Genomic DNA, 56,626 nt, shown 5'->3' on the forward strand with positions numbered 1-56,626 from the left:
GATGACGCGGCTCGACACCGCCAGACGGTCCTTGCGCAGGATCGTCGAACCGGCCTGGTACGGATAGCAGTCCAGGCCCACGCAGCGGTGGCGCATCGCCTGTGCAAGATGGCCGAGCGTTTCCACGGAACGCCCATGATTCCTCGGGCCGATCAGCTTGTGATGCGACACCACGGTGCCGGCCTCCCCGGCCGCGCCGATGGCCACGGCTTCGTCGATGGCCTCGCATACGCCGTCGCCCTCATCCCGGATGTGGCTGGCATGCACGCCGCCAAAGCCCTGCAGCGCTACGGCGACCTGCGCCATTTCCCCGGTCGGGGCCGACATGGCCGCGGGATACGCGGCGCCGGTCGACATCCCGCAGGCACCGCTGGCCATTGCATCGCGCAGCAGGCCCCGCATGGCCGCAATCTCCGTGCCGCTCGCGGCACGGTCCAGCCGGTCCATCACCGCCACCCGCAGGGTGGTATGGCCCACCAGGCAGGCCGCATTGACGGCGGGCGCCGCGCGCGCCAGCGCATCGAGGTAGTCGCCGAACACGGTATAGCGAAAAGCCGAAGGATCGTCGCCGAGCAGATCCAGCGGCGGCGGCACGGCCTGCCCCGGCGCCGCGCGCCACGGTGCCAGGCTGATGCCGCAATTGCCGGTGACAACCGTCGTTACCCCCTGGCTCAGCTTGGCGGGCATCAGCGGGTTCTGCATCAGGTATCGGTCGTCGTGGGTATGCGCATCAATGAAGCCAGGCGCCACGATGCGGCCCCGCACGTCGAACTCGCGTCGCCCGCGCGCCCCGGACAGGTCGCCGATCGCCGCGATCCGCCTGCCGTCGACAGCCACGTCGGCATCAAAGCGTGGCGCCCCCGTGCCGTCGATCACCGTCCCGCCGCGCAGCACTACGTCGAAATCGGCCATGAACGTCAATCCAGCGTCGCGCCCGAGGCGCGGATCACCCCTGCCCAGACCGGACGTTCCTTGCGGGCCAGGTCGAACAGCGCACTGCGCGGCCCGGTCGTGACCTCGTAGGCCATGTCCGCCAGGCGCGCCTTGATGGCATCGGCGCTGGCGGCCTTGTTGAACGCGCGGTTCAGCAGGTCCAGGATCTGTGGATCGACGGCCGCCGGCGCCACGTAGCCGGTCCATGCCACAGCCTGATAGTCCTTGAGCCCGCTTTCGGCCATCGTCGGCAGTTGCGGCAGACGGCTGTCGCGCTGCCTGCCCGTCACGGCCAGCGGCACGACGCTGCCGTTCTTGAGGTACGGGGAGATCGACGTGATGTTCTCGAACACCAGGTCGACTTCGCCGCGCAGCACGGCCAGATCGGCCTCCGGGCCACCCTTGTACGGAACGTGCGTAATCGAGACACCGGCCATCGACTTGAACATTTCGGCGCTCAGGTGTCCCGTGGTGCCGTTTCCACCCGAGGCCACGGCCAGCTTGCCGGGCGCGCCCTTGGCCTTGGCCACCAGTTCGGCCACGCTCCTGACGCCGAGGTCCTTGCGCACGGCCAGCACGTTCTGCACGAAGCCGGTCAGCGCCACCGGCGCCAGCTGCTTGTCGGCGTCGTACGGCAGCTTCCTGTAGAGCGACTGGTTGATCGCCAGCGTGGCCACGTTGGCGAACCCGATCGTGTAGCCATCGGCCGGTGCGTTGATGATCGCCTGCGTGCCGATGATGCCGGACGCGCCCACGCGGTTCATGACGACGATCTGTTGCCCGATGTCGCGGCCCACCGCATCGGCCAGCAGGCGCGACACGATATCGGGCGTGGTGCCGGCATTGAACGGCACGATCAGCGTGATGGGCCGGTCGGGATATGCCGCAAAGGCCTGGGCGGAAAGCAGCAGGGCCGCAGCCGCGAATGCCATGCGCGCGATCGCGCGCAACGGGGTGAACTTGAGAGACATGGCGAAAGGATTCCTGAATCGGCAGGGGTGGCGGTAATCCGGCGCAACGGGATGCGCGCCGGCATGGACACGGTCGTCTCAAGTCCCGTGCGGGGCGGCCGCAGTGGGCTGCAGCATCGTTTGCAGCAGCGGCAGGTCGATGTTGCCGCCCGACAGCACGAGCACGGCATCGCGGCCGGCCAGCTCGATCCGGCCCGCCAGCAGTGCCGCCAGCGCGACGGCGCCGCCAGGCTCCACCAGCAACCGCAACTCTTCCAGCGCGAAGCGGATCGCGGCAATCACTTCGTCATCGCTGACCGCCACCGCCGCGTCGAGATAGCGGCCATTGATCGCAAAGGGCAGCTCCGCGGGCGTGACGGCCTGCAGGGCGTCGCACAACGACGTCGCGCCCGCCGCATTGATCTCGCGCCGGCCGCTTCGCAGCGAACGCACGGTATCGTCGAATGCGGCGGGTTCGGCCGCCACGAGCCTTGTGCCCGGACTCATCGCTTCGATTGCCAGACCGCAGCCGGCGAGCATGCCGCCGCCGCCGCACGGCGCGGCGAACGTGCCAAGGTTTTCCCGCGCGGCGCGCGGCAGGTCCTGCAGCGCCTCCAGCGCAAGCGTGCCCTGCGCCGCCAGCACATCGGGATGATCGCCAGGCGGTACGAGCGTGCCGCCCGTTTCGTCCAGCAGCCGCATGCCGATCGTCTCGCGGCTTTCGCGGCGCCGGTCGTAGTGCACGACGCGCGCGCCCTGCGCCAGCGCGCGTTCGACCTTGTTGCGCGGCGCATCGGCGGGCATCACGATCGTGGCGGCCACGCCGAGCCGTTTCGCGCCCCAGGCGATGGCCTGGCCGTGATTGCCGGTCGAATAGGCAATGACGCCGCGCGCCCGCGTGGCCTGATCCATCGCCAGCAGCGCATTGAGCGCGCCGCGCGCCTTGAACGAGCCCGTCACCTGCAGGCACTCGGGCTTGATCCAGACCGGCGCGCCGGCGAGCGCATCGAGCCTGGCGTTGCGCAGCAGCGGTGTCCGGACGATATGCGGTGCGAGCGCGCGCGCCGCGCGTTCCACGTCGGCAAAGACGGGCAGGCGCATTTCGCCAAGCATCTCGTGGCGAATCGATGCCGGCAGCGCCGGCCTGGCCTGGGTGACGACCGTTTGCATGGGCCGCTCCTTCAGACCGACGCCGGCGTCCAGGCCGGCGGCGTCTCGCTGCCGGTCTGCGCCGTGATGCGGCCATAGGCTTCCACGCGGCGGTGCAGGCCGAAATTAAAGACCGTGGAGCGGCCCAGTTCGCAGAGGCCGAGGTTGCAGTCGGCCACGATCAGTTCGTCGTCCCACGTGGTGGCCTGCGCCATGATCTCGCCCTGCGGATTGACGATGATCGAGTGGCCGAACATCTCGTGACCGTCCTCGGCGCCGGCCTTGGCCACGGCCACCGCGAACGTTGCATTCTGGTAGCAGCCAGCCTGGATCGAGAGCTGCGAATGGAACACCCGCAGATGGTGCGCCTCGAAGCCGCGATTCTCCTGGTTCATGCTGGGCGTGTTATAGCCCAGCATGACCAGTTCCACCTGCTGCAGGCCCAGCACCCGCCAGGATTCCGGCCAGCGGCGGTCGTTGCAGATCATCATGCCCATGTTCACGTCGACGTCGCCGATCGGCGCACGCTTGACCGGAAACCCAAGGTTGCCGATCTCGAAGTAGCGCTTTTCCAGGTGTTGCACCTTGCGGTGCACCGCGTACTCGGCGTGACCCGGCAGATGGACCTTGCGGTACTTGAGCACGATTTCGCCGGAAGGCGCGATCACGACCGACGTATTGAACCGGCGCTTGCGCACCACGCCGGTCGCGTCGGGCTCGAACGCGATTTCGGCGTATCCCAGGTAGACGGTCAGCCCGTAGCGCCGGATCGCGTCGAACATTGGCTGCGTGGCCGCCGACGGCAGTTCGGTCTCGTACCAGCCATCGGCCTCGTCCAGATCCTCGTGATACCAGCGCGGAAAGAACGTGGTCAGAGCCAGTTCGGGAAACACGACCACCTGCGCCCCACGCCGGTGCGCGCGCTCGAGCAGCCGCACCATGCGGTCAACCGCGACATCGCGGCCTTCATGTTTCTGGATCGGGCCGAGTTGGGCAGCCGCTACGGTGATGAGTCTGGTCATGAATCGGAGGTGCCTGGGGCATCGGGCGTTGAAGACAGCGTCAGTGTAGGAAGACCGCGGCCATGCCGGAAGCGCGCTGCCCGCGCGCCGCGCCGCCCCGCGCCGGCGCGCCTTCGGCACGCCATGCCCTTGATTGGCAAGGCAAAGTGCCGCGCGTCGGGCGTCCCGGCGGCGCGCGGCCATAACCTCGCGTTATGGTTGCCAGACAAAGATTGATGCCGTGCCCGGCGCCGCGCGTCGCCATGCCGCCACACTCAAGCCGGCTGCCGTTGCAGAAGATGGGTCAGCGTGGCGACAAAGCCCCTGGCAAGCGTCGACATGGCTTGCCGCCGCGCATGGATCAGGTAGATCTTGTGGGCCAGCGCGGGACGAATCGGTTTGAGCACGATGTCGCCGGCGCCGTCAGGGGTGTACCCGAACGACTCCATCAGGGCCACGCCGACACCTTCGCGCACCAGCGCCATGGCTTCGGGTGTCGAGCGGATTTCGATATCGGGTGCCAGCGTGCCGCGCTCCGATGTCAGGAACCGCGCGGACAGCCTGCCAAACGGTGTATCGCCGCCATAGCCGATGAAGGTGAAGCCGCGGAGATCGTCAACCGTCAACTCGCCGCGATCGGCCAGCGCATGTCCGCGCGGCAGCGCGCACATGATGTTGCCTTCGCCGATCTCGCGCGCGCGCAGCGCCGAGCCTTCGGGTGGCGCCATCGACGCAATGCAGAGATCGGCATGCCCTTGCGCCACAAACGGGAGCAGCGCGTCGAACGGCAACGGCCGGTAGTGCACGCGCACCGAGGGATGCCGATGCCGGAACCGCTGAATGGCGCGCGGCATCAGCCATTCGCTATAGCTGGGGCTCGACACGATCGACAGCCTGCCGTCGCCATGCTCGGCGAGGCTGGCCGCCACGGCGTTGAAGCGGCTCACGCCATCGAGGATCGGACGCACCTCGGCAAACAGCCGGTGCGCCTCGGGCGTGGGATGCAGGCGGCCGCGCTCGCGATCGAACAATGCGAAGCGCATGCGCGCTTCTATGGTGGCCAGCACCCGGCTGATGGCCGGCTGCGACACGCACAGCATGCGGCCAGCCTCGCTGAGCGAGCCGGCCACCATGATGGCGTGGAACACTTCGATCTGGCGCAGGTTCAACGGCGTGACGGGTTGCCTGCTCGGCGGCGTGGAAGAAGGCATGCGGGCGAACGTGAAAGCAAGCATACGGCTCGGAACCATCTGCCAGACGCAAGATCCACGCCACGGCCAATCCGCCGCTACAGGGCGGCCATGGCCGCCAATGCTCCATCCAGCATGTCCCGCAACACGGGTTGCACGCGCTCCGCCGCGTCCGGCAGGTACGGGAATGGCGCCTGCTCATCCATGTAGACGGCCTGCACCATTTCAAGCTGGATGGTATGCACGCCCCGAGCGGGCTGGCCGTAGTGGCGCGTGATATGCCCCCCCTTGAACCGGCCGTCCGCCACCCACGTGAACGGGCTGCCAGCCGCCGCCGCGATCACGGCGTCCCGCATCGCCGGCGCGCAACTGGCACCGCCGTGGGTGCCGATGTTCAGCTCGGGCAGCTTGCCATCGAACAGCCGCGGCAGCACGCCGGCAATCGAATGCGCCTCCCAGACCAGCACATTGGCGTGCCGCCCGCGCAGCCGGGCGATCTCGGCCGCGAGCGCATCATGGTAAGGCTGCCAGTATTCGCGCTTGCGCACGTCGATCTCCCCGGCCGACGGACCATCGCCCTGGAGGTACAGCGGCTCGCCGCGGAACGTCTCCACCGGGCAAAGCGTGGTCGTGGCCTGCCCGGGATAGAGGCTGCTGCCATCGCCGGGCCGGTTCACATCGATGACATAGCGCGAATAGCTGGCCTCGACCACCGACGCGCCCTGCTCCGCCGCGAAGGCGTACAGCCGGCGCATATGCCAGTCGGTATCGGCGCGCTCGCGGGCCGCCGGCGTCAGCCGCGGCACGAGCCAGTCGGGCAGCAGTTCGCCGCCGTGAGGAATCGAGATGACCAGCGGCAGATGGCCTTCGGTGACCTTCCAGACGGGGGCGCTCATGCCTGCACCGCCATCGCGCGGGCCACCGTGCCGTGCCGGCGGCGCGGCCAGACCGACGGATCGAGCATGTTTTCGGGCTGCCGGCCGGCAAGCGCGTCGATGACCTGCGCGGCACACTGGCTGGCCGTGTCGGCCAGGGCCTCCTGCGTCGAGCCCGCCTGATGCGGGCTCAGCACGACATTGGGCAATGCCGCCAGCGGCGACGCCACCGGCAACGGCTCGCGCGCGAAGACATCGAGCCCCGCGCCGAAAAGCCTGCCGGCGCGCAGGGCGTCGACCAGCGCCGGTTCGTCGATCAGGCCGCCACGCGAAGTATTGAGCAGGATCGCGCCGGGCTTCATCGCCGCCAGCGCGGCGGCATCGATGGTGTGGCGCGTATCGGGCCGCAGCGGCCGGTGCAGCGACACGACGTCCGAGACCTCGAGCAGCGCATGCAGGGTCTCGACGCGCTGGACGCCCTGCGCCGCCACCTCGGCCTCGTCGACGCGTGGCGACCACACCACCACGTGCATGCCGAAGCCGGCTCGCGCCATCTGCGCGACGATCTGGCCCGTGCGGCCAAAGCCGACGATGCCCAGCGTCTTGCCGGACAGTGAAAGCATCGGCACGGTATAGCGGTGCTGCCAGTCCGACCGGCGCGTCGCCGCGTCGGCCAGTACCGCGCCACGTGCCACGGCCAGCATCAGCATCATCGCGTGTTCGGCTACCGCGCGGACGTTGGCGCCAGGCGTCGACACCACCGGGATGCCGCAGGCGTGGGCATGCGCCACCGCGATCTTGTCGGTGCCCGTACCGTGGTTGCTGATGACAGCCAGGCGCGGCGCGGCGTCGATGGCGGCGGCCGACAGCCCCTCGCGGACGATCGCCGCGTCGACGTCGTGGATTTCGGCAATGCGCCCGGCTTCGTCGGTGGCGGTGCTGTGGCGCACCTCGATGCCGGCGGCGCGCATGCGTTCGGCGCCGACAGGATGAATCGGCTGGGTAATCAGACAGACTGGCATGAATTCAATGTCGCAGTGGAATGGAAAACACCGGCTCGCGCGCCGAGCACGCCGGCCAGTACGCGCGTCGCCAGCGCAAGATCGTCGAGCCGCATCGACTCGTCCGGGTTATGGCTGCCGTGCGCGTTGCGCACGAATAGCATTGCGGCGGGCACCCCCTGGGCGGCGAACAGCGCCGCATCGTGGCCGGCACCACTGGGCATGGGCCGCGCCGCCACGCCAGCCTCGGCGGCGGCGGCCGTCAGCATGCCCTGCAATGCCGGGTCCATGACCCCCGCCGCGCTCGCCGTGAGCGGGCCAAGGTCGATCTCGACCCGGCAGGCCTGCATGATGTCGGCCCGTATGGACTGGATGGCCGCGTCCATCGCTGCGAGCGTGGCGCGGCTGCGCGAACGCATGTCGATGCTGAAGTCGACACGTCCGGACACCTTGCTGAAATTGGCCTGCGCCGCCTCGGTCGTGCATTGCCCGACCGTCACGGTCAGCTCGTGGCCGGCGGCCTCCAGCGATACCCACGCGCGCTGCAATGCCGTGACCAGCGCCGCTGCCGCCACCACGGCATCGCGCCGGTGGCTGCGCGGCGTGGCGCCGGAATGCGCGTACTGGCCGCGGATTGCGGCGTGCCGGTAGCGTTGGCTGCCACAGATGCCGGTCACCACGCCGAGTACGTCGCCCGCTTCATCGAGCACCGGGCCCTGCTCGATGTGGAGTTCCACAAAGCAGTCGATATCGGCGGCCTTCAGCGCGGGAACTCCGGCGGCCACGGCGCCGGGGTCGCCCCCGGCTGCACGCATGTGATCGGCCAGCGTGCGGCCCGTGTCGGCACGGCGCAGCGCCAGTGCCGGCGCGTCGAGCAGTCCGAATGCGGCCTTGCTGCCCGCATAGGACAGGGGAAACCAGGCACTCTCCTCCGCGCGAATGGCCATGACGGTCATGTCGCGTTCCGGCACGATGCCCGCGCGGCGCCATCCTGCCAGGATGGCCAGGCCGGCCACCACGCCAGCGGCGCCGTCGAAGTTGCCGCCGCGCGGCACGGAGTCAAGGTGCGACCCCGTCATCACGACCGGCGCATCGCGGTCGCGGCCCGGCAGGGTCAGATACAGATTGCTGGCCGCGTCGCGGCGGACTTCCAGTCCGCACCGCTCGGCCGTCGCGGCGGCCAGTGCATGCGCCGCGCTCTCGCCGTCGCCGTAGCTGTCGCGCGTGATGCCTATGCCGTCGTGGCTCTGCGCCGCCAGTTGCGCGAACAGCGAAGCCGCCAGCGCGTGGTCGGGTTCGATCGCCGGGTTCATGGAGCCTCCACGACTTCGGCTGCGGGCACGCCGGACAACTGCGCGGCCTGCGGATCCCACGCCTTGCCGGGCATGGAGTCGATCAGGCGGCGCGTATAGGCATCGCGCGGGGCTTCGAAGATCTCGGCGGGACTGCCCTGCTCCAGCACGCTGCCGCGGTGCATGACCAGTACCTTGTCGCAGATCTGCGCGGCCACGCGCAGGTCATGCGTGATGAAGATCAGCGCGATGCCAAGGCGCTTCTGCACGTCGGCCAGCAGCCTGAGCACCTGTGCCTGCACCGACACGTCGAGCGCCGACACCGATTCATCGGCCACGATCAGACGCGGCTCCATGGCCAGCGCGCGGGCGATGCCGACCCGCTGGCGCTGCCCTCCCGAGAACTGGCTGGGATACCGGTCGAATGCGCTGGCCTCGAGTTCCACGAGCTTCAGCAATTCCCGTGCGCGCGCTTCGGCCTGTGCCCGGGGCACGCCGTTCGCCATCGGGCCGTCGCAAAGAATCCGGCCCACCGTATGGCGCGGATTGAGCGATGCGAAGGGGTCCTGAAAGATCATCTGGATATGCCGGCGCAGCGGGCGGAAGGCCCGCTCGCTGATCGGTGCGATGTCCCGCCCTTCGAATGACATCACGCCGCCATCGTTGCCGGTCAGCTTCAGCAGGCACTTGCCGATCGTCGACTTGCCGGAACCCGACTCGCCGACGATGCCCAGCGTTTCGCCGGCCCGTATCTCGAAACTCACGCCCTTGACGGCCTCCACCACACGCTTGCGCTGGAACAGGCCGCCCGGCGTCGTATACGTCTTGCGCAACCCTTCGACGCGCAGCACCGGGTAGCCCCCGGGCGCAGCGGCGGATACGCCGGCGCGCGCCCGATGGGACGGCACGCTGCCGATCAGGCGGCGCGTATAGGGATGTGCGGGGCGATTGAGCACCGCCTCGGCCGGACCCTGCTCGACGATGCAGCCCTTCTCCATCACGATCACGCGGTCGGCGATCTCGGCCACCACGCCAAAATCATGCGTGACGAACATCACCCCCATGCCCTTCTCCTTCTGGATGCGGGCAATCAGCGCCAGGATCTGCGCCTGCGTGGTCACGTCCAGTGCCGTGGTGGGCTCGTCGGCAATCAGGAGGGCCGGCTCCAGCGCCAGGGCCATGGCGATCATCACCCGCTGGCGCTGGCCGCCGGACAGCGCAGACGGATAGGCGTGGTAGAGCGACGGCGGATCGGGCAACCCGACGAACGCCAGCAGTTCCAGCACCCGCACGCGGCGCGACTCCGGTTCGAGCGCGCCATGTACGCGCATCACTTCGGCAACCTGGTCGCCAACGCGATGCAGCGGATTGAGAGCCGATAACGGCTCCTGGAAGATCATCGCCATGTCCTTGCCGCGCATGCCGCGCAACGTGGCTTCGTCCAGCGTCAGGAGGTCGCGGCCCTGGAACAGGATCTGGCCCGATTCCGGCTTCAGGTAGGTTGGCAGCAGGCCCATGATGGCGTTCGCGCTCATCGACTTGCCCGAGCCCGACTCGCCCACGACGCACACCAGTTCGCCGGCACCGATATCGAAGTCGATGTCGCGCACGGCATGGGGCCGGTCCCCGCCCTTCGGCAGGGCGATACTCAGGTTTCGGATCGACAGCAGCGGCGCAACTGGCGCCTGGTTGCGGGATTCCCTCATCGATCAGCTCCCTCGTTTGCGCAGTTGCGGGTTCAGGGCGTCGTTGAGCCCCTCGCCAATCAGGTTGATGGCAAGCACCGTCAGCATGATGGCCACGCCCGGCCACAGGCTCATCCACGGCGCCTCGCGCAGCATCGTGCGTGCCGCGCCGATCATGAAGCCCCAGCTCATCAGGTTGCGGTCGCCCAGGCCCAGGAACGACAGGGCCGACTCCGTCAGGATGGCGGTCGCGGTCATCAGCGAGGCCGTGACGATCACCGGCGACGCCGCGTTGGGCAGAATCTGCGTGAAGATGATGCGCGCCGGCGACTGCCCGATCACCACGGCCGCCTGCACGAACTCGCGCTCCTTCAGCGTCATGAACTCGGAGCGGACCAGCCGCGCCACCGGGGGCCACGACACGATCGCGATGGCCCCAACGATCGAATACAGCGACGGCTTGAAGATGGCCACCAGGACCAGCGCCATCGCAAGCTGCGGAATGGTCTGGAAGAACTCGGTGCCGCGCATCAGCGCGTCGTCGATGCGGCCACCGTAGTAGCCGGCCAGCGCGCCGACCACGATGCCGATCAGCACGGCCACCAGCGTCGAGATCACGCCTATCATCAGCGAGACGCGCGCGCCATGGGCGATGCCGGCGGCGATATCCCGCCCGAGCATATCGGTGCCCAGCGGATAAGCGCTGTCATGGAACGGCGCCAGTAGCGGTTCCGCCACCATCATCCAGGGCGGATCTTCATAGAACGTGGAAGCCAGTGCCGCCGTCAGGATCACTACCAGCAGCAGCAGCAGGCCCACGGCGGCGCCACGGTTGGCGCCAAAGCGTTTCAGGAAGGACATCTCGCAGCTCCTCAGGCCCGGCCGATGCGCGGGTCGATCAGGCGGTACACCAGATCGGTCAGCAGGTTGAATACCACCACCATCGTCGATGTGACCAGGAACACACCGAGCAGCAACTGGTAGTCGCGCTGCATCAGGGCGTCGAACATCAGGCGGCCGATGCCGGGCCAGCCGAAGACGGTTTCCGTCAGCACGGCGCCGCCAGCCATCTGGCCGAGCTGGATGCCGGCGAACGTCACCACCGGCAGCAGTGCATTGCGCAACGCGTGGCGGCGGATGGTCTCGCCAAGCGGTACACCCTTGGCGCGCGCGGTCTTGATGAAATCCATGCCCAGCACCTCGAGCATCGATGCGCGCGTGAGCCTGGCGTAGACGGCCATGAAGAAGCAGCCGAGCGACACGGTGGGCAGCACCAGATGGTGGGCAATGTCGCCAACCCGCACCCAACCCGACAGATTGCCGCCCACCTGTTCCATGCCGTAGGGCGGCAGCCAGCCCAGATGCAGCGAGAAGAACAGGATGGCCAGCAACGCCAGCCAGAACTGCGGCGTTGCATAGATCAGGAGCGATCCGGTCATCAGCACGCTGTCGAGCCAGGTGCGCCGGCCGGCATAGCGGGCACGCGACGCGATCACGCCGAACAGCACGCCGAATACCAGCGCAAACACGAAGGCACACGACATCAGCAGCAGCGTGGCCGGCAACCGGTCGAGGATCAGGTCGAGCACCGGCAGGCGTTCCCGATACGAGTACCCGAGATCGAGATGCGCCACGCCCCAGAGATAGCGGCCAAGCTGCACCGGCAGCGGCTGGTCGAGGCCGAACTCCTTGCGCAGTTCTTCGACGTAGGCCGGATCGGACGATCCCGATTCGCCGGCCAGCACCGTGGCGGGATCGCCGGGTGCCATGCGCACGAGCATGAAATTGATGATGACCACGCCAAGCACGACGAACAACGCCTTGCCTAGCCTGGCGATCAGGATGGAGAGTGCCTTTTCCACGTGATCGGATCCTTCTTGAGACCGGAATTTCCGAAGCGCCGCCACGCGCGGCGCTTCGGCCCGCAGCAGGGTTACTTGCTGATGTAGACGTCGGCGAACGTGTCGTTCAGACCGATGGCCGTCTGCACCAGGTTGTGCACCTTGCCGCTATAGAGCGTCGGCAGCTCCATCTCGAACAGGTAGCCGTTGGCCACTTCCTGGACCAGCGTCTTCTGGATGTTCGAATAGAGTTGCTGGCGCTCGGCGTCGGACGTCGCGGCCGCGGCCTTGTCCCACAGCGCGTCCACACCCGGATTCACATAGCCCTGGTTGTTCACGAACGCCGAACCCTTCACCTGGTTACGTGCCAGGTAGAGCCGCGAGACACCCAGCGCGGGATCGCCATACTGCGACGTGAAACTGAAGGTCAGGTCGAAGTCGAAGTCCGAGACGCGCTTGGCCCAGGTGCCCGCATCGGCGGACTCGATCTCCACCTTGAAGCCGAGCTGCTCCAGGCACTGGCGCGTGTACTCGCCAAGGCGGTCCCAGGTGGCGCCGTACGGGTAGGACAGGATGCGGATGGTGGTCGCCGACGGATCCACGCCCGAATCCTTGATCAGCGCGCGGGCCTTCTTGATGTCGTAGCCATAGGCCGGCACGTTGCCGTCATAGAACGGAGTGGTCGACGAAATCGGCCCGGTGGCGACCTTGCCCAGCCCGAAGAAGATGTTGTTCACCACGAACTTGCGGTTGATGGCCTCCATGATGGCCTGGCGCACCTTCACGTTGTTGAACGGTGCCCTGCGCTGGTTCATCTGGATATAGGCCAGCTTGGAGAACATCTCCCAGCCCTTGGTCGTGTACTCGACGTTGGGCAGCGCGCGCAGGCGCTTGATCTCCACGTTGTCGACGTCGCCGGCGCTGACCACCTGCACGTCGCCGCGCTCGAACGCCACGGCACGCGACGCGGCGTCCGGAATCACATTGAAGACGATCTCGTCCAGGTAGGGCTTGCCCTTCTGCCAGTAGTTCGGGTTCCGGGTGAGCACGATATAGGCACCCTTCTTCCACTCCTTGAACATGAAGGGTCCGGTGCCGACCGGGGTCTGGTTGGCGGGGTTCTTCGCGTAGTCGGTGCCGTCATAGATATGCTTTGGCACCATCGGCATGTTGTCGCTGACGAACGACTTCAGGAACGGGGCAAACGGCTCCTTGAGCGTGATGACCACCTTGTTGGGCCCCTGCGCCTTGACCGACTGCACGAACTGGTCGATGACCACGCGCGCACGCGGATGCACGGTACGCAGGAACTTGTCGACCGTGAACACCACGTCGTCGGACGAAAACGGCTTGCCGTCATGCCATTTGACGTTTGGCTGCAACTCGAACGTGTAGACCTTGCCGTCAGGCGAGATCGTCCACGACCTGGCCAGGCTCGGCTGGGGCTTCATGTCGGGCGACCAGGTCAGCAGGCTCTCATAGATCTTGCCGGCCACGTATTGTGTCGGCGTCTGCTGGTTCAGACCCAGCATCAGCGTGGGCGGCTCGGGCTGGGCGATGGTACGCAGCGTGCCGCCACGGGTCTGTGCGTGGGCGCCGGCGGCGACACCGACAGTCAGGGCAAGCGAGCACGCCGCGATCTTGAGCAGGCGGGCGGTGGGCAGGGGCAGCTTGATGGACATGGATTTACCTGGTTATCGAGGAGAACAAGGGACGGGAGTCAGAGCGGTTGGACGGCAACGCCGTCTGCGGACAGGGCATTGCGGATGCGTTCGGCGAACAGGACGGCGCCGGGCTGGTCGCCGTGGATGCATAGCGTGTCGGCCACGATCGGCACCGACCTGCCCGACAGCGCCTGCACGCTGCCGTCGAGCACCATGCGACGCACCTGCGCGATCGACGCCTCCACGTCTTCGATCATGGCTTGCGGCATCGAGCGCGGCGTGAGCGTGGCGTCGTCCTGATACGAGCGGTCGGCATACACCTCGTTGGCGACGCGCAGTCCGGCGGCATGGGCCGCGGCCGCCATGTTGGCGTTGGCGACGTAGACAAGCACATCGGGCGCCACCGCGCGCACGGCGTCGGCCACGGCAGTGGCAAGCACCGCGTCGCGCGCGGTCATGTTGTAGAGCGCGCCGTGCGTCTTGACGTGATGAAGCGGCACGCCGACCGCACGTGTCACGCCAAGCATGGCGCCAACCTGGTACACGGTGAGCGCGTAGACCTCCGCGGCCGTCATTGCCATGACGCGGCGGCCAAACCCCTGCAGGTCGGGCAGGCCGGGATGGGCGCCGACGGCTACGCCGGCGTTGGCGGCCGCGCGCACCGTGGCCAGCATCACGTCGGGGTCCCCGGCGTGGAAGCCGCACGCAATATTCGCGGACGTGACGTGGCGCAGGATCGCTGCGTCGTCACCCATGCGCCAGGCGCCGAAGCTTTCGCCCATGTCGCAGTTGATATCGAGAGTTGGCATCGAAATTTCCTCGTGTTTCACGGTGTTATTGGGGCGGAAGGCCGAGCAGCCGCGCTGCTTCGGCGGCAATGGTGTCCAGGCGGTCTTCCATCGCCAGCAGCTCGCGTTGCGCGGTTTCGGCCGTCACGGCCTGGAATCTCAGTGCAGTGCCCGGCATGGCCTGGGCCAGCGACGGCAGGTCGGCGCTGATGACATAGGCGATCTTCGGATAACCGCCCACGCTCTGCCGGTCGGCCATCAGCACGATGGGCGCGCCGCCGGGCGGTACCTGTACCGTGCCGAAGCTGACGGCCTCCGACACCATTTCCAGCGGGGACGACAACGCCAACGCGGGGCCTTCGAGGCGATAGCCCATGCGGTCCGACTGGTTCGACACAGTGAACGTCTCCGTCTCGAAGGCCTTGCGCGCCGTCGGCTCGAACCGTTCCCATTGGGGGCCGGGCAGGAAGCGAATGGCATTGCCCGTCTCCGGGCCATTGGCGCCGGCGGGCCTTGCCGCCGCCACGGATGCCATGACGCTTTGCACCATCATCCGCGCCAGCGGCAACATCTCGCGGTACGGGGACGCCACGGCGACACGGTCCCCGGCGCGCAGCGCGCGGCCTTCGACACCACCAAATGCGGCACGCAGGTTCGTACTGCGGCTGCCCAGCACCGCGTCGGGTGCGAATCCGCCGCGTACCGCCAGATAGGCCCTGGCGCCGCGGCGGCAGTGGCCAAACGCGATCGGCACGTCGTGGCGCACCATCACCGCGCAATGCGTGGGCAGCGGCACGCCAGCCGCCGTCACCGCGATGTCGGCGCCTGTCACGGCAATCAGCGTGTCGTGCGCAAAACGCACCGTCGGCCCATTGAGCGTGATCTCGAGCGCGGCGCTGTCGGCGGCGTTGCCCACCAGCACGTTGGCCAGGCGGCACGACCACTCGTCCATCGCGCCGTTGACCGGCACGCCAAACCGCTGGTAGCCGTAGCGGCCGCCGTCCTGCAGCACGGAAAGGATGCCGGGCCGATCCACACGCATGAGGTTCATGGCCGCGACTCCAGCATGGCGTCGAATTCGGCCGGAGAAATCGGCACGAAACGCAGCCGGTCGCCAAGCTGCAGGCGCGTCGGCGGGTTGCGATCGACGTGAAACAGGTTCCAGGGCGTGCGGGCGATCACGTTCCAGCCACCGGGCGATGCGTTCTGATAGATCGACGAGATGCCATTGGCAATGGCCACCGAGCCCGCCGGCACCAGCGTTCGCGGCGTGGCCCGGCGCGGTACGTTCAGACGCGGGTGCAGCGGCCCGGCAAACGGATTGCCCGGCGAGAAGAAGAAGGTGTAGAGCACCAGCGGCGTGGCGCAATGCAGACGGATCACTTCGGCCGTATCGATGTCGCAGGCGCGCGCCACCTCTTCGAGGTCGGGACCGTACTCGCCGCCGTAGCAGGCGGGCACCTCCACTTCGCACCCCGCGTGGACCACGGCGGGCACGCCTTCGACCAGCACGTCCCGGATCCGCGCGGAAAGCTGCGCGAAGGCCGGGCCCTTGTCGCGCGCAAACCTCTCGGGACGGAAATGCACAGCCACCGTGGTGAACGCCGGCACCACATCGCGCACGCCATCCCAGCGCTGCCGCAGCAGCCACTCGGTCACGGCATGCACGGTCTGGCTGACCGATACGCTGACCTGATCGCCCAGGCGGATCTGAAGGCAGCGATCGCCGACAGGCTCGATACGCCAGTCGGTCAGCGCGAGCAGCCCGGCGTCCGGTCGTGCGATGGCCATCACGCGCGCTCCAATGCGGCGCAGGCCATGACGATGCGCTCGCAAGCGGTGCGCAGGCGATCATCGGCCAGGGCATAGGCCAGGCGCACATAGGGCGCCAGCCCGAAAGCCGAACCGGGCACCACCGCCACGTTCGCGGCGTGAAGCAGGTACATCGCGAAGTCGATATCGGTTTCGATGCGCGTCCCGTCCGGTGTACGCATGCCGATAGCCGCGCTGCAGTCCGCATAGAGATAGAAGGCGGCGGCCGGGCGACGCATGGTCAGAACCGGTGCCGCGCCGGCCAGGACAGACAGCGCCAGATCGCGGCGTGCGCGCAGCCGGGCGCGCCAGCCATCGAGGAAGTCCTGCGGACCGTCGAGGGCGGCCACCGCGCCCGCCTGGCTGATCGCGCTGGGGTTGCTGGTGCTTTGCGACTGCGACAGCGCCATGGCCTTCACCAGCCAGGCGGGCCCGGCCGCGTATCCCAGGCGCCAGCCCGTCATCGCGTAGGCCTTGGATACGCCGTTGACGGTCAGCGTGCGGTCGCGCATATCCGGTTCCGCTTGCGCGAACGACACGAACTCGCCCTCGAACACGATCTCTTCATAGATCTCGTCCGACAGGACCAGCACATCGGGGTAAGCACGCAGTTCGTCGGCCAGCGCACGCAGTTCGTCCGCCGAATAGAGCGCGCCCGACGGGTTGCACGGCGAGTTCAGCATGAGCCAGCGCGTGCGAGGCGTCAGTGCCGTGCGCAGCGCGGTGGGCGTGAGCTTGAAATCGTCGGCGGGTGTCGCCGTGACCTGCACCGGTGTGCCGCCCGCGATATGCACCATATCGCTGTACGACACCCAGTAAGGCGCCGTGACGATGACTTCGTCACCGGCGTCCACGGTTGCAAGCAGGCCGTTGAACAGCATCTGCTTGGCACCGGTGCCAGCGATGATTTCCGCATCGTCGTAGTGCAAACCATTGTCGCGGGCCAGTTTTCGTGCAATCGCGGCCTTAAGTTGGGGCGTGCCGGCCACGCTCGTGTACCGCGTTTCCCCCCCGGTCATCGCCTGGATGGCGGCAAGCTGGATATGGGCCGGCGTGTCGAAATCCAACTCGCCCTCGGACAGGCTGATCACCGGCTTGCCCGCAGCGGCAAGCCGCCTGGCGGCCTCGGACATGGCGCCGGTGGCGGACGGACGCGCCATGGCGAGGCGCTGGGAAAGACGGGGGATGGCAGATGAGCTCGGCATGAAAATCGCGTATTGTCTGAACCGGCATTCCCTTAGAATGCCATTGGTATACCAGTGGCATTCAAGCAAACCCCGTGCCATACTTCGCGTCATGATGAAAAAGACCGCCTTTGCCTATTCAGCGCCCGCCGTGGAGACCGACCTGGGCGCCGAGCCGCTGGCTGACGAATTGCCCAAGGAGCGCGCCTTGGGAAACCTGGCCTATGACGCGGTGCTCGATCTGCTGGTGTCAGGCGGACTGCATCCCGGCGACCCGATCCAGGAACGCGCCCTCGCCGCCCAGCTCGGCTTCTCGCGTACGCCGTTGCGCGAAGCCCTGCATCGGCTCGAAGGCGAGCGGCTGCTCGAGCGCGGCGCGAACAGCCGGTTGTTCGTGCGGCAGGTAACCGTGCAGGAAATCCTCGAAGCGTTGCATGTACGGCGCCTGCTCGAGCCTGACGCGGCCGCCCGCGCGGCTGGGCAGGTGCCTGGACCCGAGCTCGAACGGCTGCGCCAGCGCGTGGAAGAGTTGCTGGCGCGCAATGAGCCCGGAAACCCCGAGCATCAGGTACTGGACGCAGATCTGCACGGCGTCATCTGCAACTACTGCGACAACGAGATGTTGGCCGGCATCATTGCGGAGGTACGGCGCAAGACACGCATGTTCTCGCTCAAGCGATTGGAAAGGCGCCTCGGGCCGGTCTGCCATGAACACCTGGCAATGATCGACGCCCTCGAACGGGGCGACGGCGAGGAAGCTGCGCGCCAGACAGCCGAGCACATCGACAATATTCGTGCCTCGATCCTGGAAAAACTGGCGCGGTGGTAGCCGCAATCACTTGAGACGCGGCCCGCAACTTTTGAGGAGCAATCAACGACAAGGACATCCAGGATGGGAGCCCGCATTCGCGGGGCCCCCGTGACCTGTGGCTGGCCTAGGTGCGCGCCCGCGGCGATGCGCGATCGAGCCAGGCGAAGTAGGTTTCCTCGGCCTCCAGCATGAACGCCAGCATGGTGGTCCTGACCCGCTCCGGGTCGCGGGCGATGAAGCCGGCCAGCAGCGCCTTGATGCCGTCCGCGACCACCTTCTGCGTTTCCACATGGCTGAGCGTGCCCAGCCGGATCAGTTGGGCGTGGTCGACGAATCGCAGGATGGCGCCGCGCAAGCGGGTGTTGGTCACCGCATCCAGCCAGGCCTCGCGAAACGCCACGTTGGCGGCGAACATCTGCTCGATGTCCTTTGCCTTGAAGGCCTGTTGCACGCTGCGGTAGGCGGCCTTGAGACGTTGCTCGTGCGCCTTGCTCAGGACAGCCGCCGCATTCGCGGCCGCGGGTGGCTCCAGCAAGCGGCGTACTTCGAATATCTCGCGGATGTCCTGCTCGGTGATCGAGGGGATGACGAAGCCGCGTGTCGTGCCGACCAGGAAGCCCTCGTTGACCAGCCGCAGCAGCGCCTGGCGTACCGTGGTTCGGGTGCAGTCGAACTCTTCGGCGATCTCGTAATCGAGCAGGCGGTCGTGCAGGCCGACCTTGCCCCGCTGGAGGCGTGCGTGCACCTCCTGGTAGATGGTCTCGATGAGCGTCGTCTGCTTGAGCCGGGAATGCCGCGGGGGCCGGGGCGTCTTGTCCTCGTCTTGAGCCAAGATACCTCTCGATAAAGTGATGTCGGAAAGACGATTGTATCCCGAGCATGTCCCAACCCCGGCGTGACGGCGATCCGCGCCGCCTCGGACGATCAGCCCGGCAATGCGTGTTCCAGGCGGTCGATCACGCTGTCGTGGGTCAGCACGCCTGGCGAGAAGCGCATCACCCGCCCGCGCACATCGGTAAACAGACCAGCGTCTTCGAGCTGCGCCGGCAACGGACCGGGTTCCAGATGCGTCGGTACCTCTGCCATCACGCTGCCGCCGCGCCGATGGTCCTCGCGCGGCGAGCACAAGCGAAAACCCTTGTTCTCCAGCACCGTCATGAGCGCGTGGCACAGGCGCAGGTTACGATCGCGCAACCCTCCGGCGGCGCCGGACAGGCGCCAATCGAGACCGGGCTCGGAGGCAACGAAGGGCAACAGCGACGGCGTGCCGGTATCGAAGCGCCGTGCCTCGCGCGCGAGGGAAAACTGCGACAGGTCCCAGTTGAACGGATCCGGCTGGCTGAACCAGCCCACGATGTCCGGTTTGATATCGCCGTCGAGCAGCGCCGGGCTCAGGTAGGCCAGTCCGGCCCCCGGCGCGCCGCACAACCACTTCAGCGTGGTGGCGGCGGCGAAGTCCACGCCCAACGCCGTCGCGTCGAATTCCAGCACGCCCACGCCCTGGGTGATGTCCACGGCGACCAGGCTGCCGCGGTGGCGCGCATGGTCCACCAGTCGTTCGAGGTTGGCGCGCTTGGACGCGGTCGAGGTCACCCAGGTAATCACCGCCAGCGCCACGGAATCGTCCCAGGCGTCGAGGTAGGCCTCGTCCTCGACCCAGCCTTGTTCGGCATCCAGCGGCACGGTGTACAAGGTGAAACCCATGCGCCCGGCCAGGTGCGACAGCAGGAAATGCAGGCTCGGAAAGCAGTCGGCAGCGATCAGTACCTTGCGGCCCGACAGCCGGCGCCCCAGAGACGTGACGAACCTGGCGAACGCCTCGGTGACGTTTTCGGCAGCGAACACGTGCTCGGGTGCGGCGTTGATCAGCCTGCCCCACTGTGCCAGCACGCGCTGGCGAGCGGCCAGCCCCTCCTCCCAGCGCCGCTGGCTGGGCGCGTACCAACTGGCGGCGAAGCTGCTTAGCGCCGCCTCCACTGCGGCCTGCTGACCGGGAAACAGGCCGACGGAGTGATACATGAGCCAGCCTTCGTAGGCGGCCGGATCGGGATGCTTGATGAATGGCATGGGTTGCTCCAGGGAAAATCCATCAAAACGTGTGACGCAGGCCCACGCGCAGCAGGGCTTGGTTGCTTCCGGACGCGCCCGGCATGCTGATGATCGCGGCGGTCGCGCCGTGACCGCCGGCCAGCATGGTGATGAGCTGCAGGTAGAGGTCCGTGCGCTTGGACAGGACGTAGTCGAACGTGAGGTTGAACTGGTGATAGCGCTTGGCGTCCAGCATGGTCAGCCCGTAGCCGAAGCCGTAGCGCTGGGCTGATGTGGCCCGATAGGACACGCCCGTCTGCAGGTTGCGGAACGATGCGCGTGTCGCGCCGACATAGCGGGCCTGGGTGTAGAGGCCGTAGACCGTCACGTGCTTCAGCGCGTAGCTGGCGCCCGCGCCCCAGGTTCGCATGCGATCCCCGCCGGCCCGCAACGGCGCCGGGGCACCGACCAGCGGCGCGATATCGAGCGTCTCGCCGCGGCTATCCGTATAGGCCAGCCCCGCGCTGAACGCCTGCCGGCTATAGGATCCGCCCACGCTGTAGGTACGTCCCTTGCCGCTGGCCTCGTCCTTGTGGATGGCAAAGCCGTACAGCAGGCCGGCTTTGAAGCCGGCGACGTCCGGCGTCTGGACCTTCACCGCCTGGTCCACGCGCCGGCCGCTGAGCCGGTCATTGTCCAGCGGATTGTTGGCATAGCCGCCCGCCGACCAGGTGGGCGTGTAATAGGCGCCCAGCACCTCGTACATGAAGTCATACTGCCGGCCCAGCGTGGCGGTGCCCCAACGTGGCAAGGCCAGCCCTACATAGGCCACGCGGCCGAAGATCCGGCCACCCTGGCCGAGGCTGCCGTCGCGCAGCTGAAAACCCGATTCGAGGTTGAACAGCGCCCGGCGGCCACCGCCCAGATCCTCCGCACCGCGCAAGCCCAGGCGATTGCCCTGCATCACGCCGCTGTCCATGAACAGCTTCGCGTGCCCGCCACCGTTGCTGAGCCAGGTCAGGCCGTTGTCCACGATGCCGTACAGGGTCACGCTGCTTTGGGCGACGGCAGCGGACGATAGACCGATACCCAGCCCGGCCGACAGCGCGGCCGAGGTCCTTCGACCCGGCCACATCATGGCCGCTCTCCCGGACCGGCGGCGGCCATCGCGGCGTGCTCGGCGGCCAGGCGGCGGGGTGTCGGCAGCACCAGCACCAGCAACCCGCCGGCGACGGCCAGCATGGCCACCCCGAACAGCGCCATTTGCGTGTTGCCCATGAGGTCCTGCCCCAGTCCCATGAGGTACGGGCCGAACACGCCGCCCAGGGCCGCCAGCGCATTGATCAGCGCGAGGCCCGCGGCCGCGGCGCGCTCGCGCACGAAGACCGAGGCCAGCGCCCACACCAGCGGTGTGGCGCCGATGAACGCGGCAGTGGCCAGGGTGACGCCGGCAATCGCCCACGTCGGATGCGCGCTGGCGCTCAAGGTCAGGACCAGACCCGCAGCACCGGCCAGGCTCGCGCCCGCAATGTGCCAGCGGCGCTCCGCAAGCAAATCCGAGCTGCGTCCGATCAGTGGCATGGCGATGGCCGAGGCCAGGTACGGCAGCGCGGAAATCAGGCCGATCGTGCGGTAGCTCGTGACCCCGGTCTGGTGAATGATCGTCGGCGTCCAGAACACCACCGCGTAGATGCCCAGGTTCAGGCACGCAAGCACCAGCCCGAGCAGCCATACCCGTCCTTGAGCGAAGGCGTCCCTGAGATGCGCGCGTTGCGCGCTTGTCTGCCGATCGGCACCGATCAGGGTGGCGAGTCGCTGCCGCTCGGCATCGGTCAGCCATTTGGCCGTGCGCGGGGCCTCCTCCAGCAGGCACCATACGACCACCCCCATCAGCACCGCGGGCGCGCCCTGCAACAGGAACAGCCATTGCCAGTTGCGCAGCGGGGCGACGTCGATGAAGGTGTCCATCATCCACCCCGACAGCGGGCCGACGACGATGCCGCCCACGGCCGCGGCGGTAATCAGCAAGGCGATGGCGCGGCCGTGGCGACGTTGCGGGTACCACTGCGTGAGGTAATAGACCACCCCCGGCAGGAACCCGGCCTCCGCCGCGCCCAGAAGAAAGCGGATGGCATAGAACGCGGCCGGCGTCGTCACGTAGAGCGTCGCCACCGAGATGACGCCCCACGTGACCATGATGCGGGCGATCCAGCGGCGCGCGCCGACCCGGTACAGCAGCAGGTTGCTCGGCACTTCGAACAGGATGAAGCCCAGGAAGAACACGCCCGAACCCAGGCCGTAGACCGTCGCGCTGAAGCCCAGATCGTCGAGCATCTGCAGCTTGGCGAAGCCGATGTTGATGCGGTCCACGTAGGCGATGACATAGCTGGCGAACAGCAACGGCATCAGGCGCCAGGTGATCTTGCGGAACAGCCGTGCATCGAACACGGCATCGGCATCGGCCGGCAGGCCGACGGCGGAAGGAACAGGGGTCATGGAAAACTCCAGAGAGGGCGGTTCAGCGCAGGCGCTGGATCAGGCAATCCAGGAAGCGTTCGCAGGCGCGCAACTGATCCAGGGTGACGTACTCGTCCGCCTTGTGCGCCTGGGCGATCGAGCCGGGTCCGCATACCACGCTGGGCACGCCTGCGCGCTGGAAGAACGACGCTTCGGTGCCGTAGGCCACCTTGCCGGCGTCCTTGGCGTCCACCTGGAGCAGGTCGGCCACCAGGCCCAGGACAGCCGCTTCGCGGCCGGTGTCCAGCGCGGGAATGTCGCCGATGCACTCGAAGGCAACGGCTGCCTGCGGATGGCGCCGCCGCATGCGCGGCAGCAGGCTCGTGTCCACGTAGCGCTGCAGGTCGCCAATGAAGCCGTCGGGATCGACGCCGGGCAGGTAGCGATACTCGAAGTGGAAAGTGCACTCCGCCGGGATGATGTTGCGCCCGTTGCCGCCGTCGATGGTGTTGGTCGAGATCGTCGAGTACGGCACGTCGAAGCCGCCGTCGTGGCGGCCATGCATTTCCTCGGACTCGGCGAGATCCTGGATGCGCGAGACGATGCGCGAGGCATACTCGATCGCGTTGAGTCCCTGGGGCGTGAGGGAGGAATGCGCGGCGCAGCCGCGCACCTGGCAGCGGTAGATGCGCCCGCCCTTGTGCGCCGCGACGACGCGCATGCCGGTCGGTTCGCCAACCACGCAGCCCGAGGGCTCGATGCCCGCCTCGGCCATGCTCGCCAGCAATCCGGGCACGCCCAGGCAACCGACCTCTTCATCGTAGGTGAGGGCGACATGCAGCGGCTCGCGCAGCGGCGCACGGCCGACCTGCCGCACCTGAGCCAGCACCGTGCCGATAAACCCTTTCATGTCGCAGGCGCCGCGCCCGTACAGGCGGCCGTCCCTCACGCTGGCGCGGTAAGGATCGGACGTCCAATCCTGTCCGTCGGTGGGCACCACGTCGGTGTGCCCGGACAACACGATGCCGCCCGGCCCCTCGCCGAAACTGGCGAACAGATTCGCCTTGCTGCGGTCGGCGTTGTAATCCAGTTGCACGCGCGCACCGGCCTCGTCGAGCCAGGCGGCGGCCCACTGAATCAACGCCAGGTTGGAGTGCCGGCTGGTGGTGTCGAAGCCGATCAGGTGTGCAATGCAATCGAGCGTGGTCCGGCTGGGCATGGTGGTCGAACGAGGGTGAAGTGGTTGCAGTGGAAAACTGAAACCAGAAAACTGTTTTCAGTTATTGGTGCTGACTTTATAGATCGCTCGGCCGGCCGGAATTGGGATTTCTACCTACCTCGGCGATTGTCTGAAGCCAGGGCGGGCTCCAGGCGTTGACGAGCGTTTCGCCACCCCAGGGTCGCGGTCGACCGGCAACCTGCCTCGATCAGAGCAACTGCGTAGAAAGGCAGCCCTGCCGGGAAGCCCCTAGCGGGAAGTCAGGTTGAGGCGAGATTCGGAAGGCACACTGATGTTCAGGAAGGCGCTTTGATGTTCGGAACGGGACATTGATCTGCAAGCGGGACTTTAGTGTCCGAGATCAGCGCGACCCAAGGCCGACCTATACTACGATCGTCGTTTCGTCGTGGACTGAACTATGGAATACGCTCCCGGCATCAGCCACCTCGCCGGCCTCCTGGCGGACCCGGGACGCGCCGCCATGCCGTGGGCGCTGATGGCGCGCCAGTGAATCGAGCCGGCTTCCGCCTCGCGCGCGCTGCGCGTGACGCCGCTCGGCCAGCGCGAGATCCCGCTTGTCGCCGGCTGAGCGACTATCGGGCACCAGCCACGTTGTTTTCCCCAGCCATGCGCCGCGAGGCGCCGCACCGAAGGAGGCAGATGCAATGAGCGACGGACTGAACGACGAAGCGCGCCAGGCACTCTGGCGCCTGATCGAGCTGATCGACTTCGACGACGCGGCCATGATCGAGAAGCAGCAGACGCTGTTCGACGAGGAGCTGGCCGACGCCGACGATGCCGACGAGATCGAGGGCCAGGAGCTGCTGTGGATCCTCAAGGACGTGATCGACTGGGAATCGGGCTTCTACGTGGACTGGAAGGACTGCGCGTCCTTCATCGGCTGCATGGACGCGCTGTGCGCGCGCGTCGACGTCACGCTCGACTGGGGCGCGGAGGACCCGGAGGACGAGGATTTCCTCGAGAGCACCAGCGTGCCCGAACTGATGGAGCTGGCGTTCGAGCAGTTGCGGGTGGCGGGCTTCACCTTGTGGAACTGGAACACGGAAGGCGATGCCTACGCGGGATGGATCGCCCGCGGCGAGGACGACGAGGAGATGATGGCGGTGGCGGAAGTGCTGGGGCTGGACATCCGGCCCGGGGACCAGCCGTATTGAGGCCTGCCGGCATCCGATGCCGGCATCGCGGAATCCGCCGGGCTTGACGCTTCACCTCCCCGGCACGGGCATGTCAGACCCGCGGCGGCGACAGCCGCGGATCGATCCGGCCCAGCGTTTCTTCCAGCACGTCGAGGAACACCCTGACGCTGGCCGGCATCAGCTTACGCGCCGGCATCAGCACGAAGACCTTCAGCGGCGACGTGGTATAGCCGGGCAGCACCCGCACCAGCCGCCCCTGGTCCAGTTCCTCCTGCACGTAGCGCGGCGACAGCCGCGCCACGCCCAGCCCGTCCATCGCCGCCTTGAGCCGGATCTCGGCGTTCTGCGTGCGCATGCGCGGGTCCACCTGGAGGCTGAACACCTCCTTGCCGTCGCGCAGGAATTCCCAGCGGCGGTCTTCGGCATTGCCCAGCGTGGGCCAGCCGTCCATGTCCTGCGGCGTGCGCGGCAGCCCGCGCGCGCGGATCAGCGAGGGCGCGGCGAAGAAACCGCGCTCGATCAGCACCACGCGCTTGCTGGCGAAGGAGCTGTCGTGCAGGCCGGTGTTGGTCATGACGAAGGCGAGATCGTAGCCGCGCTCGATCAGGTCGGGCTGGTCCCAGGTCACGTCCACTTCCACGCGCAGGTCCGGGTGCAGCCGCAGCAGCCGCGTGAGGCTGGGTGAGAGATGCAGCGAGCCGACCTCGTAGGGCGTGGAGATGCGCAGGGTGCCGCTGACCTGCTCGCTGACGGACAGCGCCTCGGCGCTGATCTCGCGCAGCTCCGTGAACAGCGGCGCGACGCGGTCGTAAAGCTGCTGGCCGCGCTCGGTCACGCGCACGCGGCGCGTGGTGCGCTCGAACAGCCGCACGCCGAGCTGCGTCTCGAGGCGCGACACGGCGGCACTGGCGGACGACTTCGGCACCTCGGCCAGCTCGGCGCCCCTGGTGAAGCCGGCGCCTTCCACCACGCGGCAGAAAATCTCCCAGTCCTTCCACTCGATCGTCTTCATGCGCCGTTCCGCTCTCCGTGCCCGATGGCGCGCCGTGCGCGCGCGCCGGGCCATTGTCCCACAGGGCGGACAATAACGAGCGATTGCACGCGGGCGTCCCCCGCTCAATCCCCGAACAGGATCACCGAGCGCGCCAGCTCGCCGCGGCGCAGTTCGTCGAAGGCGTCGTTGATGTTTTCCAGCGGCATGCGCCGCGAGATCAGTTGGTCGAGCTTGAGCTTGCCGGACAGGTAGAAGTCCACCAGCCGCGGCATGTCCACCGGGAAGCGGTTGGAGCCCATCATCGAGCCCTGGATGCGTTTCTCGGCGAGGAAGTCGGTGCCCTTGAGCTCGATCTTCACGCCCGGCGCGATCATGCCGATCACGGTGGCGGTGCCGCCGCGGCGCAGCATCGAGAAGGCCTGCTCGGCGGTCTGCTTGAGGCCGATGGCCTCGAAGGCGTGGTGCACGCCGCCGCGCGTGAGCGCGCGCACGGCGTCCACCACGTCGGCGTCGGCGGCGTCGACCACGTCGGTGGCGCCGAACTGCTTCGCCAGCGCCAGCTTGCCGGGCACGCGGTCGATGGCGATGATGCGGCCCGCGCCGGCGATGGCCGCGCCGTTGATGGTGGCCAGGCCGATGCCGCCGCAGCCGATCACCGCCACGGTCTCGCCCGGCTGCACGCGCGCGGTGTGCACCACGGCACCCACGCCGGTGGTCACGGCGCAGCCGATCAGCGCGGCGCGGTCGAGCGGCATCTCGGGGCGGATCGCCACCAGCGCGTGCTCGTGCACCAGCATCTGCTCGGCGAAGGCCGACAGGTTGAGGAACTGGTTCATCGGCGCGCCCCTGGCCAGCAGGCGCGGTTCCTCGCCTTCGCGGCGTCTGGTGTCCGGCTCCACGCACAGCGACAGGTGGCCGGTCAGGCAGTGCTCGCAATGGCCGCAGTAGGCCGACAGGCAGGTGATGACGTGATCGCCGGGCTTGACCGTGCGCACCTCGGAGCCGACCTGCTCGACGATGCCGGCGGCCTCGTGGCCGAGCACCACCGGCGTCGGGAACGGATAGGCGCCGTCGAGGAAGTGCAGGTCGGAGTGGCACACGCCCACCGCCGCCGTGCGCAGCAGCACCTCGCGCGGCCCCGGCTTGCCGATGGCGACGTCCTCGATCACGAGCGGGGTCTTGGGTTGATGCATGACGGCGGCTTTCATGGGTCTCCTCGGCTGGTCTCGTTGTGGCCTCGTTGTGGCCTCACTGTGGTCTCGCTGTGGCCGCGGTGCGTCTCGCTGCGCGGCAGCGCCTACCATACCGCCGAAAAGCGATTCGGTGAAGCGCCCGGCCCACCCCGCTGCGCTCAGGACCGCGCCGCCGCCTTGCCGTCCTGCTGCGCCGCCAGGACCTCGCTGCGCTGGCGGTGGTAGCGGCGCAGGATCTGCTGCCCGACCGTCATGCGCGAGGCCACCGGCACCGGGAAGCGCACCAGCGCGTCGAGCTTGTCCGCGGCCACCGGCTCGAACAGCACGCGCGGCTCGAACTGCGACAGGTCCATGAAGCGCGAGCCGCCATATTCCTGCAGGCTGTGCCGCGCCTCGGCCAGGAACGGCGCGCACACCGCCTCGGTGATCGCCAGCAGCTCGGCCTCCACGCGGTCCGGGTCGGACTTCTCGGGCAGCGGGATGCGCAGCGTGTCCTGCGTGTACCTGCCAGCCTGCGAGTGGTTGCGCACCGCCACGGTCAGCAGCATGCTGTTGGGCACCTGCACGGTGGAGCCGGTGAACTGGCGCGTGCCGGCGATCTCCGCCAGCGTGGTGGTGAGCACGTCCATGTCCACCACCTCGCCCGAGTGCGGCCCGATCTCCACCAGATCGCCGAGCTGGAACGGGCGCGCCATCATGCGCAGGAACGCGCCGAGGAAGCACATCACCAGTTCCTTGCCGCCGATCACCAGCGCCACCGCGAAGGCGGTCAGCGAGATCGCCACGCTCTTGAGCTCCGACACCCAGATGCCCAGCAGCAGCAGGAACACCACCGCCGCGATGGCATTGCGCGTGGCCACGGTCCAGGTGCGGTAGCTGCCGCGGTTCTCCTTGTCGGCGAGCTGGCGGCCCTGGAAGAAGCGGTTGACGAACTTCACCACCACCATGCCGGCAAGCACGATGGCCGCGCTCAGTCCGATGTGCAGCAGGTAACTGTCGTTGAAGGGCAGGTTCATTGAGACATGTCCGAATACGGCCGGGCGGCACCGCCGGCAAGGCGGCGCGCCATGAGCAAACCCCCGATTCTAGCCATGCCGCGTGGCCGGGCCGCAAAACCCGGCCGCCGCGCGTGGCGGGGCCGGCGCGAGCGCGCCTCGTCGCAGCATGGCGCAGCATGGCGCGGCATGGCGAGACGTTCCCCGGCGGACGTTTTCTCTCCTGGGATGCCGCTCCGTACCAGGCGACGGATGCAAGGCCTGCCTGACGTGGGTTTCCGCGCGCCGGGCGCGCGCGGCCTGTCAGGGCGGCGCCGGACGGGACGGAGAAGACGCGCGCGGCGCCGCGACCGGAGGCCGGCCGGCGCGCGCGCGGAACAAGCGGAACAAGCGGGGCATGCGCGCCGCGCGCGGCAAGCCATGCCGGCCGCGCGCGGCGGCCAGCAGCAGCGCGGCCACGCCTTCGATGCCCATGCAGATGAGGAAGTACAGCAGCGCCACCGCGCCGAACACCTGCGCGGCGTAGCCCATGCTGCGCCCGTTGACCTGCGCCGCCGCCGTGGACAGTTCCACCACGCCGACGATGTAGGCCAGCGACGTGTCCTTGGCCAGCGACACCCACACGTTGCCCAGCGACGGCAGCATGGCGCGCAGCGTCTGCGGCAGCACGATCTGCCACAGCGCCTGCGGCGGCGTCATGCCGAGCGCCAGCGCGGCCTGGCGCTGGCCGCGCCCGATCGCGTCGAAGCCCGCTTCCATGACCTGGGCGATGTACGCCGCGCCGATCAGCGCGAGCGCCAGCACCACGGTGCGCACCTCGCCGACGTGCACGCCGGCCAGCATCGGCAGCAGGAAGTAGGTCCAGAAGATCAGCATCAGCACCGGGATCGCGCGCAGGCCGGCGAGCAGCGCGCGCAGCGGCCGCGCCGGCGCGGCGGGCATCAGCTCGAGCAGCATGGCCAGCCCGATGCCGAGCACGGTGGCGCCGGCGCAGGCCAGCACGGCGATCCACAGCGTCAGCGCGGCGCCGGCCAGCGGGCCGTCGGGGAAGGTGCCCTTGAGCAGGTAGGGCAGCTGGGCCAGCACCACCGCCCAGCCGCCGGCAAGCGCGTCAGGCACGGGCCGCCTCCGTCCAGCCGAGCCGGCGCAGCAGCGGCGGCGCGGCGGCCTGCAGCAGCAGGATCAGCGCCGCGTACAGCAAGGTGGCCAGGCCAAAGGCCTGGAAGGTCATCAGGCTGTCGGTCTCGACCTGGCGCGCGGCGTAGGACATCTCGGCAAAGCCGATCGCCATCGCCAGCGAGGTGTTCTTGATGGTCTGGCAGAGCTGCCCCACCATCGGCCGCGCGGCGATGCGCAGCGCCTGCGGCAGCACCACGCGCCAGAACGCCGCCGCCGGCGTGAAGCCCAGCGCCAGCGCCGCGGCGCCCTGCCCGGCGGGCACGTTGGCCAGCCCGGCCTCCAGCTCGCGCGCGTAGAACGCGCTGGCATACAGGCCGATGCCGATCAGGCTGGCCAGCGCCTCGAGCGACGGCGCGGGCAGGTGGATGGCGCCGAGCCGCACGCCCTGCCAGTCGTACAAGGCGCCGATGGCGGCGTCGCCGAGCAGTTGCGCCGCGCCGAAATACCAGAAGAACAACTGCACCAGCAGCGGCGTGCGGCGCAGGAAGCCGACCGCGCCGCGCGCGGCCAGCCGCAGCGGCGCGAACGGCACCAGCGCCAGCGCCAGCCAGACCGCGGCCAGCACGCAGCCAAGCGCGAACACGGCGGCCGACAGCGCCACCGTGAGGCCGAAGCCGGAGACGATCCAGCCGACGTACTTCGCCGGCAGGGGCTGCATCAGGATGTCAAGCACCGGCATGGCCATCCTTCACGCCATCCTTCACGCGGCAGGGGCAAGCCGGCCGCGTCACTTCACCGTGCTGCCGATGGTGAAGTCGCGCGCCAGCGGCGCGGCGCTCTTGGGGCCGAACCACTTGTCGTAGATGCGCGCGGCGGTGCCGTCCTTTTCCAGCGCCAGCAGGATGCGGTCGATCTCGGCGGTCAGGCGGTCCTCGCCCTTGGGCACGCCCACGCCCATATACTCGCGCGTCAGCGTGAACGAGGAAATCTCGAACTGGTCCTTGTTGGGCAGGGTGGCCAGCAGCGCGCCGAGCTTGGCGCCGTCCTGCGCGAAGGCCTGGATCGCGCCGCTGCGCAGCGCGGTCAGCGCCAGCGGGGAGTCGTCATAGGCGATCACGCGCGCGTCCGGGTACTTCTGGCGCAGCGTGGTTTCCTGCGTGGTGCCCTTGTCCACGCCCAGGCGCCAGGTCTTGAGGTCGTCCGGCTGCTTGAGCGTGCCCTTCCTGGCGATCAGCTGCAGGCCGCTGGCGAAATACGGCGTGGAAAAGCCGATCTGCTGGCGGCGCTCGTCGGTGATGGTGAAGTTGGCGGCGACGATGTCCACCTTCTGCGAGGCCAGCAGCGGGATGCGGTTGGCCGGGTTGGTGGCGCGGAACTCGGTCTTCACGCCCAGGCGCCTGGCGATCTCGGTGGCGTAGTCCACGTCGAGGCCCGCCGGCGTGGTGCTGCCCGCCTCGACGAAGCCGAACGGCGGGTTGGCGTCGAACACGCCCACGCGCAGCACGCCGGCCTTCTTGATGTCGTCGAGCCGGTCGGCGCGGGCCGCGCCCGAGGCCAGCACCGAGATGCCGAGCGCCAGGCTCAGCGCGGCCTTGATCAGCGGGGAGGAAATTCGCATGGATGTCTCGCGATGGTTGTGTTGGCGAGACGATAGCGATCCCTTGACCCCAAGGGAACGAAGGGTTTTGCAGATGGTTATTCCGTGCAAAAATACTAGCTTGGCGCACCGCAGCAAACACTGTGTGGCGCAAGAATGACCCTGAAGACCGTCGCCGCGGATGCCGCGGCGACCAACAGGAGAGCCCGAATCCATGTATCACGGAGAGCGCTTCAACGGCTACAGCCACCTCGCCGGCGCCATCCTCGCCGCCGCCGGCTCCGCCGTCCTCGTCACCTCCTCCGCCCTGTACCACGACGCCTGGAAGGTCGTCAGCTCGGTGGTCTACGGCAGCACGCTGGTGTTCCTCTACACCATCTCCACGCTCTATCACAGCCTGCGCGGCCGGCCCAAGGACATCCTGCGCCGGCTGGACTACTGCGCCATCTACCTGCTGATCGCCGGCAGCTACACGCCGTTCGCGCTGGTCACGCTGCGCGGGCCGTGGGGCTGGACGCTGTTCGGCGTGAACTGGGGGCTGGCGGTGATCGGCATCGCGCAGGAGCTGTGGATCGGCAAGCGCACGCGCATCTTCTCGCTGCTGATCTACGTGCTGATGGGCTGGCTGGTGCTGTTCGCGTTCGGCCCGCTGGTGGCCGCGCTGCCCGCCGGAGGGCTGTACTGGCTGGTGGCCGGCGGCACGCTGTACACGGCGGGGATCGGGTTCTTCCTGTTCGACGAGAAGGTGCGGCACTTTCACGGGATCTGGCACCTGTTCGTGCTGGCGGGGAGCGCCTGCCAGTTCGTGAGCATCTTCTGGTACGTGGGCTAGGGCGCCCGCCTTCCCGGCGCCGGGGCAGGGCGGCCCGCCTTGCCTGCGCGTGCCGCGCCGCCGCCGCCGCCGCCCAATAACATGCGTCCAGCCGCTTGCCGGCCAGCCCGGCGCGCCGGCTCCCCGCCCGCGGCGGTCGATTCCCTTCCCTGCCATCCGCTTCCCCGCACGGCCGTCCCCCGGACGGCCGCGCTCGCTTCGGCTCCGGGCGCCGTCCGCATCACCCGGCCAAGATGATCGATTCAATCACAATTTGTGATTGAACTAGTCAAAATTCGCGCACTGTCCTAGAATTCCGGTCACACGATGATTGAATCGATCATCGTCAACACGACTGATACGCACAAAAAGCGACAGGAGACAATGATGCAGATACGAATCAAGCGCGCGATCGAGCGCGTTCCCGGCGGCATGATGATCGTGCCGCTGCTGATCGGCTCCCTGGTGGCGACGTTCGCGCCCGACACACCCAAGTTCTTCGGCTCGTTCACCGGCGCGCTGTTTACCGGCGCGCTGCCGGTGCTGGCGGTGTTCTACGTCTGCATGGGCGCGAGCATCAACATCAAGGCCACGCCCTACATCCTCAAGAAGGGCGGCGTGCTGTTCGGCACCAAGGTCGGCACCGCCGTGCTGCTCGGCGTGATCCTGGGCCATTTCCTCGGCGAATCGCCGGTTTCCGCGGGCGTGTTCGCCGGCCTGTCGACGCTCGCCGTGGTGGCCGCCATGAACGACACCAACGGCGGCCTGTACATGGCGCTGATGGGGCAATACGGGCGCCCCGAGGACGTGGGCGCCTACAGCATCATGTCGCTCGAATCGGGGCCGTTCCTGACGATGGTGACGCTGGGCGTGGCCGGGCTGGCGGCGTTCCCCTGGCCGACGATGGTCGGCAGCATCCTGCCGCTGCTGCTGGGCATGCTGCTCGGCAACCTGGACCGCGAGATGCGCGACTTCCTCTCGCGCGCGGTGCCGGTCATGATCCCGTTCTTCGCGCTGGCCCTCGGCGCCAGCCTCGACCTGCACAAGGTGTGGCAGGCCGGCATGCTCGGCATCGGCCTGGGCATCGCGGTGGTGGCCATCACCGGGACCACGCTCTACCTGGCCGACCGCCTGAGCGGCGGCAACGGCGTGGCGGGCGTGGCGGCGGCCAGCACGGCCGGCAACGCCGCCGCGGTGCCGACCCTGATCGCGGCGGCCAATCCGGTCTACACCGAGGCCGCCAAGAGCGCCACGCTGCTGGTTGCCGCGTGCGTGGTGGTGACGGCGATCCTGACCCCGGTGCTGACCGCCTGGGTGGCCCGGCGCGGCGCGCTGGCGGCACCCGCGGGCGCCGCGCGGAGCGCGCCGTGAGCTGGCTCGTCATCGCCGACGACCTGTCCGGCGCGGCCGACTGCGCGATCGGGTTCACGTCGCCCAGCACCAGCACGGTCGTGACGCTCGACGCCCACGCCGGCCCCGCGTTCCAGGCCGACGTGATCGCGGCCGACGTCGACAGCCGGCGCCAGGACCCGGCCACCGCCGCGGCGCGCAACGTCGCCGCCTGGAACCGCTTCGGCGGCGCCGGCCGGCGCCTGTACAAGAAGATCGATTCCACGCTGCGCGGCAACTGGGCGGCGGAAACCGCCGCGCTGCAGCGCGTCGCCGGGCTGGCCATCGTCGCGCCGGCGTTCCCGGACGCCGGCCGCACCCTGCGCGACGGCTGCGTGTACGTGCATGACGAGCCGCTCGAAACCACCGACATCTGGCGCCTGGAAGGGCTCGCCGGCCGCGCGGACGTCACCGCGCTGCTGGCCGCGCAGGGCCTGCGCGCCGAACGGCTGGAGACCGGCGGCGCCATGCGCTGCGCCGACGCCCTGCGCGACCGCCTCGCCGCGCTGGCCCGCCAGGGCGTGCAGGCGGTGATCTGCGACGCGCAGACGCAGGACGATCTCGACAGGCTCGCGGCCGCCAGCGCGGACCTCGGCGTGCCGGCCTTCTGGGTCGGCTCGGGCGGCATGGCGCGCGCGCTGTCGGCCGGCGACGCGCACACGCGGGCGGCGCAGGCAAGCCACGGCAACGCGCCGCTGCCGCCCGTGCGCGGCCCGGTGCTGACGCTGGTGGGCAGCCTGTCGGGCGTCTCGGCACGGCAGGCGGCGTGCCTGTGCGAGCGCGGCCAGGTCGAAAGCGTGGTGATCCCGCCGCAGGTGCTGCGCGCCGGCCCCGCGCATGCGGACTGGGCCCGCTGGCAGGACCGCGTGGCGCTGCCGCTGCTCGCGGGGCACGACGTGCTGGCCGGCATCGGCCGCGACGAGCACTTCAGCGCGGACGAAGGCCCGCGCCTGAGCGCGGCCCTGGCCAGCCTGATCGCGCCGCATTTCCATTGCGTGGGCAGCCTGATCGCCACCGGCGGCGAGACCGCGCGCGCGATGCTGGAAGCCGCCGGAATCCGCGCGCTGGCGCTGGTGCGCGAGATCGAGCCCGGCGTGCCGCTCTCGAAGACGCTCGGCGGGCCAGCCCGGCGCGTAGTGACCAAGGCCGGCGCGTTCGGCAGCGAGGCCGCGCTGTGGCTCGCATGGCAGGCCGTGCGCGAGGCCTGAGCCGCGCGCGCGGGACGACCAGACAATGACCCCCGGTTGGCGTCGACGCCAACCACGAACCTGAAGCGAAACATGAGCGATTACCTCCCCATCATCGGCATCACCATGGGCGATGCCAGTGGCGTCGGGCCTGAAGTGATCATGAAGAGCCTGGCGCACGCCAGCGTCTACGCCCAGTCGCGCCCGCTCGTCATCGGCGACGCCAGGCGGCTCGAGCTGGCCGGCAAGCTGGTCGGCAGCCCGCTCGCCGTGCGCGCGATCGACAACCCGGCCCAGGCGCAATACGCGCAAGGCACGGTGGACTGCATCGACCTCGGCCTGATTCCGGCCGATCTGCCGTTCGGCAAGCTCTCGCCGGTCGCCGGCGACGCCGCGTTCCGCTATATCGAGCGGGCCGTGGCGCTGACGCAGCAGGACCAGATCGACGCCATCTGCACCGCGCCGCTGAACAAGGAAGCGCTGCACGCGGGCGGCCACAAGTTCCCGGGCCACACCGAGATGCTGGCGCACCTGACCGGCACGCCGGAAGTGTCGATGATGCTGGTGGCGCCGAACCTGCGCGTGATCCACGTGACCACCCACATCGGCCTGCTCCACGCGATCCGCAAGATCGACACCGGGCTGGTGCAGCGGACCATCGAGCGCGGCCACGAGACGCTGGTGCGCGCCGGCATCGCCGAGCCGCGCATCGGCGTGTGCGGCATCAACCCGCACGCGGGCGAGAACGGGCTGTTCGGCTGCGGCGAGGAAGAAGAGAAGATCATTCCCGCGGTGCTGGCGCTGCGCGAGCGCGGCTGGAACGTGGAAGGCCCGCTGCCGGCCGACACCCTGTTCTTCCGCGCCGGGCGCGGCGATTTCGACCTGGTGGTGGCGATGTACCACGACCAGGGCCACGGCCCGGTCAAGGTGCTGGGCCTGGAAGCGGGCGTCAACATCACCGTGGGGCTGCCGGTCATCCGCACCTCGGTCGACCACGGCACCGCGTTCGACATCGCCGGCAAGGGCATCGCCGACGAGCGCAGCCTGCTCGAGGCGCTGCGCCAGGGCGCGGAGCTGGCCACGCGCCGGGGCTGAGCGGCGGCGCGGGCGGGCGGCGCCGGTGGCTGTATGATTTCGCTTTGCCCGCCACCTTGCCGATGCCCCCGCTGCCAATGAACGCCGCCGATCGCCGCCGTGCCATCCTCGAACTCGTGCTGTCAGGCAGCGAATCGAGCGTCGAGCAGCTTACCGGCAGCCTCGGCGTGTCCGAGGCCACGGTGCGCCGCGACCTCGCCGCGCTCGCGCGCGAGGGCCGCATCGTGCGGACCTACGGCGGCGCCGCGGCGCTCACGCAGATCGGCGCGCACGAGCCGGAAACCCCGCTGGAAGAGCGCAACGTCATCCAGCGCGCGCAGAAAGAGGCCATCGCGGCCGTCGCCGCCGGCTTCGTCCACGACGGCGACGCCATCCTGCTCGACAGCGGCAGCACCGCCACCGCGCTGGCGCGGCAGCTGGCCGCGCGCGCGGACCTGCACGTCTACACCACCAACCTGCTGGTGGTCGGCGCGCTGGCCGGCGTGCCCGGCATGCGCATCACGCTGGTCGGCGGCGACGTGCGCCCGTCCAGCATGGGCACCATCGGCCCGCTGGCGCAGATGACGCTGGCGCGCATCAGCGTGGACAAGGCCTTCCTCGGCGCCGACGGCGTGGTGGCGGGCGTCGGCCTGTGCGAGGCCACGGCCGAGCAGGCCTACCTGAAGGAGTGCATCGTGCGCCAGTCGGCCGAGATCTTCGTGCTGGCGGACGCCACCAAGCTCGGCCGCGCGCGCCAGCAGCACTGGACGCCGCTCGAGCGGCCGTGGACGCTCGTCACCGACGACGGCGCCTCCGCGGCGCAGCTCGAAGCGTTCCGCGCGCTCAAGCACGTGCGCGTGGCGCTCGCGCCGGCCTGACGGCGGCCGGTCCACGGCCGGTCCGCTCCGCGTCCGCCCGCGCCGCGGCTGGCGCGGGCAGTCCCGGCGCGTCTTCGCTTCTTCGCTTCTTCCCGATGGCCGCCGCCCGCGCGGCCCGCTCATCCGCGTAGAGAACCCAACCAGAACCCAACCGGCAGGATCGCCTGCTCCGCCCGTTCCACCCGTTCCGCCTGTTTCACCCATTGCGCCCGTTTCGCGGCGCGCCACGGCCCGCCGCGCCCCACGCGCCAGCATCCCGCCCCAGAAACGGGCCTGCGGGCGGGCCCGCATTCCCGCTTTCGGCGCACGGCGCCGGTTTCCCCCGCCGTTCCGGCGATTTTCTCGGGTTGGCCCGACTCTTGCGTATTGAAATTCAAATTTTAGAGACGTATCGTCCCGAAAATTTGAATTTCCACTCAACATTTGCGCACGCCCCAGAAACCGTGCGCCAGGAGTCCGCATGTTTCTCCGTTCCATGACCCGCCGCGCACGTGCCGTTCTGGGCCTGGCGCTGACCGCCACCAGCTTGTCGGCCGGCGCCGCCCAGGTCGTCAACATCGGCGTCCAGCCCGCCACCCAGCCGATCTACATCGCCAAGGCGGCCGGCTACCTGGCGCCGCTGGAGGCCAAGTACGACGTCAAGTTCGAATTCCACAGCTTCCCCTACGGCGCGCCGGAGAACCAGGCGATGGCGGCCGGCAACCTCGACCTCGCCTCGGCGGGCATGGGGCCGGCGGTGGTCGCGTCGGCGCGGCTGCCGGTCAAGCTGCTCGGCATCACCATCCTGGAGCAGACCGCCATCGTGGTCCCCTCCGACTCGCCGGTCCACACGATCGCCGATCTCAAGGGCAAGCGCATCGCCTACCCCGGCGAGGGTTCCCAGCAATATCCGCTCCTGCTCAACGCCCTGCAGAAGGCGGGCCTGAAGGTGGCGGACGTGCAGTTGTTCAAGACCTCCGGCTCGCAGGTCGGCACGCTGGTCGAGCAGCACAGCGTGGACGCCGGCATCACCTGGGACCCGCATATCTCGGTGGCGCTCGCCGGCGGCAAGACCCGCGTGCTGCTGAAGGCCGAGAAGATCCTGCCGCTCAAGAACGGCCATTACGTCGGCGACGGCTTCTACGGCCGCACCGAGTTCATCGATGCCCATCCCGACCTGGTGCGCGACATCATGGCCGCGCAGATCCGCGCCATCAAGCTCATCAACAAGACGCCGCAGAAGGCCGTGGAGATGTGGAGCAAGGAGATCGGCTTCCCGCCCAAGGTGATCGAGTATTCGCTCAAGGAAGGCATCTCGGTGTACTCGACCGACATGGTGCCTGACGCGCAGACCATGAAGGTCTACGCCTCGTTCCTCAAGCAGGCGGCAATCCTGCAGGACGGCGACGAGCCCAAGCTCGCGCCCGAGCCGGCGCGCCAGGCGCTGGCGGCCGAGAAGCCCTGATTCCCCTTTTCCACTTTCCTTCAGAGGAGAAGCCGATGGCTTCGTTTTTCCGGTCGGCGGCGAGCCGCGTGTTCCCTTACCTCGCCGCGATGCTCGCGGTGGTGCTGGTGTGGGAGCTCGTGGTCGTGCTGACCCATCCGAGTCCGGCGGTGCTGCCGTCGCCGGAGCTGACCGCGCGCACGCTGTACGGCCTGTTCGCGTCGGGCACGATCTTCCGCGACATCGGCGCCAGCCTCGGCCGGGTGCTGGCCGCCTGGCTGCTGGCGGCGTGCCTGGCGATTCCGCTCGGCCTGCTGCAGGGCACGCGGCCGCGACTGGCGCGCGTGCTGGAGCCGCTGGTGGAGCTGTTCCGGCCGATCTCGCCGCTGGCGTGGATCCCGATGGCGATCCTCTGGTTCGGCATCGGCGAGGCGGGCAAGGTGTTCATCATCTTCATCGCCACCTTCTTCCCGATCCTGCTCAACACGGTGTCGGGCGTCAAGGCGGTCGATCCGGTGCTGGTGCGCGCCGGCCGCGTGCTGGGCTGCAATTCGGACGCGCGGCTGTTCTGGCAGGTGATCCTGCCCGCCGCCATGCCGACCATCCTGGTCGGCCTGCGCATCTCGTTCGGCATCGGCTGGGCCGCGATCATCGCCGCGGAGCTGGTCGCGGCCAACAAGGGGCTGGGCTACCTGATCGCCAACGGCATGGAGATCCTGCGCTCGGACCAGGTGCTGGCGGGCATGGTCATCATCGCGTTGCTGGGCATTCTCATCGACACCGGCTTTCGCATTCTCGGCCAGCGGCTGGGCTTCAAGGAGTAAGACATGGACCGCACTGCGGCCGCCGCGCCCCGCGAGGGCGTGGCCATCAACAACGTTTCCAAGCTGTACTACACGCGCGCGGGCGACGCCGTCGAGGCGCTGCGCCCGGTCTCGCTGGACATCGCCGCGGGCGAGTTCGTCGCGCTGATCGGCCCGTCGGGCTGCGGCAAGAGCACGCTGCTCAATATCGTGGCCGGCTTCGAGGCGCCCAGCGCCGGCTCGGTGCTGGTCGACGGCGACAAGGTCGTGCGGCCCGACATGCGGCGCGGCATGGTGTTCCAGCAGTACGCGCTGTTCCCGTGGCTCAGCATCCGCGACAACATCGCCTTCGGCCTGCGCCAGCAGGGCATGCCGCGCAAGGAGCGCGAGGCGGTGGCCAACCGCTACCTCGAACTGGTGGGGCTGGCCGAGTTCGGCGACGCGCGCCCCGACGCGCTCTCCGGCGGCATGAAGCAGCGCGTGGCGCTGGCGCGGGTGTTCGCCACCGAGCCGAGCACGATCCTGATGGACGAGCCGTTCGGCGCGCTCGACGCGCTCACGCGCGGCTTCCTGCAGCAGGAGCTGCTGCGCATCTGGCGCGAGCACCGCAAGACGGTGCTGCTGGTGACGCACTCGGTGCAGGAGGCGCTGTTCCTGGCCACGCGCGTGGTGGTCATGACCAGCCGGCCCGGGCGCATCAAGCTCGACCAGCGCGTGGACCTGCCCTACCCGCGCGCGCTCGCCACGCCCGGCTTCCGCGAACTGGAGGCCAATATCCTGACCGCGCTCGACGACGAGCTGCGCAAGACCTACGGCAGCGCGCCGGCGATGGTATCGGACTGACCACGACATGCTTTCCCAAGATTCATTCCAGCCCGCGCCGGCCAGCGTGCGCGAGCGCATCGCCGCCACGCTGGTGCGCACGCGCCAGCGCGACCGCACGCTGCACGCCTTCATCGAGCTCGATGCGGCGCGCGCCGCGCGCCGCGCGGCGGAACTCGACGCCCTGCCGCCGCGCGCGCGCGGCCCGCTGCACGGCATGCCCGTGGCCGTGAAGGAGATCATCGACATGGCCGGCGCGCTGTGCGCGTGGGGCTCGCCGCTGCACGCGGGGCGCCGGCCCGCGCGGGATGCGCTGCTGGTACAGCGCCTGGCCGCGGCCGGCGCGGTGCCGGTCGGCGTCACCGCCTCCACCGAATACGCGCTGGCGGCGGCCGCCGCGACCGTGCATCCGCGCGACGCGCGGCGCTCGCCGGGCGCGTCCTCGAGCGGCTCCGCCGCGGCGGTCGGCGCCGGGCTGGTGCCGCTCGCGCTCGGCACGCAGACCATTGGCTCGGTCATCCGCCCCGCGGCCTATTGCGGCGTGGTGGGGTTCAAGCCGAGCTTCGGGCGCTATCCCACCGATGGCATCCTCTGCCTCTCGGCGCGGCTCGACCACGCCGGCGTGCTGGCCGCGCGCGTGGCCGACGTGATCGCCGCGGACGCGGTGCTGGCCGGCATCGCCGCGCCGGCGTCGCTGCTAGCCGCAGCGCATGGCGCCACCCCCGCGCTGCGCGTGCTGCAGCCGTGGTTCGGCGAGGAAGTGTCCGCGGCAGTGTCGTCGACGCTCGACGGCGCATACCAGCGCCTGCGCGGCGCCGGCTTCGGCCTCGCGCCGCTGTCGGTGGACGCCGGCATCGCCGCCGCCGAGACCGGCCTGACCGACACGCTGCTGACCTTCGAGCTGGCCCGGCGCCACGGCGCCGCGCTGCGCGCGGCACCCGACAAGGTGTCGGCGAAGCTGCTGGCGATGGCCGAGCGCGGCGCGCGCGTGAGCGCGGCGCGCTTCGACGAAGCCGTGCGCGAGCAGGCCGCGCTGTCGGCGCGCCTCGACGCCATGCTGCGCCCCGGCGAGATCGCGCTGGCGCCGGCCACGGTGGGCACCGCGCCGCTGCTGCCGGAGGGCTCCGGCTCGCGCGCGCCGCAGCGGCTGTGGACGCTGGCCGGCATGCCGGCGCTGACGCTGCCGGCGGGCACGCACGGCGGCCTGCCGGTGGGCCTGCAACTGATCGGCCGCCGTGGCGAGGATGCGGCGCTGCTGGCCGCCGCCGCGCGCATCGAAGCCGTGCTCGGCGCCGCGTCTCATGGCTAGCCCGGCCTGGATGCCGCTGGCGGCGACCACCCTGATCGTGTTCTCGGGCACGCTCGTGCGGGCGGTCTCGGGGCTCGGCTTCTCGCTCGTCGCCGTGCCGCTGCTGTCGCTGGTCTGGACGCCGGCCCAGGCCGTGGCGATCGCCGTGCTGTTCCAGACGCTGAGCGCGCTGCCGCTGGTCGCGGCCGAATACCGCGACATCGACTGGCGCCTGCTCGCGCGCATCTGCGCGGGCGGGCTGGCCGGCATGCTGCCCGGGCTCGCCCTGCTGCAATGGCTGCCCGAGCCCGCGATGCGCGTGGCGCTGGCGGCCATCCTGCTGCTGTCGGTGGCGCTCATCGTGGTGGGGCGGCGCTTGATCCGCAACATGACGCCGGCGCGCATCCTGCTGGTGGGCCTGTGCGCCGGCGTCGCGCAGGGCATGGCCGGGGTGTCGGGGCCGCCGCTGATGGCGGGCCTGATGGCGATGCCCGGGCTCGACCCGCGTACCATCCGGCTCACCGCCACCTCGGTGTTCCTGATCCTCGGGCTGGTGTCGGTCGCCACGCTGGGGTGGCATGGCGCCTTCGGCGTCATGGCGCCGGGCAGCTACGCGATCGCCACCGCGGGCATGGTGGGCGGCCATCTGGCCGGGGAACGGCTGTTCGCGCTGGCCGGCGCGGCCGGCTTCCGCCGTTACGTATTGCTGGTATTGTTCGCGTCCGCGCTGCTGACGCTGGCGCCTTTGTGGCGATAGGATCTTGTCGATGATGGATATGGAAGACCAGGAGCGCGCCCGCACCACGGGTTCGGCGCTCGAAAAGGCGGTGGGCATCCTGGAGACTCTGGGAGAGCAGGTGCGCGGCCTGAGCCTGGCCGAACTGGCCGAATTCACCGGCATGCCGAAGCAGACCGTGCACCGCATCGTGCGCCAGCTCGAGGAGCTGGACCTGCTCGCGCGCGAGGCCGGCGGCGACCGCTTCATCTTCGGCGCCCGCCTGCGCCAGCTCGGCGTGGCGGCGCTGTCGGCGCCGCGCCAGTCGCTGGCCACGCGCCAGATCCTCACCGAGCTGGTGGACGAGATCGGCGAGACCTGCAACATCGGCGTGCTCGACGGGGAGGAAGTCCTGTACGTCGACCGCGTCGAATGCCACTGGCCGCTGCGCGTGCAGCTGCGCCCGGGCAGCCGCGTGCCGTCCCACTGCACCGCGATCGGCAAGCTGCTGCTCGCCCACCTGTCCGGCGCGCAGCGCCGCGAGCTGCTGCCGCGCCTCGCGCTGACCGCCTACACGCGCAATACGCTCGCCACCGTGCCGGCGCTCGAAGCCGCGCTGGCGCAGATCCGCAGCCAGGGTTACGCCATCAACCAGGAGGAAGACTCGCTCGGCCTCAACGCGATGGCGGTGCCGGTGCGCGACGCGGCGGGCAAGGTGCTGGCGGGGCTCGCGGTCCACGCGCCCAGCGCGCGGCTGCCGCTCGACGAGATGCTGGCCCGGCGCCCGCTGCTGGAGGCCGCGGCCGGCCGGGTGGCGTCGGTGCTGTTCAACGCCTGAGCGCCCGGCGCGCGCGACGCGAGGCGGCGCGCGTCGACGCGAAGCGCGGGCGACCCCCGCGCGCCGCGTCACGAACTCTGGATGCCCCGCTTGCGGATGAAGTCGCCCCAGACCTTCGACTCGGACACGGCGCGCTGCCTGATGGCCTCGGCCGAGCCCACGACCGGGAAGAGGTAGAGCGAAGCCAGCTTCGCCTTGATCTGCGGGTCCGCCAGCGCGGACTGCACGGCGGCGTTCAGGCGGGTCACGACCTTCGGGTCCATGCCGGCCGGGCCCACCAGCGCGTACCAGCTCGGCATGAGCGGCGCGTCGATGCCGGCCTCCTTCAGCGTCGGCACGTTCGGCAGCTCCTTGACGCGGTGCGGCCCGACGATCGCGACCGGCACCACCGTCCCTCCCGTCACCTGCGGCAGCGCCGCGCCGAGCACGCTGACCATCGCATCCACCTCGCCCGCCACCACGCCGGTCAGCGCCGGGCCGGAGCCCTTGTAGGCGACGTGGGTCATCTTCAGGTCCAGCTTGTCCGCCACCACTTCCATCGCCAGGTGCGTGGAGTTGCCGACGCCGGCGCTGCTGAACGTCAGCCCGCCCGGCTTCTGCCTGGCCTTGTCGATGAAGCTCCGCGCCGACGTGATGCCGCTGGCCTTGCTGGCCACCAGCACGAACGGCGTGTCGACGACCGGCGAGATGAACGTGTAGTCCTTCTGCGGGTTGTACGGCAGCGACGCATACAGGTGCGGGTTGAAGCTGATCTGCGACACGCCCGTGAGCAGCACGGTATAGCCATCCGGCTGCGCCTTGGCGACCGTGCTCATGGCGACGATGCCGTTCGCGCCCGGCCGGTTGTCGACGACGATGGTCTGCCCGAGGTCCTGCGACAGGCGGTCGGAAAGCAGCCGCGCCACGACGTCGCCGCCCGAGCCCGCGGACTGCGGCACGATCATCCGGATCGGCCGGCTCGGAAACGCATCCTCGGCCTGCGCGGCACCATGACACATGGCCGCCGAGGCAATGAACGCAGAAGCAATCAAACGTCGGTACATCAACACTCTCCCATCGAAGCGAAGCCAATCACGGAATTTTCATAGCGATGGTATGGATACGCACGCCGAACAACCAATACGGATTGTCGATGCCAACATAGGCAAAGGCTATGCCCCCGGGAAACCATGACGCGCCTGCCCGCCGGTGGGGCACGGACGCGCCATTGCAATGCAGCCCCGCGGCGCGGCGCACAGAACGAGTGCGCGAATGCGCGAGGCCAGTCATGCTCCGGCGCGCGGGCGCCCACGAAACCGCATCGTCATAGGACCAGCCTATGACCGGATCGGAATTTCGTCTTTCCGGATGGCGCGCCGCGCTCCGTACCATGACTGCCGTCATCCCGGGCCCCCCCCCCGGGCCCTCGGCCCTCACGCAAGAGCGCACAAGTCATGTCCGACATCGATACCCGCGGCAACGCGTGGCTGACGCCACCGTCCGCCTACCTGGCAAGCCGCCCGTCCACCTTCTCCGTTCCGGCCCGCCCGGCGTCGCGCTACCTGCCGATGCGGGACGGCTGCCGCCTCGCCGCCGACATCTACGTCCCGCAGCCGCTGCCGGGCCAAGCCGCGCCGCGGACGTTCCCGACCGTCGTCATCTTCACGCCGTACTACCGGCGCTTCCGCCTGTCGGGCGCGGGCGCCGAGCCCAGCCCCAATACCGCGAAGTACCGCGACGCATTCGTGCCCAGGGGCTATGCGGTCGTGGTGGTGGACGTGCGCGGCACCGGCGCGAGCTTCGGCACGCGCGACGCGCTGCGCTCGCCCACCGAACGCGACGACTATTACGAAGTGGCCGAATGGATCGCCGGCCAGCCCTGGTCGAACGGGAAGATCGGCTCCACGGGCATTTCCTACCTGGGCGCCGCCGCGTGCTTTCTCGCCAGCACGGGCCACCCCGCGGTCAAGGCGATCGCGCCGCTGTTCTCGGTGTCCGACATCTACAGCGAGCAGCTCTATCCGGGCGGCATGCTGTCCAAGGTCTGGGTGGAAGCCTACGACGAGCTGATGCTCGCGCTAGACCAGGACCGCCGCGACCTGGTGGCCGGGTTTCCTTATTTCGACGACCCGCGCTTCGCGGGCCCCGAGCGCTGCGACGAGGACCTGGACGGCGCGCTCGTCGCGGCGGCCATCGCCGAGCACCGCAACAACTTCACGCTGGCCGACCTGGCGCCGGAATTCGCCTTCCGCGACGGCGCGGCGTTCCACGATGCGTCGCTCGACTCGGGAAGCTGCAGCCCCTATCGCTACCTGGACGGCATCGCGCCGGACGTGTCGGTGTATTCGATCTCGGGCTGGTACGACGGCGGCGGCTACGCCAACGGCGCCATCACGCGCTTCCTGTCGCTGCCGTCGAACGACAGCCGCCTGCTGCTGGGCCCGTGGGACCACGGGGCCCGCACCAACGTCTCGCCGTGGCGCGACCACGCCGCGTCGGATTTCCCGCTGCTGGGCGAAGTCCTGCGATTCTTCGATCACCACCTGCTCGGCCTGCCGACCGGCCTCGAACGCGAAGCCCGCGTGCACTACCACAGCATCCACGACGACCGCTGGCAGCCGGCGGACACGTGGCCGCCGGCGCCGGATGCCACGCGGCTCTACCTGGCCGGGGACGGCACGCTTGCCGACACGCCGGCGCCCGCGCCGACGGAAGTGCGCGTCCAGGTCAGCTTCGACTGGACCACCGGCCGGCAGACGCGCTACGAGCGCCTGGGCGCGCTCAACATCGAGGACTACTACGCCGACTGGGGCCGGCGCGAAGCCGCGCTGCCCCACTTCGATTCCGCGCCGCTGGCGTCGCCGCTGGCGATCGCCGGCCACGTGGTGGCCCATCTCCGCGTGGCGTCGTCGCAGCCCGACGCGGCGCTCTTCGTCTACCTGTCGGAGGTGGAAGCGAACGGCACGGTCCGCTACATCACCGAGGGCATGCTGCGCGCGTCCCACCGGAAGCTGGAGCCGTGCCCCGCGGAGTACCGCACCACGTGGCCATATCGCGCGCACCGCCGCGCCGAGGCCGAGCTCCTGACGCCCGGCGCCGCCGTGCCGCTCACGTTCGCGCTCCTGCCGGTGGCGTGGACGCTGGCGGCCGGCAGCCGCCTGCGCGTGTCCGTCGCCGGGGCCGACCGCGGCCATTTCCCGCCGGTTCCACTCGGCCGCCCGCCGCTGCTGACCCTGACGATGGGCGGCGGCGAAGGCTGCCATCTCGACGTGCCGGTGGCGGATCCTGCCGCGGGTCCCGCCGCCGACCCTGCCGGCGGGCGCTAGCGCCGGCCCGATGCCCGCCCGCCACCCGAGGTGCTAGAGTGGGCATCCGTCCTTCCCTCCGTCCCCGTCATGGACTTCCGGCAGCTTCGCTATTTCGCGCGCATCGTCGAACTCGAGAGCATCACCGCGGCAGCCGATGCGCTGCATATCGCCCAGCCGTCGCTGAGCCAGCACGTGGTCAACCTCGAAGCCGAACTGGGCGCGAAGCTGCTGGTGCGCGGACCGTTCGGCGCGCGCCCCACCGAGACCGGCCAGATCCTGTACCGGCACGCCAAGATGGTCCTGCGCCAGATGGAGGAAGCGCACGCCGCCGTGCGCCACGGACGCGACGTGCCGTCGGGCCACGTCCGGGTCGGCCTGCCCACCAGCACCTCCCGCGTGCTGGCCGTGCCGCTGCTGCAATTCGTCAGCGGCAGCGTCCCCGACGTGACCGTCGAGATCGTCGAGGGCAGCAGCGCCGACCTGGCGGAACTGGTGACGGCGCAGAAGCTCGATCTCTGCATCGCGATGGATGCCCAGCAGCGTCCCAACATGCATCTGGTGCCGCTGCTCGACGAAGACCTCATGGCCGTCGGCCCCGCCCCGGCGCAGCGCGACACGGCGCTGACGCTGGCTGAAATGGCGGCGCTGCCGTTGCTGCTGCCGAGCTTTCCCAATTCGATCCGGGTGCTGACGGACCGGGCGTTCGTCGCCGCCGGACTCGAACTCAAACTCGTGGCGGAAACCAGCGCGACCTCGGTCCTGCTTGCCGCGGTCCGCGCCGGCATGGGGTGGACGATCCTGCCGTGGAGCGCGCTGGCGACCGAGCACCCGGACGCATTCGCCTGCGTGCCGATTTCCGATTCGTCGCTGGTGCGGCGCGTGTTCCTGTGCGTGGCGGGCTCCGCGCGCCTGAGCCTGGCCTGCAAGACCGTGGAAGACGCCCTGCTCCGGCTGATCGGCGAGGCCATCGCCACGCGCACCTGGAAAGGCGTCAGCCCGCTGAGCCGCCTGCTGGGCCAGCGCGACGAGGGCAACGAGGGCGGCGAGGGCAACGGGGACGGCGGGGGCGGCTAGCCCCGCGCGTTGCCGCGGATGCGCCGGCCTCGCCGCGCAGCGAAAGCGCGCGCTTCGCGCTCCGCATCTCCGCCCCGGCCGCGCGCATGGGGACGCCATTCGTGCCATAGCCACGGCGCAAGACCTTCCCGCCCACGCGCGGTGAACCGGTTCGCCCCGCCGATGATCCGCGAGAGAATCGCGCGCGCCACATGCCGCGCCACATGCCGCGCGGACATGCCCGCCGGCCGTCACGATGCCCGCGCCCGACGAGCGCCGTTCCACCATTGCCGCACGGCGGCGGGCGCCCGCGCACGTCCCCCGGCCCCGGTTTGGTGCGGCATGACGAAAAAAACCAACATATCAGCACGCTATTTGAGAAAAAAACGTGGCATAATTTTTGCACAGAAAACTTGAGTACACAGAATTTCTCTTGTACTTCCAGGTAGCTCACACCTGGCTGCGTCCGTTCAGATTGGCTACGTTGAAGGAGCTTCACGATGCGGTCCCCAGTTTTCCAGATGTTGTCCAGCATTCTCCTAGGCCTCACCCTCGGGCTCGCGGGCCAGGCGTGGTCGGCAAGCGGCGTGCCGCTGCGGCTCATCGTGCCCTACCCCGCCGGGGGACCCACCGATATCGTTGCCCGGACCGTCGCGCCGGCCTTGGGCGCGGCGCTCGACCAGACGGTGATCATCGACAACCGCGCCGGCGCGAGCGGCTCGATCGGGGCCGGCACGGTGGCGCGCTCGGCCCCGGACGGCAACACGCTGCTCCTGAACACCTCGATCCACACCATCCTTCCGCATCTGACCAAGGTGCCGAACGACGCGATCAAGGACTTCACGCCGCTCGCGCAGGTCAACAGCATTCCGTTCGTGCTGGTCGCAAACAAGGATCTGCCATACAAGACCGTGCCGGAGCTCATCGCTTACGCAAAGGCGCATCCGGGGCAGATCAACTTCGCCACCAACAGCGCGGGGTCTGCCTCGCATATGGCCGCGGAGCTGTTCGCGCGGGCCGCGGGCATCGAGATGCGGCACATTCCCTACAAGGGGAGCGCCCCGGCCCTTACCGACCTCGTGGGTGGCCAGGTGCAGATCATGTTCGAGCAGGGCCCCTCGGTCGCGCCCTTCCTGAAGAGCGGCCAGCTCCGCGCGCTTGCCGTCACGAGCCCCGCCCGCACGCTGAACAATCCCGAGCTTCCCACATTGGCGGAACTCGGCCTCAAGGATTTCAGCTACTCGAACTGGCAGGGCATCTGGGGCCCCGCGGGCCTCCCGCCCAACGTGACGAAACGCCTGGTCGACGCGCTGCAGAAGGCCCTGACCCAGCCCGAGGTGCAGCAGAAGCTCCGCGCGCTCGGCACGGAGCCCGCCAACCGGTACGGCAGCGATTTCGAGACGTTCGTGAAACAGCAGTTTGACCAGCAAGGTACCCTGATCAAGAGCGCGGGTATCAAGATCGAATGACGGCCGTCACCGGCTGTTTTTCCTGTTCGAATTCCCGCCATCGAAGCCCGATGCGGGCAGCATGCAAAGGATCGAGGAGCTATGTCGGTTGATTCCGTTTCCCAGTCGGGCTCGAGTGTCGAAAGCGCGTACAAGGCGGGCCGCGCCGTCATTGCCGCGCGCCGCCATTGCGTGTCGACCGGCCACTACCTCGCCACCCAGGCTGCCTTCCAGATACTCGAGGCGGGAGGCAACGCCATAGACGCCGGCGTCGCCGCGGGCCTGGTGCTCGGCGTGGTGCACAGCGACCAGGTGAACATCGCGGGCGTCGCGCCGATGATCATCTACCTCGCCAACCGCCGCGAAGTGGTGACGATCGACGGCCTTGGCGTGTGGCCCGCGGCCGCGAGCCTCGAGCACATCAGGAAGGCGCATGGCGGCGAGATCCCCGAGGGCCTCCTCAGAACCGTGGTGCCGGCCGCGCCCGCGGCATTCATCAAGGCGCTCGGCGACTTCGGCACGCTTTCGTTCGGCACGGTCGCTTCTTTCGCCCTGCGCTTCGCCCGCGAAGGCTTCCTGATGTATCCGTTCATGCACGAGCAGTTGCAGATGGTGAAGCACAAGCTCGAGCGATGGCCGTCCAACCGCGACATCTACCTGCCCGGCGGGGACGTCCCCGCGGTGGGGGCGCTTTTCGTCCAGAGCGACCTTGCCGGCAGCATCCAGTATCTGATCGACGAAGAGCATGCCGCGCTGGCGCGTGGCGGCAGCCGGCTGGCGGGATTGCAGGCCGCGCGCGACGCCTTCTACAAGGGCGACATCGCGCAGAAGATAACCGGCTACCACGCCGCCCACGGGGGCTGGCTCACGCCCGAGGACATGGCGAACTTCGAGGTGAAGTTCGAACGGCCCGTGGTGACGCGCTACCACGACCTGGAAATCCATGCGTGCGGCTTCTGGTGCCAGGGACCGACGCTGGGCCAGGCGCTGAACCTGCTCAAGGGTTTCGATCTCAAGCAGATGGGGCACAACACCCCGGCCTATATCCACCACGTCGCCGAAGCACTCAAGCTGGTCTTCGCGGACCGGGAGGCATTCTATGGCGATCCGCGATTCAACGACACGCCGGCCGACTGGCTGCTGTCCGACCGCTATGCCGACGAAAGGCGCAAGCTCATCCGCGAGGACCGCGCCTGGCCCGGTCTTCCGCCATCGGGGGCGAACACCCGGCCGGCCGCCAGCGGCGACCCCGGTGGCCAGGCAGGCGGCCCGTTCGATACGTCCTGCGTCACCGTGGTCGACCACGCCGGCAACGCGATCTGCATCGCCCCGAGCGACGTGTGCAGCGACACCCCGGTCATCCCGGGAACGGGCCTCGCGCCATCTTCGCGCGGCTCGCAGTCCTGGGCGCTGAGCGGGCACGCCTCCTGCCTCGCCCCGGGGAAGCGGCCCCGGCTCACGCCAAGTCCGGCCCTGGTCATGCGGCCCGGAAAAATGGTCATGCCCATCGGCAGCCCGGGCGGCGACAGCCAGACGCAGGCCAATATCCAGGTCCTTCTCAATATGGAAGTCTTCGGCATGGATCCGCAGACCGCCATCGAAGCCCCGCGCTTCATCACGTACAGCCATCCGGACTCGTTTTCCCCGCACAAGGCCTTTCCCGGCCGGCTCTGCCTGGAAGGCCGCATCGCGCAGGCCACGGCGCAGGCGCTTTCGGACCTGGGGCATGAGGTGGTCATCTGGCCGGACCGCCTCTGGCGCGCGGGCGGGGTCTGCACGGTGCGGCACGACCTCGAGCGCGGCGTGTACGAAGCCGGCGCGGATCCCCGGCGGGCCGCTTCGTCGGCGCTCGGCTGGTAAGGCCGGGACCGGACGCGCGCGGGGCGTCGGGAGGTCAACCCTTCGGGCTGGCTTCCCGACGCCGGGGCGCGGCAGCCACCGCGGCCCGTTCGTCGCTTACCTGAAGACGATCGTCTTGTTGCCGTTCAGGAATACGCGGCTCTCGATATGGAATTTCACGGCGCGCGCGAGCGCCACCTTTTCGGAGTCCCGTCCGGCCGCGACCAGCAGGTCGGGGCCAAAGACGTGATCGACGCGCTCCACGACCTGTTCGATGATGGGACCCTCGTCGAGGTCGCCGGTGACGTAGTGCGCCGTTGCGCCGATCAGCTTCACGCCGCGCTCGTATGCCTGGTGATACGGCTTCGCGCCCTTGAACCCGGGCAGGAACGAGTGGTGGATGTTGATGGCTTTGCCGGACAGCGCGCGGCACAGCTCGTCCGACAGCACCTGCATGTAGCGCGCCAGCACCACCAGCTCGCTGCGCGTCTGCGCGACGAGCTGCAGCAGCCTGGCTTCCTGTTCCGACTTCGTCTCGGGCGTCACGGGCAGGACGTGGAACGGGATGTCGTGCCGCTCCACGAGATGCCTGAGGGCCTCGTGGTTCGACACCACCGCGGTGATGGTCATGGGCAGCTCTCCCGTCCGCTGGCGATACAGCAGATCTTCCAGGCAGTGGTCGAACTTCGACACCATCACGAGGACCCGCGCCCGCTCGTCCCGGGACCGCAGGTTCCACTCCATGTCGAAACGTGCCGCGGTCGCCTTGAACGCGTCGCGCAGCTCCTCCAGCGAGGGCGCCGGAGTGGTGTCCGTGCGGAACACGACCCGGGAAAAGTAGCGGCCCTGGTTCTCGTCGTCGTACTGGGCCATCTCCGTGATGTTGCAGCCCCGGTCCGCAAGGAAGTTGCCGATGGCGGCGACGATGCCGCGCGTGCCGGGACACGCCACCTTGAGCACATAGGAGCTGGGGACGGACGCTTGGCGTGCTGGGGAATGGGATTGCATGGGCGTTGGCGGATGAAAGAGGGTTGGTCGGCCGAATTTTTTTGATTCCTTGTGTGAAAAAAATATATCACTAAATTTTTATTGCGAGAAGTTTTTTGTAGATTTATAGTCATCAAAAGAAATTCTGGACCTGACCAACGCAACATCCGCGCCCGCGGCATGCGCCCGGGGACCGCGTGGAACGGTGCCCGGCAAGGCATCTTCCGGGAGCGCGGCGTGGTGAAGCCTTGCGTCGGGACTTCTCGGAACCACAAGGATCCATTCATGGCAAACAGAGTTCCTGCCCAGGCAGAAGTCGTCATCGTCGGTGGCGGTATCGTGGGATGCTCGATCGCATACCACCTGACCAGGCTCGGCATCACCGATGTCGTCCTGCTCGAGCGCAGGCAGCTGACTTGCGGCACGACCTGGCACGCCGCCGGCCTCATCGGCCAGTTGCGGAACAGCCGGCAAATGACGGAACTGGCAAAGTACACGTCCGACCTGCTCTACGAGCTCGAGCGCGAAACCGGGCAGGCCACCGGCTTCAAGCAGAATGGCTCGATCAGCCTGGCGCTCAATGCGGCCCGCTTCGAAGAGCTCAGGCGCGGCGCGTCGATGGCGAAGAACTTCGGCCTCGATGTGCAGGTCGTCGGCCCGTCCGACATCAAGGGGCTGTGGCCCATGCTCGACCTCAAGGACGCGGTGGGCGGCGTGTTCCTGCCCAAGGACGGGCAGGCAAACCCCACCGACATCACCCAGGCCTTCGCCAAGGGGGCCCGCATGCGCGGCGCCAAGGTCGTGGAGAACCTGAAGGTCGAGAAGCTGCTCGTCGAGAACGGCAAGGCGGTCGGCGTGCAGACCGAAGAAGGCGTCATCAAGGCCGGCACCGTGGTGCTTGCCGCCGGCATGTGGTCCCGGGAGCTGGCGGCGCAGGTCGGCGTGTCGATCCCGCTCCATGCCGCGGAGCACTTCTACATCGTGACCGAAGCCATCGACGGCCTGCCCGGCAATCTTCCGGTCCTGCGCGTGCCCGACGAATGCGCCTACTACAAGGAAGACGCCGGGAAACTCCTGCTGGGCGCGTTCGAACCCGTGGCGAAGCCCTGGGGGATGAAGGGCATCCCCGAGGATTTCTGCTTCGATGCCCTGCCCGACGACTTCGACCACTTCGAGCCGATCCTGACGAGCGCCGCGGAGCGGGTTCCCGTCCTGCAGACCACCGGGATCAAGACCTTCTTCAACGGCCCGGAGAGCTTCACGCCCGACGACCGGTATCTGCTGGGCGAAACCGCGGAGGTCAAGGACCTCTTCGTTGCCTGCGGATTCAACTCCATCGGCATCCAGAGCTCCGGCGGCGCGGGCAAGGCGCTCGCCGAATGGATCCGCGACCGCCGGCCGCCGGTCGACCTGTCCGACGTGGACGTGCGCCGCATGCATCCCTTCCAGGGCACGCGAACCTATCTTCGCGAGCGCACGACCGAGACCCTCGGCCTGCTCTACGCGATGCACTGGCCGTTCCGCCAGTTCGAAACCGCCCGCGGCGCCCGCCGCTCGCCCCTGCACGACCGCCTCGTGGCGGCGGGCGCGGTCATGGGCGAAGTGTCCGGCTGGGAACGCGCGAACTGGTACGCCGAGCCGGGCGCGCAGGCCAAGTACGCGTATTCGTGGGGACCGCAGAACTGGTCCGAGAACGCCGCGCGCGAATGCCGCGCGGTCCGCGACGCGGTCGCGCTGTTCGATCAGACGTCGTTCGCCAAATTCCTCGTGCAGGGTCCCGATGCGACGCGGGCGCTGAACCGGATCTCGGTGTCCGATGTCGACGTCCCCGTGGGCAAGATGGTGTACACCCAGTGGCTCAACCCGCACGGCGGCATCGAGGCGGACCTGACCATCACCCGCACCGGCCCCCGGTCCTACCTCGTCGTGACCGCCGGCGCCACGCAGACCAGGGACTTCTCCTGGCTCGAGCGGAACATTCCCGCCGACTGCCGCTGCGTCGCCACCGACGTGTCTTCCGGCATGGCGGTCCTTGGCGTCATGGGGCCGAACGCGCGCGCGCTGTTGCAGAAGGTTTCGGAAGAGGACCTCTCCAACGAGGCGTTCCCCTTCGCCACCTCCCGGGAAATCCAGATCGGATACGCGCGCGTGCGGGCCAGCCGGATCACGTTCGTCGGGGAGCTCGGATGGGAACTCTATATCCCGACCGAGTTCGCCCTGCATGTGTTCGAGACGCTCAGCGCCGCGGGCGGCGAATTCGGCCTCACCCTGGCCGGCTACCACGCCATGAACAGCTGCCGCACCGAGAAGGGCTACCGGCATTGGGGGCATGACCTCACCATCGAGGACAACCCGCTCGAAGCGGGCCTCGGCTTCTGCGTGGCATGGGAAAAGCCGGGCGGCTTCATTGGCGACGACGCCCTGCGGCAGGCCAGGGCGGCCGGTCCGCTCAAGAGGCGGCTGGTCCAGTTCCAGCTGGCGGACCCGGGCAAGCTTCTCCATCACGAAGAACCGATCTGGTGCGATGGCAGGATCGTCGGCTCGATTACCTCCGGCATGTTCGGACACCGCCTCGGCGCCTCGCTGGGCATGGGGTATGTGACGAACCCCGACGGCGTCACCGCGGACTGGCTCGCGCGGAACACCTTCGAGATCGAAGTGGCGTGGCAGCGCATCCCCGCACAGGCGAGCCTGTCGCCCTTCTACGACCCCAGGAACCTGCGCATCAAGTGCTAGGGAACAGCCTCGATCCACGTACTCAACCTACTCAACGTATTCCACGTATGACGGTGCAACAGATGAAAGTCCTGGTTGGCGTGAAGAGGGTGGTGGACTTCAACGTGAACGTCCGTGTCAGGTCCGACCGCTCCGGCGTGGACACCGACAACGTCAAGATGTCCATCAACCCGTTTGACGAAGTGGCCGTGGAGCAGGCCGTGCGCCTCAAGGAGGCCGGCGCCGCCGCCGAGGTCATCGTCTTCTCCGTGGGCCCCGACCGCGCGGCCGAGACGATACGCACGGCCCTGGCGATGGGCGCGGATCGCGGAATCCTGGTGCAGACGGACCAGGCCACGGAACCGCTGGCCGTGGCGAAGGTGATCGCGGCCCTGGTGGCGCGGGAAGCGCCGCGGCTCGTGCTCCTGGGGAAGCAGGCCATCGATGACGACTGCAACCAGACCGCGCAGATGGCGGCCGGGCTGCTGGGATGGCCTCAAGGCACGTCGGCCTCGGCATTGCGCCTTGCCGGGGATGTCCTGCAGGTCACGCGAGAGGTCGACGCGGGCACCGAGGAACTCGAACTGGCGTTGCCGGCGGTGGTCTCCGTGGACCTGCGCCTCAACGATCCCAGGCATGCGTCGCTGCCGAGCATCATGAAGGCCAGGAAGAAAGAGATCGCGTCCGTGACGCCGGACAGCCTCGGTGTCGACGCGGCGCCGCGCCTGTCCGTCCTGGAAGTGCGCCCGCCGGAAGAACGCAAGGCCGGACGGAAAGTCCGCGGCGTTGCCGAACTGGCCAGTGAAATCAGCGCCGTTCTGGAGGACGCATGATGGCCGCACTCGTCTTTGCCGAGACCGGCGCGGGAGGACTGAATCCCGCCACGCGCAACGCCGTCACTGCCGCGCGGCAGATGAGCGCCGACGTCGATATCCTGGTCTGCGGCGCGGACTGCCGCGCGGCGGCCGGGCAGGCGGCGCATCTCCAGGGCGTTCGGCGCGTCCTCCAGGCGCAGGCCGCGTCGCTGGCGAACCAGCTTCCCGAGGACGTGGCGCCGCTGCTCGTGACGCTTGCCGCCGATTACGACTACATCGTCGCCGCCGCGACCAGCGCCGGCAAGAATGTCCTTCCCAGGGCGGCCGCGCTGCTCGACGTCTCGCAGATTTCGGAGATCAGCGCGGTCGTCTCTCCCGATACGTTCGAGCGCCCGGTCTACGCGGGCAATGCCAACGCCGTGGTGCGCTCGGCCGACGCGAAAAAGGTCGTCACCGTCCGCGCCACCAGATTCGCCCCGGCGGGCCAGTCCGACGTCGCCGCCGAGATCGTCCCGCTGTCGTGGAACGAAGGCCCGGGACTCGCGAAGTTCATCCGCGGCACCGCGACGGCGAGCGGCCGTCCGGAACTCACCACGGCCTCGGTCGTGGTGTCCGGGGGACGCGGCATGGCCTCCAGGGAGAACTTCCGGCTGCTGGAGTCCCTCGCGGACAAGCTCAACGCGGCGATAGGCGCTTCGCGCGCGGCGGTCGATGCCGGCTTCGCGCCCAGCGACGCGCAGGTGGGGCAGACCGGGAAGGTCGTCGCCGCGGACCTGTACATTGCCGTCGGCATCTCAGGCGCGATTCAGCACCTCGCCGGCATGAAGGATTCGAAGACCATCGTGGCCATCAACAAGGATGCCGACGCGCCCATCTTCCAGGTGGCCGACATCGGCCTGGTGGGCGATCTGTTTGACGTCTTGCCTGCCCTGACGCAGGCGCTGGACGCCGCGGGCTAGCGGGTCGGGGAAGGGGTGGGGAAGGGGCGCAGAAGGGACGTGGGGTGGCCCCCTGGAAATGCCGGTTCAGTACGTGGGTGGCGCGATCACCCACACCACCACCGCCTCGATCCTGCCGCGATTCGCCCAGCGGAACGGCTCGCGCTCGATGCGGAAACTGTCGCCGGCATTGAGCTCGAAGAAGTGCTCGCCGATCCAGACGTCGAGCCGTCCCTTCACGAGATAGCCCTCTTCCTCCGTATCGCGCAGGCTCGGCTCCAGCAGCATCGCTCCCGGCTCGAATGTGCTGAGGAACATCTCGAACGAACCGCCGATGTTCGGCGACAGCAGTTCTTCGACAAGGCCGTCCGTGACGGTGCCCAGCCGCCGCCGCGAGCCGGCGCGCTGGACCCGCCCCACTTCCGCGGCCGGCTTCGATTCGCTCACGAAGAACCAGCCGAGCGGCACCCCCAGCGTCAGCGCCACCCGCTTGAGGTCCGAGATGGACATTTCGGCGCGCCCTCTTTCCAGCTGGCTCATGAAGCTCGTCGAGCGGCCCGCCGCTCCGGCGAGGTCCGCCAGGGTCTTCCCCCTGGCCTTGCGCAGCTTGCGAATCTCCGCGCCCAGCGCAGCGGTATCCAGCACGGGCCCGTCGGCCTGTTCAACGACATTCATGGCTTGCGGATGTTCTGGCATGGTTCGTTCGAGCCCCACGGAGAGAGCCACCCTGAATTTTTCCATTTTTTCGGATGGAAAAATTCTACTCCATTTTTTTACCCACAAAGATTCCTGGCACCTTCCCGGCGTCTGCCCGCTCGATTCGCGCCCGGCCGCCAGGCCTCGCCTTGTTCACATTCGCCGGATCACAAGGCGCCGTGCGCCAGCAGATATTCGTCGAACTCGGCGGCAAAGGCGTAGGCCAGCTTCGACATCGGCCGGTCGTGCGGATGGAAGACCGCGAAGTGATAGGCCAGCGGCGGCGAGAACGGGCGCACGAGCAGCGCATCCGATTTCATGTCCTCGGCGCTGATCGGGTCCACCAGCGCGACGCCGACGCCGCGCGCCGCGAGCGAGATCGCGCTGGCGAAGTAGTCGCACTCGGCGACGATGCGCAGGTGCGCGCCCGCCTCGTCGAACACCTTGCTGGCGCCCAGCTGCGCGGCGTGCCCCCGGAACATGCCGATGAAGGGCGTGCCGTCGAGCAGGCGCGGGGTGAGCACGGGATGCTTCGCCAGCGGATTGTCACGGTGCAGCACCGCCACGAACGACATCTGGTAGCGATTGACGGCGACCAGCGGATGCTCGACCGGCAGCTCGGCCACGGCGAGGTCGAATGCGCGCGAGGGGATGAGGTCGCGCACGCCCTGCGACTGGCGCGAGA

51 protein-coding genes and 1 pseudogene (2 of these 52 cut by a window edge) are annotated in these 56,626 nt (G+C 68.9%); 21 read left to right on the forward strand and 31 right to left on the reverse strand.

Going from position 1 to position 56,626, the window contains the following annotated elements:
• From KF708C_RS11655 to KF708C_RS11730, 16 genes are all read right to left on the reverse strand, one after another.
• Positions 1-912, reverse strand: partial view of an N-acyl-D-amino-acid deacylase family protein gene (locus tag KF708C_RS11655; protein ID WP_059411920.1) — the 5' portion only. 543 nt of this gene lie to the left of the window's left edge; the window shows 912 of its 1,455 coding nt (coding positions 1-912); the start codon lies at positions 910-912; its stop codon lies off the left edge, out of view.
• Between the two features lie 5 nt (positions 913-917).
• Complete coding sequence (locus KF708C_RS11660) at positions 918-1,904, reverse strand: Bug family tripartite tricarboxylate transporter substrate binding protein (RefSeq protein WP_231586454.1); 987 nt, start codon at positions 1,902-1,904, stop codon at positions 918-920.
• A gap of 78 nt (positions 1,905-1,982) precedes the next feature.
• Positions 1,983-3,053, reverse strand: coding sequence for a threonine ammonia-lyase (locus tag KF708C_RS11665; RefSeq protein ID WP_231586455.1), 1,071 nt, complete (start codon positions 3,051-3,053; stop codon positions 1,983-1,985).
• 11 nt (positions 3,054-3,064) lie between these two features.
• Complete coding sequence (locus KF708C_RS11670; protein WP_059411921.1) at positions 3,065-4,054, reverse strand: N-carbamoyl-D-amino-acid hydrolase; 990 nt, start codon at positions 4,052-4,054, stop codon at positions 3,065-3,067.
• A gap of 254 nt (positions 4,055-4,308) precedes the next feature.
• A complete protein-coding gene (locus KF708C_RS11675; RefSeq protein ID WP_231586456.1) occupies positions 4,309-5,268 on the reverse strand; it encodes a LysR substrate-binding domain-containing protein in 960 nt (319 codons plus the stop codon).
• A 53-nt stretch (positions 5,269-5,321) separates the two neighbouring features.
• On the reverse strand, positions 5,322-6,119 hold the full coding sequence (hutG, locus tag KF708C_RS11680; protein WP_059411922.1) for an N-formylglutamate deformylase: 798 nt from the start codon (positions 6,117-6,119) through the stop codon (positions 5,322-5,324).
• Complete coding sequence (locus KF708C_RS11685) at positions 6,116-7,069, reverse strand: hydroxyacid dehydrogenase (protein ID WP_231586457.1); 954 nt, start codon at positions 7,067-7,069, stop codon at positions 6,116-6,118. The genes hutG and KF708C_RS11685 overlap by 4 nt, the downstream gene beginning before the upstream one ends.
• Before the next feature lie 35 nt (positions 7,070-7,104).
• The gene (locus tag KF708C_RS11690) at positions 7,105-8,412 is read right to left on the reverse strand and encodes a Zn-dependent hydrolase (protein ID WP_059411924.1); all 1,308 of its coding nucleotides are present in this window, start codon (positions 8,410-8,412) and stop codon (positions 7,105-7,107) included.
• Positions 8,409-10,097, reverse strand: a complete 1,689-nt coding sequence (locus tag KF708C_RS11695; protein ID WP_059411925.1) for an ABC transporter ATP-binding protein — start codon at positions 10,095-10,097, stop codon at positions 8,409-8,411. Before KF708C_RS11695 ends, KF708C_RS11690 begins: the two co-directional genes overlap by 4 nt.
• A 3-nt stretch (positions 10,098-10,100) precedes the next feature.
• A complete protein-coding gene (locus KF708C_RS11700) occupies positions 10,101-10,937 on the reverse strand; it encodes an ABC transporter permease (protein WP_059411926.1) in 837 nt (278 codons plus the stop codon).
• Between the two features lie 11 nt (positions 10,938-10,948).
• Positions 10,949-11,938, reverse strand: a complete 990-nt coding sequence (locus KF708C_RS11705; protein ID WP_059411927.1) for an ABC transporter permease — start codon at positions 11,936-11,938, stop codon at positions 10,949-10,951.
• 71 nt (positions 11,939-12,009) lie between these two features.
• Entirely contained in the window at positions 12,010-13,599 is a 1,590-nt protein-coding gene (locus KF708C_RS11710) for an ABC transporter substrate-binding protein (protein ID WP_059411928.1), read from the reverse strand.
• A gap of 38 nt (positions 13,600-13,637) precedes the next feature.
• Entirely contained in the window at positions 13,638-14,390 is a 753-nt protein-coding gene (locus tag KF708C_RS11715) for a LamB/YcsF family protein (RefSeq protein WP_059411929.1), read from the reverse strand.
• 25 nt (positions 14,391-14,415) lie between these two features.
• Positions 14,416-15,420, reverse strand: a complete 1,005-nt coding sequence (locus tag KF708C_RS11720; RefSeq protein ID WP_059411930.1) for a biotin-dependent carboxyltransferase family protein — start codon at positions 15,418-15,420, stop codon at positions 14,416-14,418.
• Positions 15,417-16,160 carry a 5-oxoprolinase subunit PxpB gene (pxpB, locus tag KF708C_RS11725; RefSeq protein ID WP_059411931.1) on the reverse strand — a complete coding sequence of 248 codons (744 nt, stop codon included), beginning with the start codon at positions 16,158-16,160 and terminating at the stop codon, positions 15,417-15,419. The genes KF708C_RS11720 and pxpB overlap by 4 nt, the downstream gene beginning before the upstream one ends.
• On the reverse strand, positions 16,160-17,386 hold the full coding sequence (locus KF708C_RS11730) for a pyridoxal phosphate-dependent aminotransferase (protein ID WP_059411932.1): 1,227 nt from the start codon (positions 17,384-17,386) through the stop codon (positions 16,160-16,162). The genes pxpB and KF708C_RS11730 overlap by 1 nt, the downstream gene beginning before the upstream one ends.
• A 91-nt stretch (positions 17,387-17,477) precedes the next feature.
• Between KF708C_RS11730 and KF708C_RS11735 the strand changes: the two genes are divergently transcribed.
• Complete coding sequence (locus KF708C_RS11735; RefSeq protein ID WP_231586458.1) at positions 17,478-18,194, forward strand: GntR family transcriptional regulator; 717 nt, start codon at positions 17,478-17,480, stop codon at positions 18,192-18,194.
• Between the two features lie 106 nt (positions 18,195-18,300).
• Here the strand turns inward: KF708C_RS11735 and KF708C_RS11740 are convergent, their stop codons facing one another.
• The 5 genes from KF708C_RS11740 to argE form a co-directional block, all read right to left on the reverse strand.
• Positions 18,301-19,008 carry a GntR family transcriptional regulator gene (locus tag KF708C_RS11740; RefSeq protein WP_059411933.1) on the reverse strand — a complete coding sequence of 236 codons (708 nt, stop codon included), beginning with the start codon at positions 19,006-19,008 and terminating at the stop codon, positions 18,301-18,303.
• A 92-nt stretch (positions 19,009-19,100) separates the two neighbouring features.
• The gene (locus tag KF708C_RS11745) at positions 19,101-20,243 is read right to left on the reverse strand and encodes an aminotransferase class V-fold PLP-dependent enzyme (RefSeq protein ID WP_059411934.1); all 1,143 of its coding nucleotides are present in this window, start codon (positions 20,241-20,243) and stop codon (positions 19,101-19,103) included.
• Between the two features lie 22 nt (positions 20,244-20,265).
• Positions 20,266-21,342, reverse strand: coding sequence for a porin (locus tag KF708C_RS11750; protein WP_082079519.1), 1,077 nt, complete (start codon positions 21,340-21,342; stop codon positions 20,266-20,268).
• A complete protein-coding gene (locus tag KF708C_RS11755; protein ID WP_059411936.1) occupies positions 21,339-22,700 on the reverse strand; it encodes an MFS transporter in 1,362 nt (453 codons plus the stop codon). The genes KF708C_RS11750 and KF708C_RS11755 overlap by 4 nt, the downstream gene beginning before the upstream one ends.
• Before the next feature lie 22 nt (positions 22,701-22,722).
• On the reverse strand, positions 22,723-23,880 hold the full coding sequence (gene argE / locus KF708C_RS11760) for an acetylornithine deacetylase (protein ID WP_082079520.1): 1,158 nt from the start codon (positions 23,878-23,880) through the stop codon (positions 22,723-22,725).
• Positions 23,881-24,298: 418 nt separating this feature from the next.
• Here argE and KF708C_RS37025 point away from each other — a divergent pair.
• Together KF708C_RS37025 and KF708C_RS11765 are read left to right on the forward strand one after the other, a co-directional pair.
• Positions 24,299-24,379 (forward strand): annotated as a pseudogene (locus tag KF708C_RS37025) (transcriptional regulator); the annotation flags it as partial.
• A gap of 166 nt (positions 24,380-24,545) precedes the next feature.
• On the forward strand, positions 24,546-25,055 hold the full coding sequence (locus KF708C_RS11765; RefSeq protein WP_059411938.1) for a DUF6630 family protein: 510 nt from the start codon (positions 24,546-24,548) through the stop codon (positions 25,053-25,055).
• Positions 25,056-25,128: 73 nt separating this feature from the next.
• Here KF708C_RS11765 and KF708C_RS11770 read toward each other — a convergent pair whose 3' ends face one another.
• The 6 genes from KF708C_RS11770 to KF708C_RS11795 all read right to left on the reverse strand — a co-directional run bounded on the left by KF708C_RS11770 (position 25,129) and on the right by KF708C_RS11795 (position 30,956).
• Positions 25,129-26,049 carry a LysR family transcriptional regulator gene (locus KF708C_RS11770; RefSeq protein WP_020202198.1) on the reverse strand — a complete coding sequence of 307 codons (921 nt, stop codon included), beginning with the start codon at positions 26,047-26,049 and terminating at the stop codon, positions 25,129-25,131.
• A gap of 104 nt (positions 26,050-26,153) precedes the next feature.
• Complete coding sequence (locus tag KF708C_RS11775) at positions 26,154-27,239, reverse strand: Zn-dependent alcohol dehydrogenase (protein ID WP_059411939.1); 1,086 nt, start codon at positions 27,237-27,239, stop codon at positions 26,154-26,156.
• A 143-nt stretch (positions 27,240-27,382) separates the two neighbouring features.
• Positions 27,383-28,240 carry a mechanosensitive ion channel family protein gene (locus KF708C_RS11780; protein WP_020202196.1) on the reverse strand — a complete coding sequence of 286 codons (858 nt, stop codon included), beginning with the start codon at positions 28,238-28,240 and terminating at the stop codon, positions 27,383-27,385.
• 282 nt (positions 28,241-28,522) lie between these two features.
• Entirely contained in the window at positions 28,523-29,338 is an 816-nt protein-coding gene (locus tag KF708C_RS11785; protein ID WP_063922996.1) for an amino acid ABC transporter permease, read from the reverse strand.
• Positions 29,331-30,083 carry an ABC transporter permease subunit gene (locus KF708C_RS11790; protein ID WP_020202189.1) on the reverse strand — a complete coding sequence of 251 codons (753 nt, stop codon included), beginning with the start codon at positions 30,081-30,083 and terminating at the stop codon, positions 29,331-29,333. The genes KF708C_RS11785 and KF708C_RS11790 overlap by 8 nt, the downstream gene beginning before the upstream one ends.
• A gap of 42 nt (positions 30,084-30,125) precedes the next feature.
• Complete coding sequence (locus KF708C_RS11795) at positions 30,126-30,956, reverse strand: ABC transporter substrate-binding protein (RefSeq protein ID WP_059411940.1); 831 nt, start codon at positions 30,954-30,956, stop codon at positions 30,126-30,128.
• Positions 30,957-31,149: 193 nt separating this feature from the next.
• Here KF708C_RS11795 and trhA point away from each other — a divergent pair, with 193 nt between their 5' ends.
• The 11 genes from trhA to KF708C_RS11850 all read left to right on the forward strand — a co-directional run bounded on the left by trhA (position 31,150) and on the right by KF708C_RS11850 (position 42,163).
• A complete protein-coding gene (gene trhA, locus KF708C_RS11800; RefSeq protein ID WP_020202187.1) occupies positions 31,150-31,767 on the forward strand; it encodes a PAQR family membrane homeostasis protein TrhA in 618 nt (205 codons plus the stop codon).
• A 363-nt stretch (positions 31,768-32,130) separates the two neighbouring features.
• Positions 32,131-33,117: a 2-keto-3-deoxygluconate permease gene (locus tag KF708C_RS11805; RefSeq protein WP_029043417.1), complete on the forward strand. Its 987-nt coding sequence runs from the start codon at positions 32,131-32,133 to the stop codon at positions 33,115-33,117.
• Complete coding sequence (locus KF708C_RS11810; RefSeq protein WP_059411941.1) at positions 33,114-34,343, forward strand: four-carbon acid sugar kinase family protein; 1,230 nt, start codon at positions 33,114-33,116, stop codon at positions 34,341-34,343. Before KF708C_RS11805 ends, KF708C_RS11810 begins: the two co-directional genes overlap by 4 nt.
• A gap of 72 nt (positions 34,344-34,415) precedes the next feature.
• Positions 34,416-35,417: a 4-hydroxythreonine-4-phosphate dehydrogenase PdxA gene (gene pdxA, locus KF708C_RS11815; protein ID WP_020202184.1), complete on the forward strand. Its 1,002-nt coding sequence runs from the start codon at positions 34,416-34,418 to the stop codon at positions 35,415-35,417.
• A gap of 77 nt (positions 35,418-35,494) precedes the next feature.
• Complete coding sequence (locus KF708C_RS11820; RefSeq protein ID WP_020202183.1) at positions 35,495-36,274, forward strand: DeoR/GlpR family DNA-binding transcription regulator; 780 nt, start codon at positions 35,495-35,497, stop codon at positions 36,272-36,274.
• A 460-nt stretch (positions 36,275-36,734) separates the two neighbouring features.
• Positions 36,735-37,718 (forward strand): ABC transporter substrate-binding protein, encoded by a 984-nt coding sequence (locus KF708C_RS11825; RefSeq protein ID WP_231586459.1) that lies wholly within the window; start codon positions 36,735-36,737, stop codon positions 37,716-37,718.
• A 35-nt stretch (positions 37,719-37,753) separates the two neighbouring features.
• Positions 37,754-38,521: an ABC transporter permease gene (locus tag KF708C_RS11830; protein WP_020202181.1), complete on the forward strand. Its 768-nt coding sequence runs from the start codon at positions 37,754-37,756 to the stop codon at positions 38,519-38,521.
• Between the two features lie 3 nt (positions 38,522-38,524).
• Positions 38,525-39,343, forward strand: coding sequence for an ABC transporter ATP-binding protein (locus KF708C_RS11835; protein WP_020202180.1), 819 nt, complete (start codon positions 38,525-38,527; stop codon positions 39,341-39,343).
• A gap of 7 nt (positions 39,344-39,350) precedes the next feature.
• Positions 39,351-40,631, forward strand: a complete 1,281-nt coding sequence (locus tag KF708C_RS11840) for an amidase (protein WP_059411943.1) — start codon at positions 39,351-39,353, stop codon at positions 40,629-40,631.
• The gene (locus tag KF708C_RS11845) at positions 40,624-41,367 is read left to right on the forward strand and encodes a sulfite exporter TauE/SafE family protein (RefSeq protein WP_197090347.1); all 744 of its coding nucleotides are present in this window, start codon (positions 40,624-40,626) and stop codon (positions 41,365-41,367) included. Before KF708C_RS11840 ends, KF708C_RS11845 begins: the two co-directional genes overlap by 8 nt.
• Positions 41,368-41,377: 10 nt before the next feature.
• A complete protein-coding gene (locus tag KF708C_RS11850) occupies positions 41,378-42,163 on the forward strand; it encodes an IclR family transcriptional regulator (RefSeq protein WP_020202177.1) in 786 nt (261 codons plus the stop codon).
• Positions 42,164-42,231: 68 nt separating this feature from the next.
• Here the strand turns inward: KF708C_RS11850 and KF708C_RS11855 are convergent, their stop codons facing one another.
• Positions 42,232-43,206: a Bug family tripartite tricarboxylate transporter substrate binding protein gene (locus KF708C_RS11855; RefSeq protein WP_029043416.1), complete on the reverse strand. Its 975-nt coding sequence runs from the start codon at positions 43,204-43,206 to the stop codon at positions 42,232-42,234.
• A gap of 390 nt (positions 43,207-43,596) precedes the next feature.
• Here KF708C_RS11855 and KF708C_RS11860 point away from each other — a divergent pair, with 390 nt between their 5' ends.
• From KF708C_RS11860 to KF708C_RS11875, 4 genes are all read left to right on the forward strand, one after another.
• Complete coding sequence (locus tag KF708C_RS11860; protein ID WP_059411945.1) at positions 43,597-45,468, forward strand: CocE/NonD family hydrolase; 1,872 nt, start codon at positions 43,597-43,599, stop codon at positions 45,466-45,468.
• 69 nt (positions 45,469-45,537) lie between these two features.
• Positions 45,538-46,524, forward strand: a complete 987-nt coding sequence (locus KF708C_RS11865) for a LysR substrate-binding domain-containing protein (RefSeq protein ID WP_059411946.1) — start codon at positions 45,538-45,540, stop codon at positions 46,522-46,524.
• Positions 46,525-47,003: 479 nt separating this feature from the next.
• Positions 47,004-47,972 (forward strand): Bug family tripartite tricarboxylate transporter substrate binding protein, encoded by a 969-nt coding sequence (locus KF708C_RS11870; protein ID WP_063922997.1) that lies wholly within the window; start codon positions 47,004-47,006, stop codon positions 47,970-47,972.
• Positions 47,973-48,053: 81 nt separating this feature from the next.
• The gene (locus tag KF708C_RS11875; protein ID WP_059411948.1) at positions 48,054-49,811 is read left to right on the forward strand and encodes a gamma-glutamyltransferase family protein; all 1,758 of its coding nucleotides are present in this window, start codon (positions 48,054-48,056) and stop codon (positions 49,809-49,811) included.
• 96 nt (positions 49,812-49,907) lie between these two features.
• On the opposite strand, the gene purU is transcribed toward KF708C_RS11875, so the two are convergent.
• Positions 49,908-50,798 (reverse strand): formyltetrahydrofolate deformylase, encoded by an 891-nt coding sequence (purU, locus tag KF708C_RS11880; RefSeq protein WP_059411949.1) that lies wholly within the window; start codon positions 50,796-50,798, stop codon positions 49,908-49,910.
• Between the two features lie 264 nt (positions 50,799-51,062).
• Here purU and KF708C_RS11885 point away from each other — a divergent pair, with 264 nt between their 5' ends.
• The 3 genes from KF708C_RS11885 to KF708C_RS11895 all read left to right on the forward strand — a co-directional run bounded on the left by KF708C_RS11885 (position 51,063) and on the right by KF708C_RS11895 (position 55,266).
• Complete coding sequence (locus tag KF708C_RS11885; RefSeq protein ID WP_059411950.1) at positions 51,063-53,513, forward strand: GcvT family protein; 2,451 nt, start codon at positions 51,063-51,065, stop codon at positions 53,511-53,513.
• 62 nt (positions 53,514-53,575) lie between these two features.
• On the forward strand, positions 53,576-54,325 hold the full coding sequence (locus KF708C_RS11890; protein ID WP_059412041.1) for an electron transfer flavoprotein subunit beta/FixA family protein: 750 nt from the start codon (positions 53,576-53,578) through the stop codon (positions 54,323-54,325).
• A complete protein-coding gene (locus KF708C_RS11895) occupies positions 54,325-55,266 on the forward strand; it encodes an electron transfer flavoprotein subunit alpha/FixB family protein (protein WP_059412040.1) in 942 nt (313 codons plus the stop codon). The genes KF708C_RS11890 and KF708C_RS11895 overlap by 1 nt, the downstream gene beginning before the upstream one ends.
• 66 nt (positions 55,267-55,332) lie before the next feature.
• On the opposite strand, the gene KF708C_RS11900 is transcribed toward KF708C_RS11895, so the two are convergent.
• Positions 55,333-55,941, reverse strand: a complete 609-nt coding sequence (locus KF708C_RS11900; protein WP_197090348.1) for a helix-turn-helix domain-containing protein — start codon at positions 55,939-55,941, stop codon at positions 55,333-55,335.
• A 167-nt stretch (positions 55,942-56,108) separates the two neighbouring features.
• On the reverse strand, positions 56,109-56,626 hold the 3' portion of the coding sequence (locus tag KF708C_RS11905) for a LysR family transcriptional regulator (RefSeq protein ID WP_020203760.1). Its footprint extends 382 nt past the window's final position; the window shows 518 of its 900 coding nt (coding positions 383-900); its start codon lies beyond the right edge, outside the window; its stop codon occupies positions 56,109-56,111.

This window comes from Cupriavidus basilensis (assembly GCF_000876015.1).
GTDB lineage: Bacteria > Pseudomonadota > Gammaproteobacteria > Burkholderiales > Burkholderiaceae > Cupriavidus > Cupriavidus basilensis_B.

What these genes read in the sequence shown, in the direction of transcription:
- KF708C_RS11875 (WP_059411948.1), top strand. Translation starts at nt 48,054, where the DNA reads ATGTCGGTTGATTCCGTTTCCCAGTCGGGCTCGAGTGTCGAAAGCGCG.
- KF708C_RS11900 (WP_197090348.1), bottom strand. Translation starts at nt 55,941, where the DNA reads ATGCCAGAACATCCGCAAGCCATGAATGTCGTTGAACAGGCCGACGGG.
- KF708C_RS11730 (WP_059411932.1), bottom strand. Translation starts at nt 17,386, where the DNA reads ATGCCGAGCTCATCTGCCATCCCCCGTCTTTCCCAGCGCCTCGCCATG.
- KF708C_RS11845 (WP_197090347.1), top strand. Translation starts at nt 40,624, where the DNA reads ATGGCTAGCCCGGCCTGGATGCCGCTGGCGGCGACCACCCTGATCGTG.
- KF708C_RS11660 (WP_231586454.1), bottom strand. Translation starts at nt 1,904, where the DNA reads ATGTCTCTCAAGTTCACCCCGTTGCGCGCGATCGCGCGCATGGCATTC.
- KF708C_RS11840 (WP_059411943.1), top strand. Translation starts at nt 39,351, where the DNA reads ATGCTTTCCCAAGATTCATTCCAGCCCGCGCCGGCCAGCGTGCGCGAG.
- KF708C_RS11890 (WP_059412041.1), top strand. Translation starts at nt 53,576, where the DNA reads ATGAAAGTCCTGGTTGGCGTGAAGAGGGTGGTGGACTTCAACGTGAAC.
- KF708C_RS11750 (WP_082079519.1), bottom strand. Translation starts at nt 21,342, where the DNA reads ATGATGTGGCCGGGTCGAAGGACCTCGGCCGCGCTGTCGGCCGGGCTG.
- pdxA (WP_020202184.1), top strand. Translation starts at nt 34,416, where the DNA reads ATGAGCGATTACCTCCCCATCATCGGCATCACCATGGGCGATGCCAGT.
- KF708C_RS11755 (WP_059411936.1), bottom strand. Translation starts at nt 22,700, where the DNA reads ATGACCCCTGTTCCTTCCGCCGTCGGCCTGCCGGCCGATGCCGATGCC.
- KF708C_RS11710 (WP_059411928.1), bottom strand. Translation starts at nt 13,599, where the DNA reads ATGTCCATCAAGCTGCCCCTGCCCACCGCCCGCCTGCTCAAGATCGCG.
- KF708C_RS11715 (WP_059411929.1), bottom strand. Translation starts at nt 14,390, where the DNA reads ATGCCAACTCTCGATATCAACTGCGACATGGGCGAAAGCTTCGGCGCC.
- KF708C_RS11775 (WP_059411939.1), bottom strand. Translation starts at nt 27,239, where the DNA reads ATGAAAGCCGCCGTCATGCATCAACCCAAGACCCCGCTCGTGATCGAG.
- KF708C_RS11675 (WP_231586456.1), bottom strand. Translation starts at nt 5,268, where the DNA reads ATGCTTGCTTTCACGTTCGCCCGCATGCCTTCTTCCACGCCGCCGAGC.
- hutG (WP_059411922.1), bottom strand. Translation starts at nt 6,119, where the DNA reads ATGAGCGCCCCCGTCTGGAAGGTCACCGAAGGCCATCTGCCGCTGGTC.
- KF708C_RS11735 (WP_231586458.1), top strand. Translation starts at nt 17,478, where the DNA reads ATGATGAAAAAGACCGCCTTTGCCTATTCAGCGCCCGCCGTGGAGACC.
- pxpB (WP_059411931.1), bottom strand. Translation starts at nt 16,160, where the DNA reads ATGGCCATCGCACGACCGGACGCCGGGCTGCTCGCGCTGACCGACTGG.
- KF708C_RS11825 (WP_231586459.1), top strand. Translation starts at nt 36,735, where the DNA reads ATGTTTCTCCGTTCCATGACCCGCCGCGCACGTGCCGTTCTGGGCCTG.
- KF708C_RS11870 (WP_063922997.1), top strand. Translation starts at nt 47,004, where the DNA reads ATGCGGTCCCCAGTTTTCCAGATGTTGTCCAGCATTCTCCTAGGCCTC.
- KF708C_RS11685 (WP_231586457.1), bottom strand. Translation starts at nt 7,069, where the DNA reads ATGCGCGCCGCCGGCATCGAGGTGCGCCACAGCACCGCCACCGACGAA.
- KF708C_RS11695 (WP_059411925.1), bottom strand. Translation starts at nt 10,097, where the DNA reads ATGAGGGAATCCCGCAACCAGGCGCCAGTTGCGCCGCTGCTGTCGATC.
- KF708C_RS11700 (WP_059411926.1), bottom strand. Translation starts at nt 10,937, where the DNA reads ATGTCCTTCCTGAAACGCTTTGGCGCCAACCGTGGCGCCGCCGTGGGC.
- KF708C_RS11865 (WP_059411946.1), top strand. Translation starts at nt 45,538, where the DNA reads ATGGACTTCCGGCAGCTTCGCTATTTCGCGCGCATCGTCGAACTCGAG.
- KF708C_RS11745 (WP_059411934.1), bottom strand. Translation starts at nt 20,243, where the DNA reads ATGCCATTCATCAAGCATCCCGATCCGGCCGCCTACGAAGGCTGGCTC.
- KF708C_RS11895 (WP_059412040.1), top strand. Translation starts at nt 54,325, where the DNA reads ATGGCCGCACTCGTCTTTGCCGAGACCGGCGCGGGAGGACTGAATCCC.
- KF708C_RS11850 (WP_020202177.1), top strand. Translation starts at nt 41,378, where the DNA reads ATGATGGATATGGAAGACCAGGAGCGCGCCCGCACCACGGGTTCGGCG.
- trhA (WP_020202187.1), top strand. Translation starts at nt 31,150, where the DNA reads ATGTATCACGGAGAGCGCTTCAACGGCTACAGCCACCTCGCCGGCGCC.
- KF708C_RS11665 (WP_231586455.1), bottom strand. Translation starts at nt 3,053, where the DNA reads ATGCAAACGGTCGTCACCCAGGCCAGGCCGGCGCTGCCGGCATCGATT.
- argE (WP_082079520.1), bottom strand. Translation starts at nt 23,880, where the DNA reads ATGCCCAGCCGGACCACGCTCGATTGCATTGCACACCTGATCGGCTTC.
- KF708C_RS11770 (WP_020202198.1), bottom strand. Translation starts at nt 26,049, where the DNA reads ATGAAGACGATCGAGTGGAAGGACTGGGAGATTTTCTGCCGCGTGGTG.
- KF708C_RS11830 (WP_020202181.1), top strand. Translation starts at nt 37,754, where the DNA reads ATGGCTTCGTTTTTCCGGTCGGCGGCGAGCCGCGTGTTCCCTTACCTC.
- KF708C_RS11855 (WP_029043416.1), bottom strand. Translation starts at nt 43,206, where the DNA reads ATGTACCGACGTTTGATTGCTTCTGCGTTCATTGCCTCGGCGGCCATG.
- KF708C_RS11820 (WP_020202183.1), top strand. Translation starts at nt 35,495, where the DNA reads ATGAACGCCGCCGATCGCCGCCGTGCCATCCTCGAACTCGTGCTGTCA.
- KF708C_RS11765 (WP_059411938.1), top strand. Translation starts at nt 24,546, where the DNA reads ATGAGCGACGGACTGAACGACGAAGCGCGCCAGGCACTCTGGCGCCTG.
- KF708C_RS11720 (WP_059411930.1), bottom strand. Translation starts at nt 15,420, where the DNA reads ATGAACCTCATGCGTGTGGATCGGCCCGGCATCCTTTCCGTGCTGCAG.
- KF708C_RS11795 (WP_059411940.1), bottom strand. Translation starts at nt 30,956, where the DNA reads ATGCGAATTTCCTCCCCGCTGATCAAGGCCGCGCTGAGCCTGGCGCTC.
- KF708C_RS11885 (WP_059411950.1), top strand. Translation starts at nt 51,063, where the DNA reads ATGGCAAACAGAGTTCCTGCCCAGGCAGAAGTCGTCATCGTCGGTGGC.
- KF708C_RS11860 (WP_059411945.1), top strand. Translation starts at nt 43,597, where the DNA reads ATGTCCGACATCGATACCCGCGGCAACGCGTGGCTGACGCCACCGTCC.
- KF708C_RS11690 (WP_059411924.1), bottom strand. Translation starts at nt 8,412, where the DNA reads ATGAACCCGGCGATCGAACCCGACCACGCGCTGGCGGCTTCGCTGTTC.
- KF708C_RS11835 (WP_020202180.1), top strand. Translation starts at nt 38,525, where the DNA reads ATGGACCGCACTGCGGCCGCCGCGCCCCGCGAGGGCGTGGCCATCAAC.
- purU (WP_059411949.1), bottom strand. Translation starts at nt 50,798, where the DNA reads ATGCAATCCCATTCCCCAGCACGCCAAGCGTCCGTCCCCAGCTCCTAT.
- KF708C_RS11780 (WP_020202196.1), bottom strand. Translation starts at nt 28,240, where the DNA reads ATGAACCTGCCCTTCAACGACAGTTACCTGCTGCACATCGGACTGAGC.
- KF708C_RS11790 (WP_020202189.1), bottom strand. Translation starts at nt 30,083, where the DNA reads ATGGCCATGCCGGTGCTTGACATCCTGATGCAGCCCCTGCCGGCGAAG.
- KF708C_RS11805 (WP_029043417.1), top strand. Translation starts at nt 32,131, where the DNA reads ATGATGCAGATACGAATCAAGCGCGCGATCGAGCGCGTTCCCGGCGGC.
- KF708C_RS11670 (WP_059411921.1), bottom strand. Translation starts at nt 4,054, where the DNA reads ATGACCAGACTCATCACCGTAGCGGCTGCCCAACTCGGCCCGATCCAG.